The sequence below is a fragment of the Tersicoccus mangrovi genome (assembly GCF_036881825.1).
GTDB lineage: Bacteria > Actinomycetota > Actinomycetes > Actinomycetales > Micrococcaceae > Tersicoccus > Tersicoccus mangrovi.
This window is the reverse complement of the sequence record NZ_JBAJMW010000002.1, coordinates 1-57,007: the sequence shown is the minus strand read 5'-3', so window position 1 is coordinate 57,007 and position 57,007 is coordinate 1. Positions and strand designations below refer to the sequence as shown.

At 70.6% G+C, this 57,007-nt stretch carries 52 protein-coding genes and 2 pseudogenes (1 of these 54 cut by a window edge); 32 read left to right on the top strand and 22 right to left on the bottom strand.

The annotated features are described in order from the left end of the window. The 3 genes in view from V6N00_RS04060 to V6N00_RS04050 are tightly spaced (each overlapping or abutting the next) and all read left to right on the top strand, a layout consistent with a single transcriptional unit that may run on beyond the window. Positions 1-3,721: the 3' portion of an Eco57I restriction-modification methylase domain-containing protein gene (locus V6N00_RS04060; protein ID WP_334230813.1), read on the top strand. Its footprint begins 857 nt before the window's first position; only the last 3,721 of its 4,578 coding nucleotides appear in the window; its start codon lies off the left edge, out of view; its stop codon occupies positions 3,719-3,721. Further along, positions 3,721-10,074: a DEAD/DEAH box helicase gene (locus V6N00_RS04055; protein ID WP_334230812.1), complete on the top strand. Its 6,354-nt coding sequence runs from the start codon at positions 3,721-3,723 to the stop codon at positions 10,072-10,074. Before V6N00_RS04060 ends, V6N00_RS04055 begins: the two co-directional genes overlap by 1 nt. Then, positions 10,074-12,287, top strand: a complete 2,214-nt coding sequence (locus V6N00_RS04050; RefSeq protein WP_334230811.1) for a 3'-5' exonuclease — start codon at positions 10,074-10,076, stop codon at positions 12,285-12,287. The genes V6N00_RS04055 and V6N00_RS04050 overlap by 1 nt, the downstream gene beginning before the upstream one ends. A gap of 67 nt (positions 12,288-12,354) precedes the next feature. Here the strand turns inward: V6N00_RS04050 and V6N00_RS04045 are convergent. From V6N00_RS04045 to V6N00_RS04030, 4 genes and pseudogenes are all read right to left on the bottom strand, one after another. Beyond that, positions 12,355-12,834 (bottom strand): annotated as a pseudogene (locus V6N00_RS04045) (aldo/keto reductase); the annotation flags it as partial. Between the two features lie 36 nt (positions 12,835-12,870). Beyond that, positions 12,871-13,167, bottom strand: coding sequence for a hypothetical protein (locus tag V6N00_RS04040; RefSeq protein ID WP_334230810.1), 297 nt, complete (start codon positions 13,165-13,167; stop codon positions 12,871-12,873). An 81-nt stretch (positions 13,168-13,248) separates the two neighbouring features. Further along, positions 13,249-14,184: an aldo/keto reductase gene (locus V6N00_RS04035; RefSeq protein WP_334230809.1), complete on the bottom strand. Its 936-nt coding sequence runs from the start codon at positions 14,182-14,184 to the stop codon at positions 13,249-13,251. A 36-nt stretch (positions 14,185-14,220) separates the two neighbouring features. After that, positions 14,221-15,081, bottom strand: coding sequence for an aldo/keto reductase (locus tag V6N00_RS04030; RefSeq protein WP_334230808.1), 861 nt, complete (start codon positions 15,079-15,081; stop codon positions 14,221-14,223). Between the two features lie 123 nt (positions 15,082-15,204). Between V6N00_RS04030 and V6N00_RS04025 the strand changes: the two genes are divergently transcribed. Beyond that, positions 15,205-16,095 (top strand): LysR family transcriptional regulator, encoded by an 891-nt coding sequence (locus V6N00_RS04025; protein ID WP_334230807.1) that lies wholly within the window; start codon positions 15,205-15,207, stop codon positions 16,093-16,095. 146 nt (positions 16,096-16,241) lie between these two features. Continuing rightward, positions 16,242-17,114 carry an alpha/beta hydrolase gene (locus tag V6N00_RS04020; RefSeq protein WP_334230806.1) on the top strand — a complete coding sequence of 291 codons (873 nt, stop codon included), beginning with the start codon at positions 16,242-16,244 and terminating at the stop codon, positions 17,112-17,114. 27 nt (positions 17,115-17,141) lie between these two features. Here V6N00_RS04020 and V6N00_RS04015 read toward each other — a convergent pair whose 3' ends face one another. Next, a complete protein-coding gene (locus V6N00_RS04015; protein WP_334230805.1) occupies positions 17,142-17,510 on the bottom strand; it encodes a hypothetical protein in 369 nt (122 codons plus the stop codon). Positions 17,511-17,748: 238 nt separating this feature from the next. On the opposite strand from V6N00_RS04015, the gene V6N00_RS04010 reads away from it, so the two are divergent. Continuing rightward, on the top strand, positions 17,749-18,798 hold the full coding sequence (locus tag V6N00_RS04010) for a GNAT family N-acetyltransferase (RefSeq protein ID WP_334230804.1): 1,050 nt from the start codon (positions 17,749-17,751) through the stop codon (positions 18,796-18,798). A gap of 52 nt (positions 18,799-18,850) precedes the next feature. Here V6N00_RS04010 and V6N00_RS04005 read toward each other — a convergent pair whose 3' ends face one another. The 4 genes from V6N00_RS04005 to V6N00_RS03990 all read right to left on the bottom strand — a co-directional run bounded on the left by V6N00_RS04005 (position 18,851) and on the right by V6N00_RS03990 (position 21,407). Next, positions 18,851-19,822, bottom strand: a complete 972-nt coding sequence (locus V6N00_RS04005) for an ATP-grasp domain-containing protein (RefSeq protein ID WP_334230803.1) — start codon at positions 19,820-19,822, stop codon at positions 18,851-18,853. Between the two features lie 53 nt (positions 19,823-19,875). Then, complete coding sequence (locus V6N00_RS04000) at positions 19,876-20,391, bottom strand: glutathione peroxidase (protein WP_334230802.1); 516 nt, start codon at positions 20,389-20,391, stop codon at positions 19,876-19,878. A 32-nt stretch (positions 20,392-20,423) separates the two neighbouring features. Continuing rightward, positions 20,424-20,855 carry a VOC family protein gene (locus tag V6N00_RS03995; protein ID WP_334230801.1) on the bottom strand — a complete coding sequence of 144 codons (432 nt, stop codon included), beginning with the start codon at positions 20,853-20,855 and terminating at the stop codon, positions 20,424-20,426. 66 nt (positions 20,856-20,921) lie between these two features. After that, positions 20,922-21,407, bottom strand: coding sequence for a VOC family protein (locus tag V6N00_RS03990; RefSeq protein WP_334230800.1), 486 nt, complete (start codon positions 21,405-21,407; stop codon positions 20,922-20,924). A gap of 53 nt (positions 21,408-21,460) precedes the next feature. Between V6N00_RS03990 and V6N00_RS03985 the strand changes: the two genes are divergently transcribed. After that, on the top strand, positions 21,461-22,489 hold the full coding sequence (locus V6N00_RS03985) for a helix-turn-helix transcriptional regulator (protein WP_334230799.1): 1,029 nt from the start codon (positions 21,461-21,463) through the stop codon (positions 22,487-22,489). Here V6N00_RS03985 and V6N00_RS03980 read toward each other — a convergent pair. Both V6N00_RS03980 and V6N00_RS03975 read right to left on the bottom strand, forming a co-directional pair. Next, complete coding sequence (locus V6N00_RS03980) at positions 22,486-22,890, bottom strand: cupin domain-containing protein (protein WP_334230798.1); 405 nt, start codon at positions 22,888-22,890, stop codon at positions 22,486-22,488. The two genes, V6N00_RS03985 and V6N00_RS03980, sit on opposite strands and share 4 nt — an antisense overlap. A 26-nt stretch (positions 22,891-22,916) precedes the next feature. After that, entirely contained in the window at positions 22,917-24,191 is a 1,275-nt protein-coding gene (locus tag V6N00_RS03975; protein ID WP_334230797.1) for a multidrug effflux MFS transporter, read from the bottom strand. Between the two features lie 141 nt (positions 24,192-24,332). Between V6N00_RS03975 and V6N00_RS03970 the strand changes: the two genes are divergently transcribed. Further along, entirely contained in the window at positions 24,333-25,037 is a 705-nt protein-coding gene (locus tag V6N00_RS03970; protein ID WP_334230796.1) for an SDR family NAD(P)-dependent oxidoreductase, read from the top strand. A 9-nt stretch (positions 25,038-25,046) separates the two neighbouring features. On the opposite strand, the pseudogene V6N00_RS03965 reads toward V6N00_RS03970, so the two are convergent. Both V6N00_RS03965 and V6N00_RS03955 read right to left on the bottom strand, forming a co-directional pair. Beyond that, a pseudogene (locus V6N00_RS03965) lies at positions 25,047-26,299 on the bottom strand (RNA polymerase sigma factor). Further along, a complete protein-coding gene (locus V6N00_RS03955) occupies positions 26,283-26,648 on the bottom strand; it encodes a YciI family protein (protein WP_334230793.1) in 366 nt (121 codons plus the stop codon). Before V6N00_RS03955 ends, V6N00_RS03965 begins: the two are co-directional and overlap by 17 nt. A gap of 168 nt (positions 26,649-26,816) precedes the next feature. On the opposite strand from V6N00_RS03955, the gene V6N00_RS03950 reads away from it, so the two are divergent. Together V6N00_RS03950 and V6N00_RS03945 are read left to right on the top strand one after the other, a co-directional pair. Then, on the top strand, positions 26,817-28,544 hold the full coding sequence (locus V6N00_RS03950; RefSeq protein WP_334230792.1) for a cation:proton antiporter: 1,728 nt from the start codon (positions 26,817-26,819) through the stop codon (positions 28,542-28,544). Between the two features lie 99 nt (positions 28,545-28,643). Then, on the top strand, positions 28,644-28,907 hold the full coding sequence (locus V6N00_RS03945; RefSeq protein WP_334230791.1) for a DUF1905 domain-containing protein: 264 nt from the start codon (positions 28,644-28,646) through the stop codon (positions 28,905-28,907). Positions 28,908-29,019: 112 nt separating this feature from the next. On the opposite strand, the gene V6N00_RS03940 is transcribed toward V6N00_RS03945, so the two are convergent. Together V6N00_RS03940 and V6N00_RS03935 are read right to left on the bottom strand one after the other, a co-directional pair. Beyond that, a complete protein-coding gene (locus V6N00_RS03940) occupies positions 29,020-29,331 on the bottom strand; it encodes a hypothetical protein (RefSeq protein ID WP_416385024.1) in 312 nt (103 codons plus the stop codon). Positions 29,332-29,407: 76 nt separating this feature from the next. Further along, on the bottom strand, positions 29,408-29,932 hold the full coding sequence (locus V6N00_RS03935; protein WP_334230790.1) for a methylated-DNA--[protein]-cysteine S-methyltransferase: 525 nt from the start codon (positions 29,930-29,932) through the stop codon (positions 29,408-29,410). A gap of 174 nt (positions 29,933-30,106) precedes the next feature. Between V6N00_RS03935 and V6N00_RS03930 the strand changes: the two genes are divergently transcribed. Further along, positions 30,107-30,973 carry a CE1 family esterase gene (locus V6N00_RS03930; protein WP_334230789.1) on the top strand — a complete coding sequence of 289 codons (867 nt, stop codon included), beginning with the start codon at positions 30,107-30,109 and terminating at the stop codon, positions 30,971-30,973. Between the two features lie 25 nt (positions 30,974-30,998). On the opposite strand, the gene V6N00_RS03925 is transcribed toward V6N00_RS03930, so the two are convergent. The 3 genes from V6N00_RS03925 to V6N00_RS03915 all read right to left on the bottom strand — a co-directional run bounded on the left by V6N00_RS03925 (position 30,999) and on the right by V6N00_RS03915 (position 33,617). Further along, positions 30,999-31,478, bottom strand: coding sequence for a hypothetical protein (locus V6N00_RS03925; RefSeq protein WP_334230788.1), 480 nt, complete (start codon positions 31,476-31,478; stop codon positions 30,999-31,001). 92 nt (positions 31,479-31,570) lie between these two features. After that, entirely contained in the window at positions 31,571-32,551 is a 981-nt protein-coding gene (locus V6N00_RS03920) for a helix-turn-helix domain-containing protein (protein WP_334230787.1), read from the bottom strand. 61 nt (positions 32,552-32,612) lie between these two features. Beyond that, on the bottom strand, positions 32,613-33,617 hold the full coding sequence (locus tag V6N00_RS03915; RefSeq protein ID WP_334230786.1) for an alpha/beta hydrolase: 1,005 nt from the start codon (positions 33,615-33,617) through the stop codon (positions 32,613-32,615). Positions 33,618-33,755: 138 nt separating this feature from the next. Here V6N00_RS03915 and V6N00_RS03910 point away from each other — a divergent pair, with 138 nt between their 5' ends. The 17 genes from V6N00_RS03910 to V6N00_RS03830 all read left to right on the top strand — a co-directional run bounded on the left by V6N00_RS03910 (position 33,756) and on the right by V6N00_RS03830 (position 48,256). Continuing rightward, positions 33,756-34,742: a DUF6282 family protein gene (locus V6N00_RS03910; RefSeq protein WP_334230785.1), complete on the top strand. Its 987-nt coding sequence runs from the start codon at positions 33,756-33,758 to the stop codon at positions 34,740-34,742. Then, on the top strand, positions 34,739-35,305 hold the full coding sequence (locus V6N00_RS03905) for a carboxymuconolactone decarboxylase family protein (RefSeq protein WP_334230784.1): 567 nt from the start codon (positions 34,739-34,741) through the stop codon (positions 35,303-35,305). The genes V6N00_RS03910 and V6N00_RS03905 overlap by 4 nt, the downstream gene beginning before the upstream one ends. Positions 35,306-35,380: 75 nt before the next feature. Continuing rightward, the gene (locus V6N00_RS03900; protein WP_334230783.1) at positions 35,381-36,763 is read left to right on the top strand and encodes an MFS transporter; all 1,383 of its coding nucleotides are present in this window, start codon (positions 35,381-35,383) and stop codon (positions 36,761-36,763) included. After that, complete coding sequence (locus tag V6N00_RS03895; RefSeq protein ID WP_334230782.1) at positions 36,760-37,761, top strand: cyclase family protein; 1,002 nt, start codon at positions 36,760-36,762, stop codon at positions 37,759-37,761. Before V6N00_RS03900 ends, V6N00_RS03895 begins: the two co-directional genes overlap by 4 nt. Before the next feature lie 52 nt (positions 37,762-37,813). Beyond that, entirely contained in the window at positions 37,814-38,698 is an 885-nt protein-coding gene (locus V6N00_RS03890) for a DUF6282 family protein (RefSeq protein WP_334230781.1), read from the top strand. After that, on the top strand, positions 38,695-39,480 hold the full coding sequence (locus tag V6N00_RS03885; RefSeq protein WP_334230780.1) for an HpcH/HpaI aldolase family protein: 786 nt from the start codon (positions 38,695-38,697) through the stop codon (positions 39,478-39,480). The genes V6N00_RS03890 and V6N00_RS03885 overlap by 4 nt, the downstream gene beginning before the upstream one ends. A gap of 83 nt (positions 39,481-39,563) precedes the next feature. Continuing rightward, on the top strand, positions 39,564-40,502 hold the full coding sequence (locus V6N00_RS03880) for a cupin domain-containing protein (protein WP_334230779.1): 939 nt from the start codon (positions 39,564-39,566) through the stop codon (positions 40,500-40,502). Then, entirely contained in the window at positions 40,499-42,001 is a 1,503-nt protein-coding gene (locus V6N00_RS03875) for a flavin-containing monooxygenase (protein WP_334230778.1), read from the top strand. The genes V6N00_RS03880 and V6N00_RS03875 overlap by 4 nt, the downstream gene beginning before the upstream one ends. Beyond that, a complete protein-coding gene (locus V6N00_RS03870; protein WP_334230777.1) occupies positions 41,998-42,813 on the top strand; it encodes an N-acyl homoserine lactonase family protein in 816 nt (271 codons plus the stop codon). The genes V6N00_RS03875 and V6N00_RS03870 overlap by 4 nt, the downstream gene beginning before the upstream one ends. Beyond that, a complete protein-coding gene (locus tag V6N00_RS03865) occupies positions 42,810-43,685 on the top strand; it encodes an SDR family NAD(P)-dependent oxidoreductase (protein ID WP_334230776.1) in 876 nt (291 codons plus the stop codon). The genes V6N00_RS03870 and V6N00_RS03865 overlap by 4 nt, the downstream gene beginning before the upstream one ends. After that, positions 43,682-44,599, top strand: a complete 918-nt coding sequence (locus V6N00_RS03860) for an NAD(P)-dependent oxidoreductase (protein WP_334230775.1) — start codon at positions 43,682-43,684, stop codon at positions 44,597-44,599. Before V6N00_RS03865 ends, V6N00_RS03860 begins: the two co-directional genes overlap by 4 nt. Further along, a complete protein-coding gene (locus V6N00_RS03855; RefSeq protein ID WP_334230774.1) occupies positions 44,596-44,997 on the top strand; it encodes a cupin domain-containing protein in 402 nt (133 codons plus the stop codon). Before V6N00_RS03860 ends, V6N00_RS03855 begins: the two co-directional genes overlap by 4 nt. After that, positions 44,994-45,395 carry a 4-carboxymuconolactone decarboxylase gene (gene pcaC, locus V6N00_RS03850; protein ID WP_334230773.1) on the top strand — a complete coding sequence of 134 codons (402 nt, stop codon included), beginning with the start codon at positions 44,994-44,996 and terminating at the stop codon, positions 45,393-45,395. The genes V6N00_RS03855 and pcaC overlap by 4 nt, the downstream gene beginning before the upstream one ends. Beyond that, on the top strand, positions 45,385-46,263 hold the full coding sequence (locus V6N00_RS03845; RefSeq protein ID WP_334230772.1) for an NAD(P)-dependent oxidoreductase: 879 nt from the start codon (positions 45,385-45,387) through the stop codon (positions 46,261-46,263). Before pcaC ends, V6N00_RS03845 begins: the two co-directional genes overlap by 11 nt. A gap of 41 nt (positions 46,264-46,304) precedes the next feature. Beyond that, on the top strand, positions 46,305-46,958 hold the full coding sequence (locus tag V6N00_RS03840; RefSeq protein ID WP_334230771.1) for a GntR family transcriptional regulator: 654 nt from the start codon (positions 46,305-46,307) through the stop codon (positions 46,956-46,958). Positions 46,959-47,010: 52 nt separating this feature from the next. After that, positions 47,011-47,781, top strand: coding sequence for a carboxymuconolactone decarboxylase family protein (locus tag V6N00_RS03835; protein ID WP_334230770.1), 771 nt, complete (start codon positions 47,011-47,013; stop codon positions 47,779-47,781). Positions 47,782-47,788: 7 nt separating this feature from the next. Beyond that, entirely contained in the window at positions 47,789-48,256 is a 468-nt protein-coding gene (locus V6N00_RS03830; protein WP_334230769.1) for an SRPBCC family protein, read from the top strand. Between the two features lie 7 nt (positions 48,257-48,263). On the opposite strand, the gene V6N00_RS03825 is transcribed toward V6N00_RS03830, so the two are convergent. Then, positions 48,264-48,686, bottom strand: a complete 423-nt coding sequence (locus V6N00_RS03825; protein ID WP_334230768.1) for a pyrophosphohydrolase domain-containing protein — start codon at positions 48,684-48,686, stop codon at positions 48,264-48,266. A 35-nt stretch (positions 48,687-48,721) separates the two neighbouring features. Between V6N00_RS03825 and V6N00_RS03820 the strand changes: the two genes are divergently transcribed. The 4 genes from V6N00_RS03820 (at position 48,722) to V6N00_RS03805 (ending at position 53,475) form a co-directional block, all read left to right on the top strand. Continuing rightward, positions 48,722-50,566: a sugar-binding domain-containing protein gene (locus V6N00_RS03820; protein WP_334230767.1), complete on the top strand. Its 1,845-nt coding sequence runs from the start codon at positions 48,722-48,724 to the stop codon at positions 50,564-50,566. A 107-nt stretch (positions 50,567-50,673) separates the two neighbouring features. After that, complete coding sequence (locus V6N00_RS03815; RefSeq protein ID WP_334230766.1) at positions 50,674-51,615, top strand: SDR family NAD(P)-dependent oxidoreductase; 942 nt, start codon at positions 50,674-50,676, stop codon at positions 51,613-51,615. Positions 51,616-51,655: 40 nt separating this feature from the next. After that, positions 51,656-52,789 (top strand): epoxide hydrolase family protein, encoded by a 1,134-nt coding sequence (locus V6N00_RS03810; protein WP_334230765.1) that lies wholly within the window; start codon positions 51,656-51,658, stop codon positions 52,787-52,789. Positions 52,790-53,022: 233 nt separating this feature from the next. Beyond that, positions 53,023-53,475 carry a nucleoside deaminase gene (locus V6N00_RS03805; protein WP_334230764.1) on the top strand — a complete coding sequence of 151 codons (453 nt, stop codon included), beginning with the start codon at positions 53,023-53,025 and terminating at the stop codon, positions 53,473-53,475. Positions 53,476-53,482: 7 nt separating this feature from the next. Here V6N00_RS03805 and V6N00_RS03800 read toward each other — a convergent pair whose 3' ends face one another. From V6N00_RS03800 to V6N00_RS03790, 3 genes are all read right to left on the bottom strand, one after another. Next, positions 53,483-54,784 (bottom strand): NAD(P)-binding domain-containing protein, encoded by a 1,302-nt coding sequence (locus V6N00_RS03800; protein ID WP_334230763.1) that lies wholly within the window; start codon positions 54,782-54,784, stop codon positions 53,483-53,485. Positions 54,785-54,850: 66 nt separating this feature from the next. After that, positions 54,851-56,320: an amino acid permease gene (locus tag V6N00_RS03795; protein WP_334230762.1), complete on the bottom strand. Its 1,470-nt coding sequence runs from the start codon at positions 56,318-56,320 to the stop codon at positions 54,851-54,853. A gap of 138 nt (positions 56,321-56,458) precedes the next feature. After that, positions 56,459-56,752 (bottom strand): hypothetical protein, encoded by a 294-nt coding sequence (locus V6N00_RS03790; protein WP_334230761.1) that lies wholly within the window; start codon positions 56,750-56,752, stop codon positions 56,459-56,461. Between the last annotated feature and the right edge of the window lie 255 nt (positions 56,753-57,007).

Here is a 57,007-nt window from a genome sequence, read left to right as displayed (position 1 = left end):
AGGCCTTGCCCGTCAGTCCCTGCGCTTCCTCTACCGGATCCTGTTCCTCCTCTACGCGGAGGCGTCCCCGGAGATGGGCGTCATCCCTGTGGGCGACGAGCGCTACGACCAGGGCTACGGACTGGACCGCATCCGCGAGCTCGTGCTCAACCCACTCACGTCCGAGCGCGCCAAGCATGGCACTCACCTCTATGAGTCCCTCAACCGCCTCTTCACGCTCGTCAACGGTGGCCACCATCCGGCCGACCCTGAGGACGCCCTCACGTTCGAGAACCTTGAAGCGGACCTCTTCTCCAAGAAGGCGACCGAGGGCATCGACGAGGTCAAGCTCAGCAACGCCGCCCTGCAGAAGGTCCTCGAGCACCTCCTGCTGAGCAAGGAAGCCCGCGGCAAAGACCGCGGCTTCATCTCCTACGCGGAGCTCGGCGTCAACCAGCTCGGCGCAGTCTATGAGGGCCTCATGTCCTACACCGGCTTCATCGCCAAGGAGGACCTGTACGAGGTCGCGAAGGACGGCGACGCGTCGAAGGGCTCATGGGTGGTGCCCGTCCAGCGGTCGGCGGACATCGAGCAGAAGCACTTCGTCACGTACGAGGACGAGCTCACCGGCGAGTCCAAGCCCGTCCTCCACGAGGAGGGCTCGTTCGTGTTTCGTCTCGCTGGGCGGGAGCGGCAGCAGTCGGCCTCGTACTACACGCCTGAGGTCCTGACGAAGTTCGTCGTCTCGCAGGCCCTCGAGGAGCTCCTCGACCAGGACGGCACGACCACCCCCGCGGATGACATCCTCAAGCTCACCGTCTGCGAGCCCGCCCTCGGTTCCGGCGCCTTCGCCATAGAGGCCGTCCGACAGCTCGCCGACGAGTACCTCAAGCGCAAGCAGGAGGAGCTCGACGTCCGCATCGCGGCCGACGAGTACCCGGTCGAGCTGCAGAAGGTGAAGGCGCAGATCGCCCTGCATCAGGTCCACGGCGTGGACCTCAACGCGACGGCGGTAGAGCTCGCCGAAGTGTCGCTCTGGCTCGACACCATGGTGAAGGGCCTGCAGGCGCCCTGGTTCGGTTTGCGGCTACGCCGGGGCAACTCGCTGATCGGTGCTCGCCGCGCCACGTATTCGGTCGCACAGATCAAGGACAAGTCGTGGCTGACGTCGGCGCCGTACGACGCTCCCCTCAGTGGCCTGGTCGCCGCGCTAGAAGCGGACGACGACGATCCTGCCGTGAGCGGCCGGGTTCACCATTTCCTACTCCCGGCTCAGGGATGGGGAGCGGCGTCCGACGCCAAGGAGGTCAAGGACCTCGCTGGGGACGCCCAGAAGGCTCTCGGCAGTTGGCGCAAGTCCGTGCGCGTGAAGCCGACCAAGCCGCAGCTCGACAGGTTCCTGAATCTGTCACGACGGGTCGAATCACTCTGGAAGCTGACCCTCCGCCGCTTTGAGATCGCGGAGCGGGAAGCACGTAGGGACATCGACTTTTTTGGAAAGCCCGCGCCAGCGGTTCAGCGAGTCGAATGCAGCCGCCCCGTCAGCCGGTGGGAGATCGAGCGCACCATCAACGACGCGAACGGTGCCTACCAGCGTCTCCGGCGCGTCATGAATGCGTGGAACGCGCTCTGGTTCTGGCCCCTTACCAACCGCGCGACTGACGGCGCCCTTCCTCCGACCATCAATCAATGGGTCGACGCACTCGAGGGGATCCTGGGCCATCAGGGCAGGGACTCCAAGATGGCCGGGCAGCGCACGCTCGGAGCCGGAGCGAATTGGGACGAGCTCAACGAGGCCGAGCATGCCGACCTCCAGTTCGCCCTCGCCGCCGACATCGACGCGGTCTTGGCCGCTCATCCATGGCTCCGCCTATGCGAGCGGATCGCGGCGGATCAGGGCTTCTTCCATTGGGAGCTCGACTTCGCCTCAGTGTTTGGACGCGGAGGGTTCGACCTTCAGGTCGGGAACCCGCCGTGGGTCCGGCCCGATTGGGACGAGAAAGCGACGTTCGCAGAGTTCGATCCATGGTGGCAGCTCGCAGAGAAGCCCACTCAGAAGGCGATCGGAGTAAAGAAGGCGGAAGCGATCGCCGATCCGGAATATCAAGAGTTTATGTGCTATCAGGCAGCCACAATTGCAGGCGTGCGAGATTCAATCAGCGATCAAGTAAACTACCCAGTCATTGCGGGTCTGCGACCGGACCTTTACCGGGTGTTCATGGAACGTGTTTGGCGATCGACATCTAATCGTGGAACGGCCGCTCTTCTGCACCCCGAGTCGCACTTCACCGAGAAGAAAGCCGCCCTGCTCCGTGCAGAGACTTATCGGCGGCTGCGACGCCACTGGCAGTTCATCAACGAGCTTTCACTCTTTGAAATCCACCACCTCGTTTCCTATGGCGTACATGTTTACGGACGACGCCGCGTGGTTCCCTCCTTCAAGATGGCCGCGTCTTTGTACCATCCGGACACGGTAGCGCGGTCCCTCGTCCATGACGGCTCTGGAGAGGTGCCAGGTCTCAAGGACGATGAGGGTAATTGGGACCAGCGACCGCACAGCGATCGAATCATTGACGTCGACGAAACAGTTCTGGCCGTATGGGCCGACATCCTCGATGAGCCGGGCACACCCCCGGTCCAAGCGCGCATGGTGTATCCGGTCAACCGAGCTAGCTCCAGAGTGCTCGAGAAGCTCAGCAAGGCCCCCCGGGTGCGCGAGCTCGGTCTTCAATACTCGAGCGGCTGGAACGAGACCACCGACCGCAAGAAGGGCTACTTCGAGGTCGGATCAGCGGTTCCGACCTCATGGGACGACGTGATCCTCCAGGGACCCCACTTCACGGTGGCCAACCCCTTCGCGAAGCAGCCCAATCCAACGATGAAGAATAACCTCGACTGGACTGAGATCGACCTTGAGGCCCTGCCAGAAGACTTCATCCCGCGCACGAGCTATCAGCGCGATGTCGCAGATGTGGATTACGATGCTGCGTACGGTCGATGGCTTTCGTCGGATGGTGAGCCAGTGCCGGTTCGTCATGGATACAGAATTGTCTGGCGACAAATGGCATCCGTCACTGGTCAGAGGACCGTGCACACCTCAATCATTCCTCCCGGAACAACCCACATTTCGTTTGCCGCCGGAGGAGTGGGCGCACGTGAACTGGCATGCATTTCAGGCCTTTGGAGTTCCATCGTCGTTGATTTCTTGGTCAAGACCACAGGTATCGCAAACCTGCACGTGTCGTTCATGGACAGGCTCCCTGGGCTAGTCCGCGGTAAATTGAGTCCAGAAGTCTGTGAGCGCGTGGCCCGACTTGTCTGTGTCACGAGAGCGTACGAAGATTTCTGGATCGATATTATGGGCGTACCTTGGGATTCTAGCGTTGTATCTCGCATTGCGCGGGATCGCCGCGAGCTGATGGTCGAACTCGATGCACTTGCGGCGCTGACCTTTGATCTCAGTATCGACGAACTTTCCGGTATCTATCGCGCCCAGTTCCCCGTGTTGATGGGCTACGAACGGACGGACTTGTACGATGCGAACGGGCGCAAGGTGCCTGGGGAGATGAACAAGCTCTATCGCCAGCGCAGTGAGGATCTGACGCTTGCCGAGCGGACATGGACCCATCCGCAAAGCGGCGTCGAGAATGTCTTCGAGTTCCCCTTCGTCTCGTACGACCGTGAAGAGGACATGCGCAGGGCTTATTCGCACTTCGAGAAGCTGCTCGCGGAGACGAGCTGATGGCCGTCCTCCTTCCCACTCAACAGGCCGAAGTCCTCCAGACTGGGCTCATCGACTACTTGTCGACCACGTTTGCCCTGACGGATCGCGAGGCGCGCAGCGGGCTGCAGGCCTTCCTGGAGGACTCGAACGATGGGATCTTCAAGGGGCCTTTCGTCCGTCTGCGACTGCCGTTCGAGCCCGCCTCAGACGGTTGGCGAGAGAGTCTTGATTGGTACAATGGATTCACCCCCTACGGGCACCAGGCCCGGGCGTTCGAGCGGCTGACTTCTAAGGTTTCGACAGGCTCAACCAGCGGAATTAGAAGGCCGGAACCAACGCTTGTCACGACCGGCACGGGCTCTGGTAAGACCGAATCGTTCCTGTACCCGATTCTCGACCACGTCCTCAGGGCCAGGGCCGCCGGGATCACGGGGATGAAGGCGCTCATCCTCTATCCGATGAACGCCCTCGCCAACGATCAGGCACAGCGCCTCGCCCGAGCGCTCACCGGGAACCCCGAATTGGGCGGCATCAGTGCAGGCATCTACACCGGCCAGCGCGGCGTCCAGAAGCGCACCACCGTATCCGCCGCAGGCCTGATCAACTCGCGCGAGATCTTCCGCAGCGAAGCCCCGGACATTCTCCTGACCAACTACAAGATGCTGGACATGCTCCTCCTTCGCGACGATGACGCTCCCATCTGGGAGCAGTCCGCGACCTCGCTCCAGTACTTGGTCCTCGACGAGTTCCACACCTACGACGGTGCCCAGGGCACCGACGTCACCATGCTCCTCCGCCGGCTCGGCCTCACCCTCAAGAGCCACTGGCCCGTCGATCTCGGCACCGTCCCGTTCGGACCGACCGAAGAGGACCGGACCCGTCCGCTCGGCCGCATCACTCCCGTCGCCACCTCGGCCACCCTCGGAGCCAAGGGCGAGTCCGAACCCATGCTCCGATTCGCCGAGACCGTCTTCGGCGAGACCTTCTCCGACGATGCGGTCGTCACCGAATCCCGCCTGAGCATCGACAGCTGGGCCGGCGCCGAGCAACCAGGCACTCCAGAGGAACTCGCGCGCGTCGCCGCTGGTCTTGAGGAGACCACCAAGCTCATCGAGGCCGCCCTCTTCGCCGGCGTCGAAGACCCGAACGCCGTCATCGTCGAGCACGTCAGCAGACTCCTTTTCGGCGGCCAGCCCGAGAACCTCCTCGAAGCCGTTCGCACCCACCCCCTCACCCGCGCCGTGCTGCGCGAGACGAGCGACGCCGTCGCCCTCGAGGTCCTCGCCGAGCGGGTCCTCGGCGAGTTCAACGCGACCGGCGGCCCACGCCGGCGAGCCTCGCTCGCCGATCGGCACACCGAGTTCATGGCGCACTTCCTCGCCCTCCTGAGCCACGTCCGCGCCCAGCACGGCCGTGAGGCCGTCTCCGTCGATACACACCTTTGGGTCCGCGAGCTCTCCCGCATCGACAAGTCCGTGGACGCCGAGCACCGCTACCGGTGGAATGACGACGGTCCGCACACGGACCAGACCCTCCATCTCCCGGCCATCTACTGCCGCCACTGCGGCCGTTCCGGGTGGGGCGCCGTCCTCGGCCCCACCGGCGCCGACCTCGAGAACGACGACTCGAAGATCCGCCGCGAGGCCGCCACCGGCAACCCGCGCTTCCGCGCGCTCATCCATGCCCCCAACGAGGACGCCCACCGCGCCGAGACCCGCAGCGTGGCGGATGGGCTCCGCTGGCTCGACACCGTCAACCGCACCGTCCTCGCCGAGCCGCCCGCCGAGGACAGCGCTGAGGCCCACGAGGGCCGGATCGTGCCCGTGCTCATGCTCTTGGGCCAGGACGCCGACGACCAGTCCAAGGAGGAGTGCTGCCCGGCCTGCCAGACCAAGGACGGCATCCGCTTCCTCGGCAGCGCCATCGCCACCATGCTCTCGGTGAGCATCTCTAACCTCTTCGGCGCCGACGGCCTCGACTCGGGCGAGAAGAAGGCCCTCGTCTTCACCGACAGCGTCCAGGACGCCGCCCACCGCGCCGGCTTCGTCCAGGCACGTTCGCACATCCTCACACTGCGCTCGGCGTTCCGGAACGCACTCGAGATCGCCGCGCCCGGTGGGGGAGCGGCCGCGCTTCAGGAGACGGTCGACGCCGCCCTCGTCGACGCCACCACCCCTGTCCGCAAATACCAGCTCATCGCCCCCGACTACGCCGACCGCCCCCAGTTCAAGGCCTACTGGGACCCCGCCTCCGCGGCCCGAGAGCGCCTGCGCGCCACCCGCAACGCGCAGAAGCGCGTCCTCTTCGACGCCTCGATCGAGTTCGGCCTCCAGTCCCGCCTCGGCCGCACCCTCGAGCTCACCGGCGCCATCGTGGCCGAGACCGACGCGGGGTCGCCCGCCGCGATGCTCGCCGCCGCCCGCACAGCCCTCGAGGCGATGCCGGGCACGCTCGGCTTGGAGGGCGATGTGACGGACGACGGCGCGTTGCTCGCCTGGGTGCGTGGCGTCGTCGAACGCGTCCGGACTCAGGGCGGGATCCGCCACAAGTGGCTTGAGAGCTACATGGCCGCCGCCGGCGCGAGGAACCAGCGCTGGCAGATCTGGGGCGGTCGGCGCCGCAGCGAGGGCATGCCGGCGTTCCCGCGCGGCCGCTCGGCTCCCGCCTTCCCGCGCCTCGGCGGGGGAGACCCGGGCGAGATGGACCCCATCGCGAGCACCCAGAGCTGGTACACCCGCTGGACCGCCCGCTGCCTCAAGCTCCCCGCAGCCGACGCCACGTACGTGGCCAAGGCGCTCTTCGGCCAGCTCGAAGAGCAGGGCGTCCTCGAGTCGGTCACCGCCAAGGACGGCGCCACCGTCTTCGCCCTGCCCACGGACCGGATTCTGCTGCAGGCACCGCAGGGAGAGGACGTCGGTGCTGGCAGGCACTTCCTCGCGTGCAGCGTGTGCCGGGCCGTGACTCCAGGCACACGGCGCGCGGTCGATGAGTTCGACGGCGCTCCCTGCACCTACGTTCGCTGCCCCGGGCGGCTCGTGCGCCAGGCGGAGGAGGACAACTTCTACCGCAAGCTCTACGCGACCCGCGAGCCCAAGCGCGTGGTCGCCAGCGAGCACACATCGCTCCTGCCGGACGAGGTGCGGCTGAAGATCGAGGACCAGTTCAAGTCCTCGGCACAGCTTCCGGACGCGCCCAACGTGCTCGTCGCGACGCCGACGCTCGAGATGGGCATCGACATCGGCGACCTCTCCTGTGTCATGCTCGCGTCGCTGCCCACGTCTGTGTCCTCCTACCTCCAGCGGGTGGGCCGGGCAGGACGCCTGACGGGCAACTCGCTCGTCCTCGCCTACGCCCGCGGCCGGGGCGAGCACCTGCCCAAGCTCCACGACCCGCTCTCCGTGATCAACGGCGAGGTACGCCCGCCAGCTACGTTTCTCGACGCCGAGGAGATCCTCCAGCGCCAGTACCTCGCCCATCTCGTGGACCGCTTTGCGCGCGACGTCGGGCGGCCGCACCCGCGCAAGGCCTCCGCCGCGCTCGGGCACGACAAACCGGGCTCGTTCCTCGGCGGCCTCATCGCCGCCGCGCACGAGCACGCCGACGAGTACCTGGGCGAGTTCCTCGGGCAGTTCGGGACCTCGCTGTCGCCGGCCAGCCGGGACCGGCTTCGGGAGTGGGCCACCCCGCGCGAGGACGGTTCGAGTGAGCTCGCCGAGCACGCCGTGCGGGCAGCACGGCTCTGGGCGGCCGATTGCGCCGAGCTCCAGGCCCGGATCGACGAGATCGAGAAGACCCTCCCCGAGCTGCGGGCGATGGCCGAGCACAACGGCGCCGACGACGAAGCGAAGCGCGCGCCCAAGTCCGCCGAGGCGACCCAGAGGATGCTGCGCGGGCAGCTCTTCGACCTCCGGGGCGAGTACTGGATCTCGGTGCTGGAGAAGTACGGCATCCTGCCGAACTACACCCTGCTCGACGATTCGGTGAACTTCGACATCGGAGTGACGACGCAGGACGCCGAGTCCCTCGAGTACCACACCGAGACCATCTCGCTCCAGCGTGGCGCCGCGATCGCCATCAACGAGCTCGCGCCGGGCGCCACGTTCTACTCGCGCGGCCTCGAGGTGAAGATCGACGCCGTGGACCTCGGCCCCCAGCAGAGCCACGTCCAGCGCTGGCAGGTCTGCCCGGAGTGCGGCTGGGTCAACACCGACGCCGGGAACGAGGGCGGCCTCGTCAAGGCCTGCGGCCGGTGCAAGCTCGCCGGGATCGCGGACGTGAGCCAGCAATTCGACGTCGTCATCATGAAGAAGGTCTCAGCCGAGGTGCGCCGCGACGAGGCGGCGATCGGCGACCGCAACGACCAGCGCGTCAAGGAACGGTTCAACACCGTCCTGGCCGCGGACATCGATCCCGAGCACGTCACGGACGAGTGGTTCCTCAAGGGCTTCGAGTTCGGCGCCAAGTACGCGAACCGCGTGCAGCTGCGCTGGCTCAACCTCGGGCGTGCCTCGGTGAACGCCGCGCCGCGGCTGATCGCGGGCAACGAGGCGAAGGCCCCGCTGTTCAGAGTGTGCTCATACTGCGGCAAGCTTGACTTGGGCGCCAAGTCCAACACCCCCGAGGAACACCGTTTTTGGTGCAAGAACCGAAAGTCCTCCGACGAGCACATCGCCGAGCTGGCGTTGGCTCGGGTACTCAATACCCAGGGCGTCGCCATCCGACTACCTGCCGGGCGGGTGCTGGGCGACGATTTCGCCCTTCCAAGCCTCACGGCCGCACTGCTGCTCGGGCTGCGGGAAGTGATCGGCGGCTCGCCGGATCACATCGCCGCTGTGCCCATCAACGAGCCAGCCGATGGCGGTACCGCCGTTTCCCTACTCCTGCACGACAAGGTCCCCGGCGGTACGGGCTACCTCGCCGAATTCGCCGAGCCGGAGAAGGTTTGGAAGCTGCTGCACGCCGCGTGGGACGTGGTGCGGAACTGCGAATGCCGTCACGAGGAACGACTCGCCTGCCACCGCTGTCTGCTGCCGTTCGCCCCGCCGTGGCAGGTCGAGCACGTCGCGCGCGTGACAGCGGAGCGAGTCCTGCGGAACATCCTTGCCGGCAAGGACGGCGCAGTGGACGACGGCGAGCCCTCCTTCAGTGACTGGGAGGTTACCGACGTACCGCCCGTCGCGGTGGACGTCGAGTCGCATCTCGAGGTCAAGTTCCGCAAGGCGCTCGTGGACCGGTTGTCGAAGTACGGTGCACACATCAAGGTGACTCCGGGCATCCGCGCCGACAAGATCGAGTTCCGGCTCCCCGGGGCGAAACACATCTGGTGGCTCGAGCCCCAGACCGACATCCAGGGCACCCGGCCGGATTTCGTGCTCTCCACCGCCGATCCGAACACCCCGCGCATCGCGATCTATACCGACGGGTACCAGTTCCACGCGTCGCCTGAGCACAACCGCATGGGCGACGACGCCGCGAAACGCGCGGCACTGCGGGACATCGGCGTCATCCCATGGGCCGTCACATGGGAGGACATCGACGCCTTCGCGGAGACGGGCGCTGTTCGTGCCTCGCCGTGGTTCAACCAGAAGGCTGCCGCTCTCGTCCAAGGCGGGAAGACACCGTTGAAGCCCACGCTGCTCGCGGCACTCCACCAGGACGCGGTCTCCCAGCTGTGGCAGTGGATCCAGGATCCCGACGTCGATGGTTGGGCGGATCTCTCCGACGCCGTGCCGCTGTTCGCGACGGGCAACGCTCACCGCTTCAAGGGAGCTGTGCTCGAGCTCGCAGAGTACGCCCGCGCTAGCCTCGACGATCGGGCCGCGGCACCCGTTGCTGGACCGAATCCTTGCTGGGCCTACTCGGATGGTCCGCTGCGCTTCATTTCTGGCGCGACCTCGAGCGCGATGGCGAGCACCGCCGTCGTGCTCCTCCTCGATTCTCGGGAGGAAGCCGTCGCGCAGGCGGGCTATCACGAGGTATGGCGCGAATGGTTACGGCTCAGCAACTTGCTCGCATTCAAGCGTGTCGCGCCAGTGATCGGCGCGGTGACCCTGGCTCAGCCTGAGACTCCCGCCGTCGTGGAGCCGGGCGCCTTCGGCAAGCACCTCTCGCCCGAGTGGCAGGAGCTGCTGGAGCTCGCGACATCCGCTGAGAAGGACGTCTTGCTGGCACTGTCAGAGATGGACGGACTCCCTGTGCCCGAGCTCGGTTATGAGCTGCCGGACGGGACGCCGATCGACATCGCGTGGCCCGCGCAGCGAGTCGCGGTGGTGCTGGCCAAGGAGAACCCGGAACTGCCAGCCGGCTGGGTGTCAGTGGGATTTGATATTGAAGGAATCGGACACGCGGTCGGGACGAAGGAGAGCAACTGATGGCATCGGTGACCCTTGCAAAAGGCGCCCCGGCGGCGGATGGGTCGATCAACGGAAAGATCTTTGCGTTCCTGCAAAAACTGCAGAATGACGACACCACGCCGGGACTGCATATCGAGCCCATCAAGAACTCGGAAGACTCGCGGGTACGCACCGGCCGGGTCGACCTGCAGTTCCGGGCGGTGCTGTTCAAGGTCGTTGTTGGCGGGGAGCCGCACTACTTGTACATGGGCACGTGGAATCACGACGATGCCATCAAAGTTGCCCAGACCTCCACCTTCACACTGAATCCCGTGACCGGCATTTCTGAGCTCGTACGGACGGCGCCGGAGCCGCGCGGAGGCAACCAGCCTGCCGTCGTGCTCCAGGAGCCGAAAGAGGTCCCGAGCCCGGTGTGGACAAGCGGCCTCGCGCAGGCCGGGTACACCGCGGAGTACTTGCTCGAAGAGCTCGGTATCCCCGAAAGCACCGGTTCGGCCGCGATCGGCGCCGCGTCGGTAGAGTCGTTCGAAGCCGTGGTGACGGACGAGACCGTTCCAGAGTGGCAAGGGCTCGCGCTCATTGACCTCGAGGCGGGGAAGCCCCTCGTGGCAGTCAAGGAAAATCTGGGGATCGGCACGTACGTGGACGATCCACACAAGTCTGAGGATGAGAAACTCCTCGAGGGCCTGAGCCATCCTGCAGCGAAGCTCGAGTTCACCTATGCCGCGGGCTCCGAGGAGCTCCAGTACGTCATTGACAACGAGAGCTTCCAGGACTGGCTCGTGTTCCTGCACCCGGCGCAGGAGCAGTATGCAGTGAAAGACCGGAGCGGCGCGTTCCGTTTGTCCGGTGGCGCGGGCACGGGCAAGACGGTCGTGGCGATTCACCGGGCTCGGCATCTCGCAGACGAGTATCCCGATTCGCGGATCCTCCTGACGACGTTCACCAAGACCCTCGCCGAGAACCTTGCGCAGAACCTCGGCCGCCTCGATCCAGGGCTGAAGCAGAGCGATAAGGTCGACGACGCCTCGGTGACTGTCGCAGGTATCGACTCCGTTGCAGCACAGGTGTGGTCCAAGGCCGGCGATGTTGAGCAGAAGGCGGCGCTCGAACGCGTCCTCGGAGTGTCCGAGGCCGAGACGAAGAACCGTTCCGGCGGCGCTGAATGGGACGAGGCACTCGCCCAAGTGGACCACAAGCTCGAGCCCTCGCTGGCCAACGGTTCATTTCTAGGGCAGGAGTACCTGTCGATCGTCCTAGCCAACGCCGTGACGGACCGCGACGGATACCTGACCGTATCGCGCGCTGGGCGGGGGACCCCCCTTAATCGAATGAAGCGCGTCGAGGTCTGGAAGGTCATCGAGGCGTATCGGAGGATCTGCCGCTCCAAGGGAGCTGTGAGTTACCCAGAACTCGCCGCGCTGGCCGCAGCGGCGCTCGACGTTTCGGCCGTTCGTCCGTTCGATCATGTAATCGTGGACGAGGCACAGGATTTCCATGCAGGGCACTGGCTTCTGCTCCGAGCCCTCGTGGCACCCGGCGCAAACGACCTCTTCATCGCCGAGGATTCGCACCAGCGGATCTATGGGCAGAAAGTCCCGCTCAGCCGGTTCGGCATCCAGATCGTTGGGCGTTCGCGCCGGCTCACGCTGAACTACCGGACGACGGCGCAGAACCTCGCCTTCGCGGTGGGCCTGCTCTCCGGTGTTCCCTTCACCGATCTGGAAGATGAGGAGGAGAAGTCCTCGGATTACTCGTCGGCGCGCAGTGGCCCGAAGCCGAGGCTCGAGGCCGAGCCTTCGCTTTCGGCGGAGCTCGACAGCACCGCCGAGTGGATCAGAGCCTGGACCGGCGAGGACGGGCTGGCGCCGGAGAACATCGGGATCCTTGCCCGGGCCGGGAAGCAAGTTGACCTCCTGGTCAGCGGGCTACTCGACCGCGGCATCACGGCCCAGAAGGTTGTCAGTGACAAGGAAATTCACCCTGGCGACCCCGTCGTGATGACGATGCACCGCGCTAAGGGCATGGAGTTCGCCAAAGTCATTCTCTTCGGAGTGGGCGAAGACAATATGCCCATGCAATGGGCGCTTAGGAACCTGGGCGAGTCTGAAAAGGCGGATGCGCTCCTGCAGGAAAGGTCTCTGCTCTATGTTGCGGCCACCCGAGCTCGCGATGAGCTTGTGGTGTCGTGGAGCGGTAAGCCATCGGAGCTCTTGCAGTTGAAAGGCTGATCGTAAACCCACATGACAGGAGCCCGGACCCATGGTGGATCCGGGCTCTCGCCGTTGACGCCGGGACCTACGGAACCCGGTACCCCGCCGCGCGGAACAGCTCGTACCACTCTGCCTTCGTCAGCGGCACGGCCGAGCCCTGCGCGGCGCACGACACCCGCTCCGGCGTCGTCGTCCCCAGAATCACCTGCATCTGCGCCGGATGGCGCGTGATCCACGCCGTCGCGATCGCGATCGCCGGCACGTCGTACTTCTCGGCAAGCCGGTCGATCACGGCGTTCAGCTCCGGGTCCTCGTCGTTGCCGAGGAGCGGGCAGTTGAAGAACCCGGCCTGGAACGGCGACCACGCCTGCACAGTGATCTTGTTGATCCGGCAGTAGTCGAGGATGCCGCCGGCATCGAGCGTCAGCGCCTGGTCCTCGCCCACTATGTTCGCCGTCACGCCCTGGGCGATGATCGGCGCGTGCGTGATCGACAGCTGCAGCTGGTTCGCCACCAGCGGCTGCTTGACCGCCGTCTTGAGCAAGTCGATCCGCCGCGGCGATGGCGCTGAGATTGGGTGCACCCGATTTCAGCGGACTTGTCAGAACCAGAGGTTGAGCCGGACGCGGTAGATCCCCTCGAGCGCGGTGGACAAGTCGTTCAGCAGGGCCACACCTTCGAGGTCGAACCACCGTCGATTCTCTTCGCTCCCGAGGCTTCCGGTCTCTTCATTCGCGTGCTCGTTGAAGAATCGAGCCCACGCGGTCAGCCGGTCGGCGAGGGACTGGTCGATCAGCGTCGACCAGTCGGGCTGGTGCTCGTCGAACCACATGATGTCGGACAGCGGCCACTTCTGGCCATAATCCACACTCAACGTGATCTCGCGAGGATCGCTCATGTCGAGAACCTAGCAACCGACATGCCGAGAGCCCGGACCCACGCATCGTGGATCCGGACTCTCGCCGTTGAAGCAGGAACCCTACGGGACCCGGTACCCCGCCGCGCGGAACAGCTCGTACCACTCCGCCCGGGTGAGCGGCACGTCGGACCCCTGCGCGGCGCCCGTCACCCGCTCCGGCGTCGTCGTGCCCAGGACCACCTGCATCTGCGCCGGGTGGCGCGTGATCCATGCCGTCGCGATACCAATCGCCGGCACGTCGTACTTGGCGGCCAGCTTGTCGATCACCGTATTCAGCTCGGGGTATTCGCTGTTGCCGAGGAACGGCCCGTTGAAGAATCCGGCCTGGAACGGCGACCACGCCTGCACGGTGATCTTGTTGATCCGGCAGTAGTCGAGGATGCCGCCCGCGTCCAGGGTCAGCGACTGGTCCTCACCCACCATGTTCGCCGCCACGCCCTGGGCGATGATCGGCGCGTGCGTGATGGACAGCTGTAGCTGGTTGGCAACCAGTTCCTGCTTCACCGCCGTCTTGAGCAGGTCGATCTGCCGCGGCGTGTGATTGGAGACGCCGAACGAGCGCACCTTGCCCGCGGCCTCCAGCTCGTCGAACGCCTGCGCGACCTCCTCCGGCTCCACCAGCGCGTCCGGCCGGTGCAGCAGCAGGATGTCGATGTAGTCGGTGTTCAGCGCCTTCAGCGAACCCTCGACGCCCTCGATGATGTGGTCGTGCGAGAAGTCGAAGTACGGCCCCTCCCGCACGATGCCCACCTTGGTTTGCAGGGTGATGTCCGAGCGCTGCGACGGCGTCAACTGCATCGCCTTCGCGAACCGCTCCTCGCAGTCGTGCACCTGTGAGCCGTAGACGTCGGCGTGGTCGAAGAAGTCGATGCCGGCGTCACGCGCGGTCTTGACCAGCGTGCGGATCTCGTCGTCGCTCTTCTCCGAGATGCGCATCAGGCCGAGCACCACGTTCGGCGCGGTCAGGCCACCGGGGCCCAGGGGAACACTCTTCATGATTGACTCCTGTCAGGGATGAAGGGAGGGGACGGGTCACGCGTTGTTCAGCGCGTCCAGTTCCTCCGCCGTGAGCTGCAGGTCGGCCGCCTTGACGGAGTCGGTGATGCTCTCGGGCCGCGAGGCACCCGGGATCGGGACGACGATCGGCGCGAGCGCGAGCTCCCACGCCAGGGCCACCTGCTGCGGGCTGACGCCGTGCGCCTCGCCCACCTGGCCGAACGCGTCGTGCTTGCTGCCGAGGTCGCCGGCCTTGCCGATACCGCCGAGCGGCGACCACGGCAGGAACGCGACACCGATCGAGGCGCAGTGCTGCAGCTCCTCGAGACTGGTGCGGAATGCGGGGGAGAACTGGTTCTGTACGGATACGAGCCGGCCGCCGAGCACCTCGTTGGCCTCGTCGATCTGGGCGACGGTGGCGTTGGAGATGCCGGCCATCTGGATGACGCCCTCGTCCAGCAGGTCGCGGATCGCACCGACGGACTCGGCGTAGGTGACGTCCGGGTCCGGGCGGTGGAACTGGTACAGCCCGATGGCGTCGACGCCGAGCCGCTTGGCCGAGGCCTTCGCGGCCTCCTTCAGGTACTCGGGCCGGCCGTTCTGAGTCCACGAACCGTCGCCGGGACGCAGGTGCCCGCCCTTGGTGGCGACCAGGACGTCGTCGGTGCTGCCGCTGTAGCTGCGCAGCGCATCGGCGATCAGCTGCTCGTTGTGGCCGACCTCGTTCGCGTCGCGGTGGTACGCGTCCGCGGTGTCGATCAGGGTGACGCCGGCGTCGAGCGCGGCGTGGATGGTCTTCACGGAGCGCTCCTGCTCCGGGCGGCCCTCGATGGACATGGGCATACCGCCCAGGCCGATCGCGGAGACGGAGCGGGAACCGATGGTGCGCTGCTGCATGGGAACCTCCAGGGTGAGAGAACGGGTGTACTTGCCTCCTAAGCTACGAACCGCGAGGCTAGAAGTCCAACAACTCATCATCATGCTGTGCATCAGTTCGAGTCATGAATCAGGGAGTCCTCCATGGAACTGCGGCAGATGGAGTACCTCGTCACCCTCGCGGACGAGCAGCAGTTCACGCGCGCGGCGGCGATCTGCGGCGTCTCCCAGTCCGGCCTGTCCGCGGCGATCCGCAGCCTCGAGGACGAGCTCGGCGTGTCCCTGTTCGACCGCACCACGCGCCGCGTCGAACCCACCGACGCCGGCCACGCCCTGCTGGCCCATGCCCGGACGATCCTCGCCCAGGCCGCCGCCGCTCGCGACGCCGTCGGGCGCACCACCGACCAGCCCGCCGGCACTCTCCGGATCGGAACCGAGCAGTGCCTCGGCGTCGTGGACGTCAATGCCCTGCTGGAGCGCGTCCACCACCGCCACCCGCTGGTCGAACTGCACTACGTGCAGGCCGGCTCCCACGAGTTGACGACGCGCGTGCGGGACGACTCCCTCGACATCGCCTTCGTCGCCACCGGCGAGCATCTCGGTACCCTCGATCGCACCGAACTCGGGCAGCAGTCCCTCGTGCTGCTGGCCCACCCCGGGCACGACCTCGCGACCGGCGACACCGTCGACTGGGCCGAGCTGGCCGACCAGGACTACGTGGACTTCCACGACTCGTGGGCGATCCGGTCGTTGAACGACGACGCGTGCACCACCCACGGCGTCCGGCGCCGCATCCGCTGCACCGTCAACGACGTGCACACCCTGCTCGACCTGGTGCATCGGCGGCTCGGCGTCGCCATCGTGCCGCAGCACGTGGCCGCCAAGCCGCAGGCCGCCGGGTTGATCACGCGCGCCATGCCCGCGGACGCACCGCGCTGGACGGTCTCCGCGATCACCCGCAGCGACAGCGACAGCGACGCCTCGACGCGGCGCCTCCTGGACCTGCTCCGCAACGAATCGCTCGCCGCGGTCTGAGCCGGCTGACCCGTCGCGCTGCTCCCTGAACGCTGGTCCCGGGACGCCGCTGCCGCGTGCTCGGCCGTGTCACACTTCACTGACGTCCCACGTCAGCCGCATCACCCTCACGTGTGCCGCGCCCGCGGCGCCGGAGAAAGGACCCCATGGCGATCACCCAGTCCTCCCTCGTCTCTCCCAGTGACGGCACCACCCTGGCGACCTACCGATGGCCGGTACCGGCCCAGAGCCGCGGCCTCGTCCAGATCGCGCACGGCATGGCGGAGCACGGCCCGCGGTACGACCGCTTCGCCCGCGCGCTGACCGACGCCGGCTACCAGGTGGCCGCCCACGACCACCGCGGGCACGGCAACTCCGCCACCGCCGAGCAGCGCGGAGACTTCGGGGAGGCCGGCTTCCGCGGTCTCGCGGCCGACATCGCCGCCGTCGGGCGGCAGCTGCGCACCGACCACCCCGGCGTGCCGCTGTTCCTCTTCGCCCACTCGATGGGCTCGATGGCCGCGCAGGACGTCCTGCTCGACGAACCCGACCTGTACGACGGCGTCATCCTCTCCGGCACCACCGCCGTCGACGTGCTCGCGCAGTCCATCGCCTCCGCGCCGCCGGGCGCGCCCGCCGGGCTGGAGGCCTTCAACGCCGGCTTCGAGCCCCGCACCGGGTTCGAGTGGCTCTCCCGCGACGCGGCCGAGGTCGACGCGTACGTCGCCGACCCGCTGTGCGGCTTCGCGATGCGCGAGGACGCCATGCCGCAGATGCTGGGACGCGGCGCCCGGCTCGCCGACCCGCAGGAGCTCGCGAGACTCCGCTCGGACCTGCCGGTGTTGTTCGCCTCGGGGGAGAAGGACCCGCTCTCGGGCGACGGAGCGCTCATCGAGCTGGTCGCCCAGCGGTACCGCGACGCGGGCGTCACGGACGTCAGCGTGACCGTCTACCCGGGTGCCCGGCACGAGATCGTCAACGAGATCAACCGCGAGGAGGTCACGGACGACGTCGTCGCGTGGCTGAACCGTCACGCCTGAGGGCGCCCCCGCCCCTCAGGCGGTTCATCACACGGCCCAGATCGCCGGTCGGCCGGGTGCGACGGACAGCTCGCGCAGGCGCAGCTCGGTGGCCACCTCGTGATGCCGGATCCGCAGCGCGGCCACGTCGGCCGGGTCGTCGATGTCGGTGGCCGCCACCCGGTCGAGTTCCCGGCAGAGCCAGCTCGTCAGGGCGCGGAGATCGCCCATGCTGAGCGCGACCAGGTCGACCGAGAAGGCCGGCGACGTGGTCGTGACGCGGCGTCCGTGGCCCAGGACATAGGGCCGCTCGCGCTTCCGTCGACGGGTGGTTCGGCTGGTCGCGGTCCCGGCGGTGCCGGCGGAGGCGGAGTGGGCGCGGGCGGCCGCGACAGGAGCGGGAAGTGGGGCAGGCATGAGACAGCTCCCTCGGAAGGGGTGAGGCGAACTGTTCTGCCGCTGTCAACGCTAGGCGTCGGCGCCGGCGCGCACCAGTGGTGGGCGTGACGACGACGGTCCACCGCCGTCGTCGCCGACAGAAGCGCTGGTCAGCTCGACGGCTCCTCACATCATTTCCCCGCGTCGCGCTGCGACACACAATGGAGCACACCGACAGCAGACGGTGGAGCCGTCCGGATGCGGGAGGTGCCGTGCCATGACGACCGACGTCGTCCTCCGTGAGGCCACCGATGAGGACGAGGGCGCGATCGCCGCCCTCGTCGCGGCGAGCCCCGATACGGGTGCCGTCACCTTCCGACCCCGGCTGCAGGTGAGCGCGACGCAGGCCCACGACACCGTCCACGACGCGACCGTCCAGGTCGTCGCGGAATCGACCGACGGGACGCTGGTCGGTTCGGCGGCACTGAGCCGCGGGACATGCCGGTTCGAGGGCGCCATGGTCCCGTACGCGCTGCTGCACTCCCTGGTGGTCGGCCCCGAGCACCGGCGGCAGGGAATCGGGCGCGCTCTGGCGACGTGGAGGCTCGACCGCGCCGGCGAGGCCCTGGGTGAGGACGGCGTCGTCCTCGCCAACATCCAGCAGGGCAACGCGGCATCCTCGGCCAACGCTGCGGGCTGGGCGACGAGCACGTCGGCGCGCACGGTCGTCGCGCCGGTGCCGATGCGCCGCCGTCCACCCCGAGGCGTCGACGGCGTCACGCTGGACGAGGCGGAGCCCGGTGACCTCGAGGCGGTGGCCGCGGGGATCTGCGCCTTCTCGGGCTCCCACAACTTCGGCCTCGACTGGACGGCCGAGCGGCTCGCGGCCTGGCTGGCGTCGTCGCCCTTCGACGATCCCGTCAACCACTGCCTCGTCGCCCGCACGCGGGCGGGCGACGTGGTCGCGGGCCTGGCGTTGCGGGAGGAGGGGCGGATCCGGGCCCTCGAGGTCGTGCACATGCCCGCGTCCGTACGGCTCGCGAACCTCGCCCTGCACGTCGTCCCGCGCGACGGGGTGCTGCGCAACCTGGCGGTCGACCGGATCTGGTTCGCCCCGGGACAGCTCCGTGCTGCGCGGGCGCTGTGGGAGCACGCCCGGTGGGCCTGGCGCGAGCGCGGCAGCGACCTGCTGGTGAACCTCGACCCCCGCGGTCCGGCCTGGCCGGTCGTCGGGGTGCGCCCGTGGTCGCCCACCACCGTGATGCGGGTCGCGGTGCGTTCCGCGCGGCCCCTCGATCCGGACCGCATCGTCGACCCGCTCCTGTGACCGGAGGGAGCGCGTCGATTCTGACATGCATCGACGCCGCGGCGCGGTGCCGTCAGGCGCGCTGGAAGACGGTGTCCGCGGCGTCCTCGTGCTCCGCGAGCAGCCCGCCGAGGAAGCGGGCGATGCTGCGCGGCCCGGAGACCGGGGAGACGGCCTCGACGTCGGGGTTGTAGTTGGTGTTCGTGTTGACGTCGTAGGTGACGGTGCGACCGTCGGCGGTCTCGATGAACTCGATTCCGGCGATCTCGATGCCCGCCTCCGCCAGCAGCGCCTCGTAGCGGCGCACGAGCGGGTGGTCGGCGTTGATCTTGGGGCGGAGCGCGAACGGCTCGACGGCGTCCCCACCCGAGGGATCCGGCACCGCGCACGCGTCCGCCGGGCACAGCTCGAAACTGCCCGCGGACGTGTCCACGCGGACGGCATAGACGAACCGGCCGCCCACGAACTCGGCGCGCGTGATGAACGGCTCCCGCGCGGCCAGGTACTCCTGGATCAACGTGATGCCGTCGACCGGCTCCTCGAAGTCGTCGCTCGCGACATGGGCGTCGAAGTCGGCGTGCGTGTCGAATCGGCGCACGCCCAGACCCTTGCCGCCCTGGTTGTGCTTCGTGATGAACGGCGGCTCGAACGCGCGGGCCGCCTCGACGAGGCCGTCCCGGCCCAACACCGCCGTCGTGCGCGGAACGTCGAACCCGTGCGAACGCAGCAGGCCGTGCTGGGCCACCTTGCTGACCTCGAGCTCGAGCACGCTGCTGCCGTTGACGACGCGCTCACCCCACGACTCCAGCCACCGGAGCAGCGCCCGCGTGTCCTCCTTGGCGTGGACGTGGCCGCGTGTGTGGGCGGAGGCGCTCATGCGCGACCAGTAGATGCCCGGCGCCGGTTCGGATCCAAGGTCGACGGTGCTGCCGGTCTCGCCGAGGTCGATCTCCGTCAGCGGGACGCCCTCGGCCTCGAACGCGGCGCGGAAGGGCGGCATCCAGTCGGCGTTCTCGTGGATCACGTACACGGTGGGTGTCGTCATCCTTCGAGCGTAGGCGTGCGGTTTCCGCGGGACACGGGGGCCGACGCCGGGCGTCACGTCGACGGGCCGCTGCCGGGTCGCGGCCTCCGGGCCGTCCACGCCTCGATCGCCTCGACGATCTCCGGGGCGTCGGGGCGGGTGCCGGACCGGAACCGCCGGATGCGGCCGTCGGGGTGGACGAGGAACTTCTCGAAGTTCCAGCGCACCCAGCCGGCCCGCCCGTGCGCGTCGGGCACGCGGGTCAACTCCTGGTACAGCGGATGGGCTCGCCGTCCGTTGACCCGGACCTTCTCCGTCATCGGGAAAGTGACGCCCCACGTCGTCGAGCAGTACGCCGCGATCGCGTCCGCCCGGCCGAGCTCCTGGAGAAACTGGTTGCTCGGGACGCCGAGCACGGTGAACCCGGCGTCGCCGAAGCGCCGCTGCAGCTCTTCCAGTTGCTCGTACTGGGGAGCGAAGCCGCAGCGCGAGGCGACGTTGACCACGAGGGCGACCTTCCCGCCGGTGAGGGCGCCGAACGTCGTCGGTTCCCCGGCCAGCGTCGTGACCTCGATGGTGCTCAGATCCATGGGCACGCGACTCCCGCCGTCGTCGGGGCCGCTCAGGACAGCGGCGCCGTCAGCTCGATGTTGACGTCGTCCGGGTCCTGGAAGGAGAGGATCGCGATGCCGGCGTCGGTCAGCTCGATCACCTCGCCGTGCGCGATGCCGGCGCCGTCGAGCGCGCGCACGGCGGCGTCGAGGTCCTTCCGGCTCTTCACCGCGAAGCTGACGTGGTCCAGGCCCGTGCGGTTCGGATCGAAGTCGTCACGGCCCACGGGACGCAGCCCGAACAGGGTGCCGTCCGGCGTCTGGTAGACCGTGCCGCCGTAGTAGTCGGCCGCCGAGTCGGTGACACCGGGCTTGTTCACGTCCGCGGACTTGTCGATGGCCACCGGCCAGCCGAACACGAGGTCGTAGAACTTCTTGGACCGGGCGATGTCCGTGACGGTCAACCGGACGTGGGCGAAACCGCTGCTGTCGATGAGGGCCATGGCGCTCACCCTACGCGCCCCGATCCGAGCGGCGGCCGGGAGTCCCGGCCGTCGCGCGCCGGGGCCTCAGCCCTGGGCGGTCTGCACGTCCATGACCCAGGTGATGCCGAACCGGTCGTCGAGCATCCCGTAGAGCGGGGTTCCCCACGGCGCCGGGCCGAGGGGGGTGCGCACGTGGCCGCCCTCGGCGAGCACCTCGAAGCAGCGAGTGATCTCCTCCGGGTCGTCACTGCGCACCGAGACGAACACCGAGTCGGCGCCGCGGTCGAAGGGCCGCTCCGGCGGCACGTCGAACGCCATCAGGCGCAGCCCGTTGGGGGAGTCGAAGCCGCCCCACATCAACTGGTCGGGGACGGCCCCGTCGGCGTCGTTGTGGGCGTCCCCGTAGGTGAACGCCTGCACCTGGCCGCCGAAGATCGAGGCGTAGAGGTCCAGGGCCTCCCGGGCCTGGCCGCGGAAGTTGAGGTGGGTCGTGGGGGTGACGGTCATGGTGGTCTCCTTCGTCTCGTTCTCCACAGCGGCGTCCGGGTCGGGCGCCGCGATGGAGTCCACGATCCTCGCAGTAGCGGTCAGGTTCTGGCCGGGACCTGAACGAGAATCGAGGCATGAGCGGAACATCCGGACGCCTCCTGTCGCTGCTTTCCCTGCTGCAGGCGCGCCGCGACTGGCCCGGCCGTCTCCTGGCCGAACGACTCGAGGTGAGCGAGCGGACTGTCCGGCGCGACGTCGACCGACTCCGCGACCTCGGCTACCCGGTGCGCGCGACGATGGGGCCGGACGGCGGCTACCGGCTCGAGGCCGGGTCCGAGCTGCCCCCCCTGCTCTTCGACGACGACCAGGCCGTGGCGATCGCGCTCGCCCTGAACGTCGCTGCGACCAGCGGGACGGTCGAGGCCGACGCCGCGTGGCGCGCGCTGACCACGGTGCGGCAGGTGATGCCGGGGCGGTTGCAACGGCGCATCGACGCGGTGCACGTGCTCGGCATGCCACACGCCGACACCGGTCCCGGCGGGCGGCTCGACAGCTCCCTGCTGCTCGCGGTGACCGACGCCGCCCACACGCACGAGCAGCTGCGCTTCGACTACCTCCCGGTCGGGGCGGAGAAGGCCGGGGACGACGACCTCCCGACAAACCGTCACGAGGTGCCGCCGCGACGGGTGGAGCCCCACCACGTCCTGCACCGCGGCGGCCGCTGGTACCTGCTGGCCTGGGACGTCGAGGCCGCTGACTGGCGCACCTTCCGGCTCGACCGGATGGCCGCCCTGCGGACCCCGACCGGGCCGCGATTCTCCCCGCGGGAGGTGCCCGGTGGGGACCCGGTCGCCTTCGTCGAGGCCCGATTCCGCGGCCAGGCCGATCCATCGGCCGGCACCATGTGGCCGTGCCGGGGCACCGCGATCGTGCGGCTGCCGGCGACCGCGGTGGCACCGTACCTGCCCGACGAGTCCGTCGAGGCGCTCGGGCCGGTCGACGGGGTGGGGCGGTGCCGCGTGCGGATGGGCGCCTGGTCCTGGGCCGGCCTCGCGGCGTCGATGGCGCAGCTGGACGCCGACCTCGAGGCCGTCGAGCCGCCCGACCTGGTGGAGGCGTTCGCCGGCCTCGCCGCGCGGGCCGCAGCCGTCGGGCGGCTCTAGTCCCGTCCCGCCAGCTCCTCGTCGGTGACGTGTTCCTTCCACACCGTGGTGGTGGCCGGGTCGTCGCCGTTCTCGAGCATCGCCAGGTGCTCCATGAAGCCGTCGCCGCCGGCGGCGTGCCAGTGGTCCTCACCTGGCGGCGTATAGAGGGTCTGGCCGGCGCGGACCTCGATGACAGTCCCGTCGCGGTGGCCGAAGCGGGCGACGCCGGCGGTCACGTGCAGGTACTGCCCGCGGGCGTGCGAGTGCCAGGCGGTGCGGGCGCCGGGCGCGAAGCGGACGAGAGCGACCGTCATCCGCTGGTCGCCCTCGTGCGGGGCGGCGATCGGGTCGACCCACACGTCCCCGGCGAACTGCTCGGGCGGGTTCTTGACGGTGGGAGTGGTCGGTTCGATGTTCATCGGGTTCTCCTTCGAGGTGATGGGAATCAGGACGCCGGTGCGGCGGCCGGGGAGGGGCGGCGCTGCCCGGCGAGCAGCGCGCAGGAGCCGGCGGCGAGCACCACGGACACCACCGTGACGACGCCGAGCGGCAGGATGGACGACGCGCCGGCGACGCCGACGAAGGGGGCCGCGACACCGCCGAACCCGAAGCGGACCATGCCGAGCAGCGAGGAGGCGGTGCCGGCGAGGTGCGGGTATTCGGCGAGGGCCAGCGTCGTCGCCGGCGGTGTGGACAGCGCCACCCCGCTGGCCAGGGCGAACAGCGAGACGATGACGACGGGCAGCGGCACCCGGGTGAGTCCGGCCCCCAGCAGCCCGCCGGCGCCGAGTGCGGTGACGACGATGCCGACGCCCAAGGTGCCGCGGATGCTCCAGCGCTCCGAGGTGCGTCCGGCGAGGTAGCCGAAGGTCATGAAGCCGGCGGAGTTGAGCCCGAACGCGGCGGCGTAGGCCTGCGGGGAGAGCCCGTAGATGTCCTGCAGCACGAACGTCGCGCCGGCCAGGTAGGCGAAGATGGCGGCGTTGAGGAAGCCGATGGTGAGCACCGCGCCGAGGAACACCCGGTCCGCCAGCAGGGTGCGGAATCCCGCGAGGGTCGCTCCGAACCCGCCGCCGATCCGCCGCTCGGCCGGCAGCGTCTCACCGAAGACCACGAGGCAGGCCGCGAGGATGGCCGTCCCGATCAGTGCGAGGACGACGAACAGGCCGCGCCAGTTCACGAACGTCGTCAGCAGGCCGCCGAGCAGCGGGCCGACGATCGCCGCGAGCCCGCCGGTGACGGTGAGGCGGCCGTAGAAGCGGATCAGGGCGGTCCCCGCGAAGACGTCCCGGCCCGCGGCCTGCGCGATGACGATGCCGACGCCACCGGCGAGTCCCTGGACGAACCGGGCACCGATCAGCGGCTCGACGGTGGGGGAGAGCGCGCACAGGGCCGACGTCACGATGTAGGCGACGACGCCGACGAGCAGGATGCCGCGGCGGCCGAACCGGTCCGACGCCGGGCCGGCGACCAGTTGCCCGGCGGCCAGGCCGAGCAGGCAGGCGGTGACGGTCACCTGGGCCAGGGAGGTCACCGCGCCGAGCTCGGCGGTCAGGGCGGGCAACGCCGGCAGGTACAGGTCCATCGAGATCGGCCCGAACACCGTGAGCAGGAGCAGCAGGGCCGGCAGCAGGCGGCCGGCGGCGGGCCGGGCAGGGCTGTCGGGCGCCTGGTTGAGCGTCTGGTCGGCCGTCTCGGCGGGGGTGAAGGTCTCGGGCATGGTGTCCAGTCTTCGCGCGTTCGCCGCCGTGCGGGAGTCCCTGATCAGGGGTGTACTGGCAGGGCACCGCTGAACCGGTGCCGGCGGCCCCGGCGTGCGTCAGAGTGGAGGGAGACCATCTGACCGCAGAGAGGGAACCCCATGGCGCGCATCCTCGTCACCGGCGCGGCGACCGGGCTCGGCCTGGACACCGCGGCCGACCTCGCCGAGCAGGGGCACGACGTCGTCGTCCACGCCCGTAACGCCGACCGCCTCCCGCCCGGCGACTGGGCCGGCACTGTGACCGGCGACCTCGCTGACCGGGACGAGTCGGTCGCGGTGGCGCGGGCGGCCGGCGAGCACGGCCCGTTCGACGCCGTCGTCCACAACGCCGGGGTGATGCACCACCCTGCGGTGATCGCCGTCAACGTCATCGCCCCGTATCTGCTGACCGCGCTGATGGAGCGGCCCGCCCGGCTGATCTACCTCAGCAGCGGCATGCACCGCGGCGGATCGACGGACCTGGGCGGCCTCGAGTCCGGCGGCGGTTCCTATTCCGACAGCAAGCTCTGGATCACGACGTTCAGCGCGGCGATCGCGCACCGCTGGGCCGGGACCGCCAGCCACGCCGTCGATCCCGGCTGGGTGCCGACGCGGATGGGCGGTGCCGGTGCTCCCGACGACCTCGCCGAGGGCCATCTGACCCAGGCCTGGCTGGCCACCGCGCCCGGCCTCACGCCTGCCACCGGCGGGTACTGGCATCACCGCCGCACGCAGCGGCCACACCCGACGGTCGTCGACGAACGGTTCCAGGAACGCCTGATCGCCACGCTCGAACGGGTCACGGGCGTCGGCCTCGACGGCTGACGGCTGGATTCAGTTCAGCGCGTCCCGGCGCCGGGTCAGCGTCGTGACCTGCGCCGCGGTGCCGGCCAGCTCGATCGCCCGGTCGTAGGCCGCCCGTGCGTCGTCGCCCCGGCCCAGCCGGCGCAACAGGTCGGCGCGCGTCGCGTGGAACGGCTGGTAGCCGGACAGGGCGTCCGCGAGCCGGTCGACGAGGGCGAGGCCGACGTCGGCACCGTCCAGCTCGGCGACCGCGAAGGCCCGGTTCAGCGCGACCACCGGGGACGGGTCCAGCCGGGCGAGCTGGTCGTAGAGGGCGAGCACCTGCGACCAGTCCGTCTCGCTGGCCTCCCGGGCGGACGTGTGCACGGCGTTGATCGCCGCGTGCAGCTGGTAGCGGCCCGGCGCTGCCCTCGTTTCCCGGCAGGCGGCGATGCGTTCTCGCACCAGCCGGTGCCCCTCGGCGATCAGGTCCGCGTCCCATCGACTGCGGTCCTGCTCGTCGAGGGTCACCAGCGTGCCGTCGGGCCCGACCCGGGCGCCGCTGCGCGCCTCGGTCAGCAGCACCAGGGCCAGCAGTCCCGTCACCTCCCCGTCCTCGGGCAGCAGGGCGTGGAGCAGCCGGGCGAGCCGGATCGCCTCGGCGGTCAGGTCCCGCCGCACCGGATCGGTGTCGGGACCGGTGGCCAGGTAGCCCTCGTTGAACACGAGGTAGAGCACGGCGAGTACGCCGGTGACGCGGTCCGGGAGGTCGTCGGCGTCCGGCACCCGGTAGGGGATGCGGGCGGCGGCGATCTTGGCCTTCGCCCGGGTGATCCGCGCCGCCATGGTGCTCTCCTGCACCAGGAAGGCCCGGGCGATCTCGGCGACGCTCAGGCCGCCGAGCATCCGCAGGGTCAGCGCCACCCGGGCCTCCATCGCCAGGGCGGGATGGCAGCAGGTGAAGATCAGCCGGAGCCGGTCGTCGTCGATGACGCCGGCCCTCCGGCGCCGGTCCCGCCCTCGTCGGTCAGCATCACGGCCTCCCGGTGTTTCTCATCGCGCCGGCTCTCCCGTCGGATCCGGTCGATCGCCTTCCGGCCGGCGGTGACCGTGAGCCAGGCCCCCGGGTTCGGGGGGATCCCGTCCGCCGGCCACCGTTCGACCGCGGTGACGAAGGCGTCGGCGGTCGCGTCCTCGGCCACGCCGAGGTCGCCGAACCGCCGGGTCAGCGTGGCGACCACCCGGGCCCACTCGTCATGGTGGGCCCGGGTGATCGCCGCATCGACGTCAGCCGTTGCCGCCACTGGGCTCGTCGAACGCGCGGACCTCGATCTTCCGGTTGCAGGCGGTGGAGGCGTCGGCGGCGAGCTTCAGCGCCGCGTCCAGATCGGGGACCTCCCAGACCCAGAACCCGGCGAGGTACTCCTTCGACTCGACGTACGGACCGTCGGTGACCACCGGCTTCTTCCCGCGGGTGTCGACGACGGTCGCGGTGTCGGGTGCGGCGAGACCTCCGGCGAACACCCAGTGGCCCTCGGCCTGCAGCCGGTCGTTGAACCGGTCGACGGCGGCCATCTCCTCCGGCATGGCGGAGTCGGCGCGGCCTGCGGCGGCCGCCTGACCGTCGTCGATCACGGAAACCAGGTACTGCATCGCGCTCATCTCCTCCGGTGCGGGGCGCCCCTCGCGGGCGACCTCTCACCCTGACGACGAACGGTGACACTCGGATTCGACACCACACTCCGGAATTGTTCAAGAAACCGGGCCGTCGCCGGACCTCCGTAGGCTGGAACCCCAGCCCTTCGACGACGGGAGACCACCATGACCGCCGCCCTCCTGGTCGCCGCCGCGGTGGTGGTGATCGTCGCGGTGCAGGGCTGGGCGCGCCGCACCGGCGTCGCCGCGCCCCTGGTGCTCGTCGCCGTCGGCGTCGGCGTCAGCTTCCTGCCGTTCGTCCCGGCCTTCAGCATCGAGCCGGAGTGGATCCTCGCCGGCGTCCTGCCGCCCCTGCTCTACTCGTCCGCCGTGTCGATGCCGACCATGGACTTCCGCCGCGACTTCGGCTCGATCAGCAGTCTCTCGGTGCTGCTGGTCGTCGTGACGTCGGTGGCGCTCGGCTTCGTCTTCCACGGACTCCTCGGGATCGACCTCGCGTTCGGCATCGCGCTCGGCGCAGTCGTCAGCCCCACCGACGCCGTCGCGACCGGCATCGTCAAGCGCCTCAACGCGCCCCGCCGGGTGGTCACGGTGCTCGAGGGGGAGAGCCTGCTCAACGACGCGTCCGCCCTGGTGCTGCTGCGCTCGGCGATCGCGGCGACCGGCGGCGCCGTCTCCCTGTGGGGCGTGGCCGGCGACTTCGTGTTCGCCGTCCTCGTGGCGGTCGCCATCGGCGTCGTGGTCGGCCTGCTCAACCTGCGCGTCCGGGCCGCGACCCGTGACGCGGCGGCCAGCACGGCCATCTCCTTCATCGCCCCGTTCGTCGCGTCGATCCCGGCCGAGCGGTTGGGAGCCTCCGGTCTCGTCGCCGCCGTCGTCGCCGGCCTGGTCACCGGTCAGGGATCCGCACGCTGGCTCAAGGCGGCGGACCGCATCGCCGAGCGCTCCAACTGGGCGACGGTCGAGTTGTTGCTCGAGGGCGGGATCTTCCTCGTCATGGGGCTGGAGCTGTTCGGCCTGGTGGAGGACGTCATCGCCGAGGACGCCTCGTTGTGGCTGGCGCTCGGGATGGGGGTGCTGGCCGTCGTCCTCGCCCTGCTCATCCGCAGCCTGTACGTGCTGCCGCTGTTGTGGCTCGTGCGACGGCAGGCCCCGGACCCGGTGGAGACGCGCCAACGGCTCGCGCGAGCCCAGGAGCGGTTCGACGCCTCCGGCCTGGACCGCGAGGACCCGCGCGTGCAGCGCCGGGTGGCGACCTGGACGCAGCGCATGGGCCATCGGCTGGCCGACATCGACTACCTGGCGAGGTCCCCGCTCGGTCGGCGCGAGGGCGCCCTGCTCGTGTGGGCGGGCATGCGCGGCGCCGTGACGCTCGCGGCCGCGCAGACGCTGCCCGAACAGACGCCGCAGCGCTCGCTGCTCGTGCTCATCGCCTTCGTCGTCGCGGCCGGCTCGCTGCTCGTGCAGGGCGGGACCCTCGGGAGGGTCGTGCGGGCGGTGGGCCTCCAGGGCGACGGCGGGGTGGACCCGCAGGAGCAGCGCCTGCTGACGGAGGCGATGGGCAGGGCCGCCGTCGGGGTGCTCGAGAATCCGTCGCTGCGCCGGCCGGACGGTTCCGCCTATGACGCCGACGTCGTCGAGCGCGCGCGGACGCTGATGCGCAAGGTCGCCGCCGAGAAGGAGCGGGTGGCCGCCGAGGAGGACGACGCCGGCGGTGGGAGCGGCGCACGGCAGGTCACCGAGCTGCGGCTGCGGATCATCGACGCGCAGCGGGCGGCCCTGCTCGACGCGCGTGCCGCCGGAACGGTCAGCTCCCCGGCGCTGAACGCGGCCTTCGACCAGCTCGACGCGGACCAGATCAGCACCGAGCTGCGGGCCGGCGGCGGCGACTGAGCGGCGCGCCCCACCGGGGTGCTTCCCCTGCGGGACGGCCCGGCCTACAGTCGGCGACAGACCCTCGATCCCTCCGCCGCCGTCCCAGGAGCGCCCCCGATGACCGTCTTCCGCACCGTCCTCGAATCGACCGGCGGCAACAACGTGGGCATCGTCGTCCCGGAAGACGTCGTCCTCGGCTTCGACCGCGGCAAGCGGGTGCCGGTGATCGTGACGATCGACGGCGACTACACCTACCCGACGACCATCGGTGTCATGGGCGGCCGGTACCTGGTCTCCTTCAACGCCGAGACGCGGAAGCGGACCGGCCGCGGGGCCGGCGATACGGTCGAGGTGGAGCTGGTCGTGGACCCGGATCGGTGACGGGCACGCGAGGACCCCGATGACGACACCTGATCGAGGGGCCTCGCACATGCCGCCGCCCCTCGCGGCACTGCCGGCGGCCGCCGACGACGGGTCCTCAGCCGGGCGCGCCTCAGTGGGCGCCGGCCGCCGCGTCCGTGGCGGTGCCGGCGTCGTCGCCGATGCCGCCACCACTGCTGCGTGTCCCGCCGCGGTGGCCGGCCACCAGGATCGATAGCACCGCCGCGATGCCGCACAGCGTCGCGCCGCCCCACCACGCATACGTGTAGGTGCCGAAGACGTCGCGGACCACGCCGGCGCCGAACGCCGCGGCCGCCGCGCCGATCTGGTGCGAGGCGAACACCCAGCCGAAGACGATGGTGCCCGACCAGCGGCCACACCGAACGGGACGCAGGTGACGGATGGGACGATCGGTCCGCTTCACCCGTGACACCGGGCCCACTCGATGTGGTCGGTGGTTCCCGTGGCCGTCAGATCGGTGCGCTGAGCGTGTCGTCGGCTCAGAATAGGCGCGCCGCCCGCACGTCGGCGGGTTCCTCCAGCGCCAGCAGGGTGCGTTTCCGGTCGAGGCCACCGGCGAACCCGGTGAGCGAGCCGTCAGCGCCGACCACCCGATGACACGGGACGACGATGCTCAGCGGATTGTGCCCGACGGCCTGGCCGACCCGCTGGACGAGCTGCCGGTTGCCGAGCGCCGCCGCGAGCGCGCCGTACGTCGTCGTGGTGCCGTACGGGATGTCCCGCAGGAGCGCCCAGACCTGCTCGGAGAACCGGTCACCACGGGACCGCAGCGGCACGTCGAACGCGACACGGTCCCCGGCGAGGTACTCGCGCAGCTGGATGGCGATGGTCGCGATCAGCGGGTCGGCCGTCTCGGCGACCATCTCGCCCACGGCGGCGGGCGGGTACGTGTGGCCGGGGAAGTAGATGCCGACGACGGCATCGTCCTCGGCGACGATCAGCAGGTCACCGAGGGTGGTGGGGACGTGCGCGTGGTGGCGGGTGGTGGTCGATGCGGTGCTCATGCTCGGACTCCTTCCGGTTGCCCATTCTTCCCGGTAGACGCGCCGGGGGCCCGGAACGTGAGGCCTGTTCGGCCCGGTGTCCGCCCTGGGGGAACAGGCGCCGCGGTCAGTCGTGAGCCGTGCGAGAGTGTGGCTCGCCGCCGTGTGAGGGCGGCGTCGTCGAGAGGACCCGCCGTGACCCAGCAGACCACCACGCCCCACTCCATCGAGGTCGACGGGAAGGAGCGCACCTTCCTGCTCACCGCGCCGGCCGAGGCCGCCGGAGCGCCGCTCGTGCTCGTCCTCCACGGCTCCAACCAGACGTCCGCCGGCATCCGCGGATTCACCAGGCCCGGCTTCGACACGCTCGCCACGCTCGACGGTGCCGTCGTCGCCTACCCGCAGGGCTACCGCAAGCACTGGAACGACGCTCGGGCCGCCTCCGACTTCGCCGCCCGGCGGGAAGGCTACGACGACGTCGCTTTCGTCCGCGCGCTGATCGACGAGCTGGCGCGTGCCCACGGCATCGACCGGTCACGCGTGTACGCGGTGGGCTACTCGAACGGCGGCCAGCTGGCGATCCGGCTCGCGCACGAGGTACCCGAGCTGCTCGCCGGCATCGCCCTCTTCGGGGCGACCCAGCCGGTGCCTGAGCACTTCGCGCCCACCGTCGACCGGCAGGTTCCGCTGCCGGTGCTCATGATCCACGGGACCAGGGACCCCAACGTGCCGTACGCGGGCGGAACAGCGAGCCTGTTCGGGTTCCGGCCGCGCGGGCGGGGCCTCTCGGCACCCGACACGGCCGCCTACTGGGCGCGCCGCAACGGCCACGCCGCCGGCCCGACCGTCATCGAGGTGCCGGGGGAGCGAGCGGACCGCACGCGCGTGGAGCGGACCGACCACGCGACGCCCGGTCTGCCGCCGGTCCGGATGTTCACCGTTCACGGCGGCGGTCACGTGATGCCCGGTGACAAGCCCGCGGTGCGCATCCTCGGACGCACGTCGCGAAGGATCCGCACGGTGGACGAGATCGCGCGGTTCTTCGGGCTGCGGGCGGAGTGAGCGGACGGCGGTTGGTCAGCAGCGCTCAGGCGCGGTCTCGGCCGCGGCGTCCACGCATCACGGCCAGCCCGATGACGAGCGCGAAGACGGCGACGACGGCCGGGTCGCGCGCGATCGTGCTCGTGTAGCCGACGGGATTGACCAGAGCCAGGCTCGGCCCGACGCCGAACCACGGCCCGATCGCCCACCCGACGACGAGGAAGGCGGCCAGACCGAGCGCGACACCACCGAGGAGGGCCGGCCGATACCGGATGAGCGCAGCCATGCCCAGGGCCAGCACGACGGCGAGCAGGAAAACCAGGATCACGACGCCGTTCTGCGGCTGACCGGTGGGGACGGTCTCGTACGGCGAGACCAGCACCCCCGAAGGGAGGGCCAGTGGTATGGTCACCGCCGCGCCGAAGAGCCACGCCCAGACGATGCCGATCGCGAAGCCGACGGCGCGCAATCCAGTGCGCCCGGGGGAGTGCGGCCGGGTGTCGGTGGTGGTCGATATGGTCGTCATCGCGTCTCCCTTCGACGTCCGGTGGGCCTGGTGCCGAGCTCGCCGGTGAGAGCAGCCTAGCGGCCGCCCACGTCGGTGCCGAGGAGTGGGACCTAACCGGCGGAGAGCTGGAGCAGCATCGAGGCCACCTGGAAGCGGGCCCGGCCGACGGCGGTCCGCGGGTCGTAGCCGAGGTCCCGGCTGAACGCCTCGTGCCGCGACTGCAGGGTGGAATGATGCATGCCCAGGCTCGCGGCGGCGGAACGTACGCTCTCGGCGTGGGCGAGCATGGCGAGCACGGACCGGGTGTGCGGGTCCAGCGCGGCCAGCGACCGCACATCGGGCAACTCCCCGGCCCGGGCCTCCACGGCGAGGACCGCGTCGAGCAGCGCGCCGAGCGACTCAGCATCGATCACAGGCGTCTGAGCGTCGGTGAGCCGGTAGGCGGCCAGTGCGGTCCTCCACGACGTGGCCAGGTCGATGCCGGTACCGAGCCGACCCAGCCCGCCGCCGCGGATCTCCGTACGGGCCGTGCCGATCCACACCCGTACGACGCCGTAGGCAGTAGCGATCAGGGCTGACGGGCCGGGCGCCTGCACATCCGGTGCGACGGCGACCGCGCGGACCTGCGTGGACGTACCCAGGCGCAGTCGCGTCGCAGCGGCGGCCCGGTCGGCGACCGAGCGGGACGCGTCGACGACCGTCTCCAGGGCGTTGTCTGGCAGCACGAGGCGGCGCGCACGCACGGAGGCGACGGCCAGGGCGAGGCGTTCGAGCACCAGTGAGTCGTTGACGTGGGCATCGCCCTCGCGTTCGAGCCAGACGCGGGCGGCGTCGTCGACGTCGACCCCGTTCCAGGTGCCGGCCGGACCGGGCTCCGGGTCATCGGTGAGACGCCGCCCCGAGGATTCGACACGGATGGTGCCGTCGGGAGCACTCATCCCCGCGACGGTGCCGGACAGCGCGGCCGCCCCACGGACCAGTGTCTCCAGATTCACCCCGCCGGCGACCAGGGCGTCGAAGTAGGAGATGACCTTCAGACTCTGACTCACCGAGGGATCGAGGGATGTGACGCGCCCCATCAGCTCCTGCATGCACGGCTCCTTCGCACGTTCTCGCCGATCATCCTGCCACGGCCCCCGGGTGGCGTCACGCTTACTCGCCGAGCAGTCGGTGCACCCATCGGTCCCGTGCCTGAACCATCTCCCGGGAGAGGGCGGCCTGCGGTGCGTAGCCTTCGAAGGCGTGGAATCCGCCGGGCCACACGTGCAGCTCCGCCTGCCCGCCGGAGGCCCACAGGGCGCTGGCATAGGCGACATCCTCGTCCCGGAAGACCTCGGCACTGCCGCAGTCGATGAACGCGGGCGGAAGACCGGAGAGATCGGTGGCCCGCGCGGGGGCGGCGTAGATCGACACGTCGTCCGTGGCCCGGCGATCGCCGAGCAGCGCGGTCCAACCCGTGCGATTGCTGCCGCGATCCCACACCCCGATCCCGTCCATCTGGGCGCTGGAAACGGTATTGTCCCGGTCGTCGAGCATCGGGTACATGAGCAGCTGCCCCATCAACGGGGCCAGTCCCCGGTCGCGCATCAGCAGGGTCACGCCGGCCGCGAGGCCACCACCGGCACTCGCGCCGGTGATCAAGACGCGTGACGGGTCGATGCTCAGCTCCGCTGCGTGCGTCTGGAGCCAGATGAGCCCTTGATAGCAGTCCTCGACGGGGTAGGGGTCCGGGTACTCCGGTGCGAGACGGTACTCGAGGGAGACGGCCACGGCCTGGTAGCGGTGCAGCCAGTCGAAGAGGGCGGCCACGCCGGACCACCGGTCGCCGACGATCATGCCGCCGCCGTGCAGGTGGTAGATGCCCGGGCCGACGCCGGTGCGGCCCTCCGCCTCCAGGACGGTGACGACGACGTCGTCCCCGTCGTGCCCGGCGATGACGAGGTCACGGCTGCGGATGCCGGCGTCCCGGGCCATCTCCGGCGTCACCCGCAGCCGGGGGTTCTCGCGCATCGGTCCGATCATCCGCTCGGTCACGGTCGGCGGGACGCCGTCGGCGAGTGTGGTCAGGGCGGCCTCAAGCTCGGGGTCGAACGGGGGGCGAGCCAGCATCGAGGCCAATGCCCCACCCGTCGTCTCCGTGGTGCTGATGTGCTCCATGGGCACCCCTTCCTGGCCGCGCGGACCGGTCGATTCATCTTGACGGATGAGCCCCCCGGACCCCACCGCCAGATGGCCGGAAAGTCGCTCGATGTGCCCGCCACGTGGCGCGATATCGGAATGTACGACGGTCTTACGATGACGACGTCGACGATGACGATGGAAACGGAGACCCCAGTGGACGACCCCGCGCTGACCCCCTCGTTCGAGGATGCACTGCCGCCTGACTTCGGCAGATTCCTCGAGGGTGCGATCGATCTGCACGTGCACGGCCAGCCCGATCTGGCCGAGCGAGCGCAGAACCGCGGCGACGACGCGGCCGTCGCCCGGCTCGCTCGGGCGTACGGGATCCGGGGCTGGGTGCTCAAGTCGCACCTGTGGCCGACGATGGACCGCGCCCGGCTCGTGCAGCAGTCCCTGGGGGAGACCGACTTCCGGGTGATCGGCAGCATCACGCTGAACCCGCAGGTCGGCGGTGTCGACCCGACCATCGTCGAGTGGGCCGCCGACCACGGCGCCGGTGTGGTGTTCATGCCCACCTGGGGTGCCCGCGCCGACGTCGACCGGTGGGGCTACATCTCCATGCTGCTCGAGCGGCAGACCCCGAACTTCCGGGAGTGGGCCGAGTCCCACGCCATCACGGTCGCCAAGGACGGCGAGCTGACGCCCGCGGCCGAGGACGCCGTCCGGGCCGCCGTGTCCCGCGACATGCTGGTCGCGACCGGCCACCTCGGGCTCGAGGAGAGCCTGGCGGTCGCCCGGCTCTGCCGGCAGCTGGGCCGGCCGGCGATGATCACCCACCCCCTGCACTTCACGGACGACCCGGCCGACCTGCGGGTCTTCACCGACCTCGGTGGCATCCTCGAGTTCTCCAGTGCCCCGCTGATCAACCCCGAGTCTCACCACCGCGTGCGCGACATCGCCGAGGCGATCCGGCTGCTCGGCCCCGAGCACGTGGTGCTCAGCTCGGACGTGTTCTCCCGCTGGGTGCCCCCGGAGCCCGAGAGCCTGCGCAGCTTCACCGAGCAGCTGCACTACCTGGGCTTCACCGCGGACGAGCTGCGCACCATGCTCGTCGTCAACCCGCACCGGCTGCTGGGCCTGCCGGTCCCCGGTGCCGCGTGAACCGCCGACTCGGCGACGCCGACGCCCTCCAGCGCTCCGCGGCGGGGCAGGAACTGCTCCGCCGGTTCACCGGTGGTGACCGGGCCGGGCGCGGCACGGACTTCTCCCTCGTCGACGCCGACGGGCGGCTCACCGGCCCGCCGGCCGTCTGGCAGCTCAGCCCGGACCTGGGCCTGGCGCTGGAACCCCTCGGCCACACCGTGCGGTTCTCGCTCACCCTGTCGCGGCGCACCCAGGAGATCGTCGTGCTGACGGTCGCCCGTGCGGAGGACAGCGACTTCGAACGGTGGGCCCACGTGCGGGCCGGCCGGGCCGCCGGCCTCTCCGAGGAGGAGATCGCGGCCTTGCTCGACGGGGAGCCGCAGTTCTCCGACACGGCCGAAGAAGCCGCCCACGAGCTCGCCCGGCGGCTGGTCACCGGCGCCCCGCTCGACGACGCCGCGTTCGACGCGGCCGTGGACGCGCTCGGCCGGCAGGCCGTCGCCGAACTCGTCACCCTCGTCGGCTACTACCGCATGATCGCGCTGCAGCTGCGCGCCTTCGACGTCCGACCTCCTTCCTGACCGGCCCCGGCCGGACCACGCCTCCTCCGACGGGGACCAATGACGGTCCCCGCGCCAGCACAGAAAAGGATCATCATGAGCACATCTCCCGGTGTCGACACGTCGACGACCGATCCCACCGTCCGCCGCCGGCGGGCCATCCGGGGCGCCTTCTGGGGCTTCCTCGTCGACTCGTTCGACATCTACCTGCCCTCGATCGCGCTGCTGCCGGCGATGGTGTACTTCACCCGCGGCCTCGACCCGGGACAGACCGCCGTCGTCACCGGCTTCACCCTCGCCACCACCCTGTTCGGCCGGCCGGTCGGCGCCATCCTCTTCGGGCACCTGTCCGACCGGCTGGGTCGCAAGCGCGTCGGCGCCATCTCGATGTACGGCTTCGGCGTGACGACGCTGATCATCGCGTGTCTGCCCGGCGCCCAGCAGATCGGCAGCGTCACCGCGATCAGCCTGCTCCTGCTGCTGCGCTTCATCGACGGCGTCTTCCTCGGCGGGGAGTACACGGCGGCCACCCCCATGGCCATCGAGTACGCCCGGCCGGAACGCCGCGGCTTCATCGGCGGCTTCGTGCAGAGCGCCTCGACCATCGGCTACGTTGCCATCGCCATCTTCACCTTCCTCGCCCTCCAGATCTCGCCCGCGGGCCAGATCAGCTCGCCGTACGTCCAGTGGGGCTGGCGGATCCCGTTCGTCGCCGGCGCCGTCTTCGCCTGGGTCGTGGCCCGGTACCTGCGCAAGGACGTCGAGGAGTCCGTGCTGTGGATCGAGACCGAGAAGGCGAAGAACCCGATCCGGGAGATGCTCGGACGCAAGCACATCGTGGCGTTCGCCCAGGTCTTCGTGCTCATGACCGGCGTCTTCTTCATGGTCAACATGGTCGGCTCGGTGATCCCGCAGCTGCTGCTGGGCCGCCCGGGCTTCACGGCCAACGACCTGACCCTGAGCATCATCTTCGCGAACATCGTCGTCCCGTTCGCCTACATGCTCGCCGGCCGGCTCAGCGACCGGCTCGGCCGCAAGCCGGTGCTACTGATCGCGGGCGTCCTGGTGCTGGTTGTCATGTCCGGGCTGTTCGCCGTCCTCGGCAGCGGGGTCGCCATCCCGTTCGCCGGCCTGGTGGCCGTCGTGTTCGTGGTCCAGTGCATCAACGGCTTCACGATCGGCACCCTTCCCTCCTACATCAACGAGCGCTTCCCGACCCGGATCCGCTCCTCCGGCTGGGGCATCGGCTACTCGCTCGCCGTGGTCATCCCCGGCTTCTTCGCGGCCTACCAGGCGGGCCTGTCCGCCTTCATGCCGCTGGGCATGACGCCGGTGGTGCTCCTGGTCGTGGCCGGCGTGCTGATCCTCGGCAGTGTCGCCGTCTCGCCCGAGACCCGCGGGATCGACCTGGGCGACGACGAGACGGTCGCTACCGGCGACGCGCCCGGCAAGTCGCCCGCGGTCGGGGTGCAGGCGTGACGATCCGCTCCATCCCGTCGTACCGCGACCTCCTGACGCGGACCGACGCCCCGCCGGGTTCGTCCTGGGGAGTGTTCGGGGTCGGCGACCAGCTGGGCACGCTCAACTTCATCGGACCGGAGGAGACCGCCGCCGCGGCCTCCCTGGTGCGGGACGGCCGCGTCTTCGACCTCGACTACCCGCTGAACACGTTCGTGCCCAGCATCGCCGGGACGCGGCCGCCCACCGAGCACCACGTGTTCGCCAACAACCCGAACCACCGGGACGACTGGCTGGACTCGTTCTATCTGCAGTCCACCTCGCAGATCGACGGGCTCCGGCACATGCGCCACCCCGTGCACGGGTTCTACGGCGGGGTGCCCGACGAGCGGATCACCGCCGACGGGCCGGACCTGGGCATCCAGCTGGTCGCCGAGCACGGCGTCGTGACGCGCGGCGTCCTGCTGGACCTGCCCCGCTACTTCGCCGACCGGGGCGAGCGGCTGGACGTGACCACCAACCAGCCGATCACGGTCGCGGACCTGCGGGGCGCGGCCGCCCGGCAGCAGGTCGACCTGCGGCGCGGCGACGTCCTGCTGATGCACACGGGCTGGGCCGAGGACTACCTCGGCCTCACCCCGGAGCAGCAGGACCATCGCCGTCGCCACTGGGGCTCGCCCGGCATCGAGCAGAGCACCGCGATGCTCGAGTTCCTCTGGGACACGGGCATCGCCATGCTGGCCTCCGACAACGCCGGGGTGGAGGCCTTCCCGGTGGACCCCGACTCCGGGTTCGTCGACCCCGCGGAACCGCCCGCGGAGCGCGGCCCCAGCCACAACGGCATGCTGCACCGCCCGCTGATCGCCCTGCTCGGGCTCTACCTCGGCGAACTGTGGCGCCTGCACGAGCTGGCCGACGCCTGCGCGGCGGACGGCCGCTACGACGTCCTGCTGACGGCGAAGCCCCTGGCCGTCGTCGGCGGGGTCGGCTCGCCACCGAACGCGATGGCGATCCGATGAGCGCTCCGCTGGACTGCTGTCCGATGACCTGCCACCGAAAGGACCACCGATCATGACCGTTGTGGACGAGCTGCTCGACGGAGCCGTCGACCTGCACTGCCACTCGGGCCCCTCCCCGATGCCCCGCCGCATCACCCACGTCGAGGCGGCGCGGCAGGCCGCCGACGCCGGCTTCCGCGCCATCGTGGTCAAGTGCCACTACCACGACACCGTCACCGACGTGCTGGCGATGCAGCCCCTGCTCGAGGACCTGCCCATCGAGGTGTACGGCGGCATCGCGATGAACAGCGTCAACGGGGGCCTCAACCCGTGGGCCGTGGACCGGTCGCTGAAGATGGGCGGCAAGGTGATCTGGTTCCCCACGATCTCCTCGCACATCCACCTCGAGCACTCCGCGCACCACGCCGAGACCCAGTCCCACTTCCAGCCGCTCGGCATGATGCAGAGCGCGGAGGTCTCGGTGTTCGACGCGGACGGCGGCGTGCGGCCGGAGGTCCGGCAGATCGTGGAGCAGGCGAAGGCCGAGGGCGCGCTGGTCTCCACCGGCCACCTCGACGCCCGATCCGCCCTGGCCGTCGTCCGTACCGCGCACGACGTCGGCCACGACCGGGTGATCATCAGCCACCCGGACTACGTCTCGGACATCGACCGGAGCCGGCTGGAGGAGATGATCGGGCTGGGCGCCGTCGTCGAGCACGAGGTGGCGATGTACCACCGCGACCACATCTTCCCCGCGGAGCAGCTCGTCGCGTGGATCCGCGCGGTCGGCGCCGAGCACACCGTGCTCGGATCGGACCTGGGACAGGTCGGCAACCCGCTGCCGGTCGAGGGCTACCGGGGGCTGCTGCCCCGGCTGCTCGACCTCGGCATCGGGGAGGACGAGATCGACCTGATGATCCGGCGCAACCCGGCCCGGCTGATCGGACTGGACGGGTGAGCGCCCTCGACCTGCCCACCCCGGGGTTCGCCCGCAGCCTCCGGGAGGCCACCCGCACCCTCGTCGGGACCTGGGTGAAGATCCCCGCGCTCGAGACCGTGGAGATCCTCGCTCTCGCCGGCTTCGACTTCGTGGTGATCGACCTCGAGCACGCGCCGCTGGACCTGCAGACCGCCTACACCGCCACGGTCGTCGCCCAGGCGCACGGCATGAGCGTGCTGGTCCGCGTCTCGGACCGATCCGGGTCGCAGCTGCAGCGCCTGCTCGACTCCGGCGTCGACGGCATCCTCGTCCCGCGGGTCGCGACGGCGGCGCAGGCGCGGGAGGCCGCCGCGGGCATGACGTTCGCCCCGCAGGGCGACCGCGGCAACGGCAGCACCTCCCGGGCCGGCCGCTGGGGCGCGATCGACCGCGACCGCTACCTGGCGCGCGGGGAGGACGTGCTGCGGGCCGTCCAGCTCGAGGACCGTGCCGCCCTGGAGGCGGTCGACGCCGTCCTGGACACCCCGCACCTGAACGGCGTGTTCCTGGGCATGGGCGACCTGCAGCTCTCCAGCGGACTGCCCGAAGCGGACCCGGCGATCCAGGCGCTCGTCGACACGCTCCTCGACCGGGCCGCGCAGCGGAACCTGCCGGTCGGCACCGCCGTGCAGACCGCCCAGCAGGTCGAGGCCACCGCGGCGCGGGGCTTCTCCTACGTCATGGTCAGCAACGACACGGGGATCCTCCGTGCCGCCGCCACCGACCTCATCAGCGACATCCACCGGCGCCTCGGCGCCTGAACCCCACCACCCCGACGCACCCCGGCCGGACCCACACCGGCCGGACCCACACCGGCCCGACCCACACCAGGAAGAGACCACCGATGCCCTACGGCTCCGCAGACCCCCGATCCCGGCTCGCCACCGCGGCGAGCTCGGACACCCCCGTCACCGACTACTCCGGGATGGAGTACGCCGAGTTCGCCGCGCTCCCACCGGCGGTCGCCGTCGACGGCCGCGAGGACTGGTACGCCCGGGGACAGAACCTCGTCGTGGGCTGGTCCCGCGTGACCGGCGAGAGCCGGTTCGAGGACCGGGATGAACCGGAGGAGTCCGTCCTGATCACGGTCGACGCGCCACTGACGGCGACCGTCGAGGCCGGTGGCGAGACCGTCGAGGTGCCCGGCGAACGGCTGGTCGTCGTGCCGCCCGGGCCCAGCCGCATCCGGGTGCAGGGCGAGGGCCGGGTCGTCCGGTTGGTGCGCACCACCGCCGAGGACCTGGTCGCCCTGGCGGTCAACCGCGACTCCTACGCGCAGCCGCACCGCAACATCCCGCCGTTCGTGCCCTGGCCGGAGCCCGTCGACGGCTACCGGATCCGCGTGTACGACCTCACCGTGCCCACCCTGCCGGGTTCCCCGTTCCGGCTCTACCGGTGCACGACGGCGATGGTCAACTGGATCGCGCCCCAGGAGGGGCCGCGGGATCCCCGCCGGCTCTCGCCGCACCACCACGACGACTTCGAGCAGTACTCGCTGGTCATCGCGGGGGACTATGTCCACCACATCCGGTGGCCCTGGACGACCGACCGGACCGTGTGGCGGGACGACGAGCACCGACGCGTCGGCTCGCCGTCGCTCGCGGTCATCCCGCCGCCGAGCGAGCACACGAGCGAGGCCGTGGACGAGGGCCACCACCGGCTCGTCGACATCTTCTCCCCGCCCCGGCTCGACTTCTCGGCGATGGAGGGCTGGGTGCTCAACGCGGCCGACTACCCCATGCCGGCCACGGCCGACGGAGCGGTCGACGGAGTGAGCGCGTGAGCCCCCGGCGTCTGCGCGTCGGCATCATCGGCGCCGGCTTCGGCGGGATGGCGCTCGCGGTCAAGCTGCAGCGACGCACGTCGGCCGACTTCACGATCTTCGAGCAGTCCGCCGGCGCGGGCGGCACATGGTTCGACAACCGGTACCCGGGGTGCGAGGTGGACATCCCCTCGCACGCGTACTCGTTCTCCTTCTACAAGAAGGACTGGCCGCGCACCCACGCCACGCAGCCCGAGCTGCTGGCCTACGCGGAGGAGATCGTCGATCACTTCGGGCTGCGGCCCCACCTGCGGCTGAACACCCGCGTCGCGGGCGTGGAGTGGGACGACGCCCGGTCGGTCTGGACCCTCACGACCGCGACCGGGGAGCAGCACGAGTTCGACTTCGTCGTCTCCGCCGTGGGACTGCTCAGCGTGCCGCGGTACCCCTCCTGGCCGGGCCTGGACCAGTTCGACGGCCCCGTCTTCCACACGTCGCGCTGGGAGCACCAGCATGACCTGCACGGCAAGCGCGTCGCCGTCGTGGGCACGGGTTCGACGGCGGCGCAGGTCGTGCCCGCCGTCGCGCCGATCGTGAAGGACCTGCTGGTCTTCCAGCGCGAACCCGGCTGGGTGGAACCGAAGTCCGAGCGGCCGTACACCCCGGCCGAGCGCTGGTTCTACCGGACCGTGCCGTTCGCGCAGCGCGTGCACCGGGCGCACCTGTTCTCCGTCGCCAACCGGCGGTTCAAGGCGAACGACGTGACCAGCGCCCGGCAGCAGCAGATGCGTCAGAAGTGCGTCGCGTTCATCAACGAGAGCGTCCACGACCCCGCGACCGCCGCCGCTCTGACCCCGCACTACCCGTGGGGGTGCAAGCGCCCGATCGTGGCGTCCACCTACTACCCGGCCTTCAACCGGGACAACGTGCACCTCGTGCCGCAGGAGGTGGTCAGCGCCACCTCGGGCGGCCTCGTCGACACCACCGGACGCGAGCACGAGGTGGACGTGATCGTCCTCAGCACCGGCTTCCAGCCGCAGGTCTTCCTCTCCTCCGTGCAGGTGCGGGGGGAGGCCGGGCGGGACCTGCACGAGACGTGGAAGGAGCGGGCCAGCGCCTACTTGGGCATCACCGTGCCGGGGTTCCCCAACTTCTTCATCCTGTACGGGCCCAACACCAACGGCGGGACGTCGATCATCGCCCAGCTCGAGCGGCAGGCCGAGGTGGTGGTGCGCGCCATCCGCCGGGCCGAGCGCAGCGGGGACCGGGTGATCGACACGGACCCGGCGGCGGAGGCCCGTTGGGTCCGGTGGATCGACGAGCAGCTGGCGACCCACGCCTCGGCCATGAACGCCGGGTGCCACAACTACTACACGGTGGCCGGCGGCGCAAACGTGACGCAGTGGCCGCGGACCCATCTGGTGTACCTCGTCGTCACGCGGCTCTTCGGCACCGCCGGCCTCCGCTTCCGGAAGCCGGCGCCGCGGCCCGTCGCCGTCCCCGAGGGGAGCCGACCGTGAGCCCGGTGTACGAGGTCACCGTCGCACGGTACGGCACCCGGGTGGGCCGCCGCAGCGAGGTCTACCTCAACTACCCGCTGTACCACGCGGACGACGCACCGATCGCCATGGACTACTTCGTCTGGGTGGTCCGAGGCGAGGGCCGGACCATCGTCGTGGACACCGGGTTCTCCGCCGCCGGCGGGCAGCACCGGGGCCGCACGATGATCGAGCACCCGGTCGACCTGCTGGCCGGTCTCGGGGTCCACCCGGAGGACGCCCCGACGGTCGTCGTCACCCACGCGCACTACGACCACATCGGCAACCTGGCCCGGTTCGACCGGTCCCCGGTGGTCATCGCCGAGGCCGAGCTGGACTTCTGGGCCGGCCGGCACGCGCAGCGGGTCCAGTTCCACCACTCGGTCGAGGACGACGAGCTGGACGCCCTGTTCGCGGCGCGCGACGCCGGCCGCGTCCACCCCTTCACCGACCGGGTGGAGGTGGCCCCGGGGGTCGACGTCCTCCGGGTCGGTGGCCACACCCCCGGCCAGTCGATCGTCCGGGTCCCCACCCGGGCCGGCACCGTGCTGCTGGCCAGCGACGCCATCCACTACGACGAGGAGTTCGATCACGACATGCCCTTCAGTTCCGTCGCCGACCTGGTGCAGATGTACAGCGGCTTCGACCGCATCCGGGCGATGCTCGATGCCGGCGAGGTCGACCACGTCGTCCCCGGCCACGACCCCGGCACCCTCGACCGGTTGCGCCCGCTCGGCCGCGCCGTGTCCGAGCACGTGCTGACGATCGGCGAGCCCGTGGCGGTGACCGCATGAGCGGCCGCTTCGACGGGCAGGTCGCCGTCGTCACCGGCGCCGGTCGCGGCCTGGGCCGGGCGTCCGCCGAACGGCTCGCCGCGGAGGGGGCGCACGTCGTCGTCGTCGACATCGACGAGGACGCCGCCACCGCCGTCGCGGCCGGGCTGCCCACCGCGTCGATCGCCGTGCGCGCGGACGTGTCCGACGAGGACGACGTCGCCCGCTACACGGCGGCAGCGGTGGACCGGTTCGGCCGCATCGACCTGCACCACCTCAACGCCGGCGTGTTCGGCACCTTCACCCCGCTGCCCGACCTCACGGTCGAGGAGTTCGACCGGGTACTGGCGATCAACGTCCGCGGCCAGTTCCTCGGGCTTCGGGCCGCCTTCGGCCGGTACGCGGCGCAGGCGAGCGGCGGTGCCGTCGTCGTCACTGCGTCCATCGCCGGGCTGACCGGCAGCGCGGACCTGCTCGCCTATCAGACGTCGAAGCACGCGGTGAACGGGCTGGTGCACGGCGCGTCCGTCTACGGCGGTCCGCTCGGCATCCGCGTGAACGCGGTGGCGCCGGGCATCGTGCCCACCGACCTGTTCGCCGCGGCTCCCACGATCGCCGGCGGCAAGACCGACATGGAGGTCCGGGCCTCCACCACCCCGCTGCGGCGCGCGGGCACGGCGGAGGAGATCGCCGCCGTGGTGGCGTTCCTGCTCAGCGAGGACGCCGCCTACGTGACCGGGCAGATCGTCTCCGCCGACGGCGGGGCGACCGTCGTGAACACCGTGCGGCCCTCGGGCGGCGCGGGCGCCTGGGACGCCGAGGCCCACGACCGTGATTTCTACGGCCGCGACGTCGCGGCGGACAGGCTTGCGGACAGGAAGGACAGGACATGAGCGAGACACGGGTCGGGTTCATCGGACTCGGCAACATGGGGGGTCGCATGACCCGGTGCCTGGTGACGGCGGGGGTCGACGTCCTCGGGTACGACGCCCGGCACGAGAGCATCACCACGTCGGGCGCCCGCGCGGCGGCGTCGACAGGAGCGCTGGTCGACGACGTCGACGTCGTGCTGCTCTCCCTCCCGGACAGCCGGGTGGTGGAAGCGGTCGTCGACGGGGACGACGGCGTGCTGCGGCACGTGAGGCCGGGCCAGGTGGTCGTCGACCTGAGTACCGCCGCGCCCGCGTCGACCCGGCGCATCCACGCCGAGCTCGCCGAACACGGCGGGGCCTACCTCGACGCCGGGATCTCAGGGGGTGCCGCGGCCGCGGAGAAGGGTGCGCTGACCCTCATGGTCGGCGGCGAGCACGACGCGCTGGAGCGGGTGCGGCCGGTGCTCGACCACCTCGCCCAGCAGATCCACCACGTCGGTCCCAGCGGCGCCGGACACACCACCAAGCTCCTCAACAATTTCCTCAACGCGATCGCCCTGTCGGCGACCGCGGAGGTGATGGTGGCGGCGAAGAAGGCCGATCTCGATCTGCAGACGGTCCTGGATGTGCTCAATGCGAGCTCCGGCGTGAATTTCGCGACCCAGAACCGCTTCCCCAGCATCATCCACGGTGACTACCTGGAGGGCGGGCTGACCAACACCCTGATGCTCAAGGACGTCACCCTCTACCTCGACCTGCTCGGCAGTCTCGGAGTGGTCAGCCTGAACGCCCCCGGCCCGGTCGCGAGCTTCGGGCTCGCTCGCGCACTCGGGTACGCCGACGCCATCAGCAACACCGTGGTCGACGCCATCGGCGACGTCTCCGGCGGCGTCCGCCTCCACGACGACGCCGTGGCCGCCGGAGGGACGGCGTGATCCGCGTCCGCCCGGCCGAGCAGGCCGGCACGGCGGGCAAGCCCGGCTCCCGGTTCACCGGGGACGCGTTCGCCTACCTGACCCTGCCGGCGACCGACGGCGTCACGATCAACACCGTGACCTTCGCCCCCGCCGCGCGGACGTACTGGCACTCCCACGAGCGCGGGCAGATCCTGCAGGTCATCGCCGGCCGAGGGCTGATCCAGACCCGTGGCGAGGAACCGCTCGTGCTGCGGCAGGGCGACACCGTGTGGATCCCGGCGGGGGAGACGCACTGGCACGGCGCCGCACCGGACTCGTCACTGACCCACACCGCCATTTCCCTCGGCGTCACCGACTGGCTGGATCCGGTCGTCGACTACCCCGGGGCCGCCCAGGCAGAGGAGACATCGTCATGACCGATCACCAGAAGACGCATCAGCAGACCTTCGAGGAGGGCCTCGCCGTCCGCCGGGAGGTGCTCGGGGCGTCCCACGTCGACGCTTCGATGCAGGCGACGAGTGATTTCGCGCGACCCATCCAGGAACTCGTCACCGAGTACTGCTGGGGAGCGGTGTGGACCCGCGACGGGCTGCCCCGCAAGACCCGCAGCCTGATCAACCTGGCGATGCTGACAGCGTTGAACAGGTCGCACGAGCTGGGCGTGCACGTGCGCGGCGCGCTGACCAACGGGGCCACGGAGGCCGAGATCCAGGAAGTGCTGCTGCAGACGGCCGTCTATGTCGGCGTGCCGGCGGCCCTGGAGTCCTTCCGGATCGCGGACGGCATCCTCCAGGAGCAGCGCGATGCCGGCTGAGGCGGCGGGAGCGCGGCCGGTCGGGTTCATCGGCCTCGGCAACATGGGGGTGCCCATGGTCGCGAACCTGGTGCGGGCCGGCCACCCGGTGGTGGCGTTCGACGTCTCGGCCGACGCCCGCGACCGCGCCGTTGCGGTAGGCGCCCGGGTCGTGCCGACGGCCCACCGGGTCGCCGAGGCGGCCGACACCGTCATCCTGATGCTGCCGAACTCGACGATCGTCACCGACGTCGTCCACGGGCTCGCCGGCGCCCTCAGCGACCGGAGCCGCCTGGTCGACATGAGCTCCTCGGAGCCGCTGCGCACCCGGGAGCTCGCCGAGGAGCTGGCGCCCGCGGGCGTCCGCCTGGTCGACGCCCCGGTCTCGGGCGGCGTCGCCGGTGCGGAGGCCGGTCGGTTGACGATCATGGCCGGCGGGGACCCGGCGGACCTCGCCGCGGTCGAGCCGGTGCTCGAGGCGCTGGGCCGCGTCGTACGGGTCGGCCCGGTCGGCGCCGGCCACGCGGTGAAGGCGCTGAACAACCTGCTCTCGGCCACGCACCTGTGGATCACCGCCGAGGCGATGACGGTCGGGGAGCGCTTCGGGCTCGACCCCGCCGTGATGCTCGAGGTGTTCAACGGCTCCAGCGGGCGCAGCGGGTCGACGGAGACGAAGTACCCGCGCTACATCCTGCCGGGCAGTTTCGACTCGGGCTTCGGCCTGCGGCTGATGCTCAAGGACATGCAGATCGCGACCCGCCTCGCGGAGCAGGTCGGGGCGCCGAGCGTGTTGGGAGAGCACGCCGTGGAGCGGTGGGACAGCGCCGCCCAGGCGCTCGACCCGAGTGCCGATCACACGCGGATCGCGGCGTGGGTGGCCGAAGGGTGAAGGCACTCGCTGATTCCTGGACGGTCAGCCCGCTCGGACGCGTGTCCGCGCCACTGCGGGAACAGGTAATCGCCGCGCTGCGGCGAGCCATCCTCGACTTCGACCTCAAACCCGGCCAGCGCCTCGTCGAGCGGGAGCTGATCGAGCGGCTGGGCGTCTCGCGCACCACGATCCGGGAGGCGCTCCGGGAACTGACCAGCGAGGGCCTCGTCACCGTCGTGCCCCATCGCGGCGCCATGGTGAGCGCACCGTCGCTCACCGACGCCGCCGACCTGTACGAGGTGCGGGCCTCGCTCGAGTCGCTCGTCACCCAGCGATTCGTCGAGCGGGCGACCGACAACGACGTCGAGCGGCTCCGCGCCACAGTCGACGATCTCGCGGCGATCTCCGACGAGAACCACGACATCCGCACGATTCTGCGGGCCAAGGACCGGTTCTACACGGTGCTCGTCGCCGGGGCCCGCAGCGCCGCCCTCCAGCAGCTGCTCGAGGGCATCCAGGCGCGCGTCCAGGTGCTCCGCGCGACCTCCCTCTCCGAGGCGGGACGGGCACCGGAGGCCGTGCGCGAGCTGAGGGCCGTGCTCGACGCGATCGCCGACCGCGACGCGGACCTGGCGGCCCGCCGGTGCGCCGAGCACGTCCGCAACGCCGCCGTCACCGCGCTGCACAGCCTGCGCGCGGCGGAGGACGCGTGAACCCGCCCGCCCACCACCCGCATCAGCCGACAGCCCAGCACGAGGAGACGACGTGGCTCTGACCGCCGACCAGCAGCACCTGAAGGACGAGTTCATTGCCGTGCGCGGCACCTGGGGGGAGTCGTGGGAGGCCATGCTCCGGCTCGACCCGGAGTTCCTCCGCGCCTACCTGGAGTTCTCCGCGGTGCCATGGCGCAAGAACCACCTGGATGCGAAGACGAAGGAGTTCCTCTACATCGCCGTCGACGCCGCGGCCACCCACCTGTACGAGCCGGGTATCCGACAGCACATCAAGGCCGCCCTCGCCCTCGGTGCGACGAGGGAGGAGATCATGGAGGTGCTCGAGTGCACGGCGACCCTCGGCATCCACGCCATGAACATCGGCGTGCCGATCCTGGTCGAGGTGCTCGAGGAGAAGGGGCTCCGTACCGGTCCCACGCCTCTGTCCGCGGACCAGGAACGGATCAAGGCCGAGTTCACACGAACCCGCGGCTACTGGCACACGTTCTGGGACGAGATGCTCGAACTCGATCCGGAGATCTTCGCCGCCTACACGGATTTCTCATCCGTCCCTTGGCGCACCGGAACTCTCGACCCGAAGGTTCGGGAGTTCGTCTATATCGCCTTCGACACCGCGGCTACGCACTTGTATGTCAAGGGCCTCAGATTGCACATCGAGAACGCGCTCGGATACGGTGCGACGGCGCAGGAGATCCTCGAGGTGATGGAGGTCGCCAGCGTCATCGGCATCCACGCCGTGACCACTGCCGCCCCGATCTTGATGGAAGAGGCCGGCGATCCCGACGATCCCGAGGAGAATTGACGCCCGCATGACCTCCGACGACTCGACCACCATCCACGTCGAGCAGACCCTGCCGCACCCCGTCGAGCGGGTGTGGGCCGCCCTGACGACGCCGTCCCAGCTGGCCGTCTGGCTGATGCCGAACGACCTCGAGCTCGTCGTCGGGCACCGGTTCACGATGCAGGGTCAGCCGATGGAGATCGTCGGCTTTTCCGGCGTCGTCGCCTCGGAGGTGCTCGAGGTCGTGCCGCAGCAGCGCCTGCGTCTCACCTGGCAGGACGCGCACAACCCCGCCTCCCTGGACAGCGTCGTCACCTTCGAGCTGACGCCCGAGGGCGAGGGTACCCGGCTCGTCGTCGAGCAGGACGGCTTCGTCCCGGACGACGAGCGGCAGCAGACCTCCCGCCGCATCATGGGCGGCGGATGGAGCGGCCACCTGCTGCGCCGACTCGCGACCCTGCTGGACGAGCAGGAGGAGAAAACGGCCCGGGCGTGAGCTCTGCTCAGAACAGCGGACGCTGGTTCGCGAGCACCCCGGCGACGTCGGGCCGGGTGTATCGCTCGGACTTGAGCACCTTGCCGTCCTCCCGCAGCAGGGGCGTTCCGTCGGCGTCGAGCTTGCTCATGTTCGACCGGTGCACCTCGCGCAGGACGGCGTCGACATCGATGCCGTACGTGTGCGCGGTGCCGTGGACGACGTAGCTGATGTCCGCCAGGGCGTCGGCGATCGCGACGACGTCGCCCGCGGCCACCGCGGCCCGGAGCTCCTCGCACTCCTCGTCCAGCAACGCCATCCGCAGGGCGGCGAGGTCGGCCGGAATCTCTGCGCTCGGTGTCGCGCGCCGCGGCAGGCCGAAGGCGTCGTGGAACTCGCCGACCAGGGCGCTGACCGGCGGTGGGGTCGGCGGGGTGGGGGATGAGGCCATGTCGTCACGGTAGTGCGACCTGCGAGGATCGGGCCATGCGTACCGACGAGTCCACCACTGAGACCGCTGCCGACGCCCGACCCAGCGCGGAGCGCCTGCATCCCCGGCCCCTGCTCACCCGGGACGCGTGGCTCGACCTCGACGGCGACTGGGAGTTCCGGGCCGACGACGAGGACCACGGCCTCGACGCCGGGTGGTGGCGGACCGATCCCGGGCGCACGGTGACCTTCGACCGCACCATCCGGGTGCCGTACCCGCCCGAGTCCGCGCTCTCCGGGATCGCCGAGGACGGGCACCGCGTCGTCTGGTACCGCCGCACCGCCGAGATCACGGCGCCGCCGGCCGGTCACCGGGTGATCCTGCACCTCGAGGCCGTCGACCATCACGCCGACGTGTGGGTCAACGGGGTGCATGTCGGCGCACACGACGGCGGGCACGTCGGCTTCGCCCTCGACATCACCCATGCCCTCGAGCCCGGCGGCACCCAGCACCTCGTGGTCCGCGCCGTCGACGACCCGCGTGCCCTCGACCAGCCCCGCGGCAAGCAGGACTGGGAACCGAGCCCGCACGTCATCTGGTACGGCCGCACGACGGGCATCTGGCGCCAGGTGTGGGCCGAGAGCGTCCCCGCGCGCCACCTCGACGCGCTGCGCTGGACGCCGGGCGCGAGGCCGGGCGAGGTGACGCTGGACGTGACCGTCACCGGCGCGCGACAGCGGGACGACCTCGACCTCGAGGCGGTCTTCACGCTCGACGGCAGCGTCCTCGCCCGCACCCGCCACGCCGTCACCGACGAGACCCTGCGGCTCCCGTTCGTCCTGGGCGACGACCGCTTGGCCACCGAACCGGACCGGCTGCTGTGGAGCCCGGACCGGCCGACCCTGATCGACGTCGAGCTGACGCTGTGGCGCGGCGATCGGGAGGTCGACCGGGCCCGTTCCTATGTCGGCCTGCGCACCGTGACGGTCGAGGACGGCCGGTTCCTGCTCAACGGCCGTCCCGCACCACTGCGGCTCGTGCTCGAGCAGGCCTACTGGCCGCAGTCGCATCTGGCGGCCCCCGACGATGACGCGCTGCGGCGGGAGGTGGAGCTGGTCAAGGCGCTCGGCTTCACCGGCATCCGCATGCACCAGACCGTCGCCGACCCGCGGTTCCTGCACTGGTGCGACCGGCTCGGCGTGCTCGTCTGGGCGGATGCGCCGGCTGCCTACCGGTTCTCCGCCCGCGCCCTGGAGCGCACCACGCACGAGTGGATGCAGGCCGTCACCCGGGACGCCGGGCACCCGTCGATCATCGCGTGGGTCGCCTTCAACGAGAGCTGGGGTGTGCCGGACGTCGCGGCCGATCGCAGCGAGGACGGACGAGCGCAGCAGGACGCGGTCCGCGGCGTCACCGGACTGCTCAAGGCCCTCGACCCGTCCCGACCGGTGATCGGCAACGACGGCTGGGAGTGGATCGCCGGCGACGTCGTCGGCGTCCACGACTACACGCACGACGGCGCGGTGCTCCGGGCGCGGTACGGCAGCCGGGAGGCGGTGGCCGCGACGGTCGCGCACGAGCGGCCCGGTGGCCGGCGACTCGTGCTGGACCCGGCGGCCGCGGACGGGCTGCCCGTCGTGCTCTCCGAGTTCGGCGGCATCGGCTTCCACACCTCGGCCGGCGACTGGGAGGGCTACGGCGCCGTGACCGACGAGGAGGCCTTCCTGACCCGGCTGCGCGACCTGGTCGGCGCCGTCCACGACTCGACCGGCCTCGCCGGTTTCTGCTGGACGCAGCTGACGGACACGCTGCAGGAGACCAACGGCCTGCTCGACGAGCATCGCCGGCCCAAGGCGGACCTCCGGCTGATCCGGGCGATCATCGCCGGTGAGGACCGCTGATTCCCGCTGTTCACTGACAACTGCCCTCCGGACGCTGTCCTGGCCCTGTCAATCCCAGGACCACGGGACGCCTTCCTGTGCCCGGCGCGGCGGCCGAGGATGGAGCCATGACCACCTCGACGAACACCGACCCGGGCACCGTGCTGATCACCGGACCCAGCGGCAGCCTCGGCGCCGCCACCACGCTGGCGATGGCGGGCAGGCCCGCGGCCACGCGACCCGACCTGATCCTCGTCGGCCGGCCGGGGAAGAGGATGTCCGACGTCGTCGTGCAGGCCCGCGCGACGGGCGCGACCGTGCACGTCATCGACGCCGACCTCTCCCGGCTCTCTGACGTTCGCGCCGCCGCGAGCGATGCGAAGCGCCTCGTCGAGAGCGGCGCGGTCCGGCCGCTGCGGGCGATCATCGCCAACGCCGGTATGACGGTCGCCGACACCCGGTCCGCCTCTGCCGACGGCTACGAACTGACCTTCGCCGTCAACCACCTCGCCCATGCCCAGCTGATCGGCGACCTGATCGGGACGATGACCGCGCCGGGCCGCGTCATCCTGCTCGGCTCCAACACGTACCACCAGAACCTGCCCCGCAAGCTGTTGGGCGTGCCACCGGCCCGGTGGCGGGACCCGATCGAGCTGGCGATGCCGGCCCCGGCCGACCAGAAGCCGTCGACGCAGGCGTCGGGCGTGGCCTACTCGAACGCGAAGCTCGCGATCCTCTACTACGCGCACGAACTGCAGCGGCGCGCACCGCAGGGCATCGGCGTCGTGGTCTACGAGCCGGGGTTCATGCCCGGCACCACCCTGTTCCGCGAGCAGCCCGCGGCGGTGCAGCGGATCGGCCGCGCCCTCGAGCGCGTTCCGGGTGTCTCCACGCCGACGGTCTCCGGTCCCGGCCTGGCGTCCATCGCGCTCGACGCGCGGTGGGCCCACCTGCGCGACGGCGCCTTCGTGGTCAAGGACCAGGTGCGGGAGGTCAAGCCCTTCGCGGTCGACGGGGCGCGGGAGGCACGGCTGTGGGAGGCGACCCGCGAGCTGCTCGACCTCGCCTGACCTGCGACGACGGCCGGCGGGCGTGGCAGAGTTGCTGCCCATGACGATCGACGTCCCCGCTGAGCAACTCGCCGACCTGCGGAGCCGGCTCCGCGCGACCCGGTGGACGGCCGCGTGGCCCGCGCCGCAGCCCGGCCACGCGTGGGACGCCGGAACGGACCCGGGCGAGTTGCGCCGGCTGGTTGACCACTGGGCCGACGGCTACGACTGGGAGGCGCAGCAGCGCCGGATCGCGGCCCTGCCGTGGCGGGAGTCGGACCTGGACGGGACACCGCTGGCGTACCTGCAGTTCGACGCCGAGGCGTCGGGACACGCGGACGCCCTGCCGATCGTGCTGGTCAACGGCTGGCCGAGCAGCGCACTCGAGATGGTCGACGTCGCGCGGCGGCTCTCGACGCCGTCGCAGTACGGGGGCGACGCGGCGGACGCGCTGACCGTCGTCGTGCCCGCCCTGCCCGGCTTCCCGTTCTCCCCGGCCCGTCCCGCGCACACCGAGCAGACCCATGACCTGCTGCACCGGCTGATGGCCGACCACGTCGGCGCCACCCGCTACGCCGCCCACGGTGGGGACCTCGGCGCCGGCATCGCCTCGCGCCTGGCCGAGGCGCACCCGGAGGCCGTCGTCGGGCTGCACCTGCTCGCCGTCGCCGGTCCCGTCGACCTCGACGCGTCGACGCTCACGCCGGCCGAGCAGGCGTATCTCGACGAGGTGGCGGCCTGGAACGACGACGAGGGCGGTTACCAGCACGAGCAGGAGTCGCGCCCGCTCACCCTCGCCGCCGGACTGTCCGACTCACCCGCCGGCCTGCTCGCGTGGCTGGTGGAGAAGTACCGCGCGTGGAGCGACTGCGGCGGCGACGTCTCGACCCGCTTCACCGACGACGACCTGCTGACCGTCGCCTCGCTCTACTGGTTCACCAACAGCATCGCCACGTCGTTCCGGCCGTACTGGGAGTTCAACAACGGCTTCACCACCCGGGTCCGCCGGGTCGACGTGCCGACCGCCGTCGCGCTGTTCCCGCACGACCTCGGCCACCCGCCGCGGGAGTGGATCGAACGCCTCTACCCCCTCGTGCGCTACACCGAGATGCCCCGCGGCGGCCACTTCGCGCCGCACGAGGAGCCCGCGCTGCTCGCCGAGGACGTCACGGCATTCCTGCGGCCGCTGCGCTGACTTCTCGAGTCCCGCAACGGCGACTCCCTCGCCGGACGGCGCCGGCTGTCGGTGCGGTCCGACTGTCATCCATCGGCGGGTGCCGGAGCTCGGCCGGCCGGCACCGGCGTCCAGCGCGAGTCGACCTCGTCGCGAGCCGGGCGTCCGTGGTGATGCGCCGCACTTCCGTGGTGATGCGCCGCGCTGACGTGGTGATGCGCCGCGCTGACGTGGGCCGCGATACGGTGACGCGCATGGCCTTCGACTACTCCCTCGACCACTTCGCCCGCGCCCGTGAGGCGGCCGCCGCGTCCCTGGCCGAGGGCGGTGTGCCCATCGGCGGCGCCCTCGTCCTCGGCGGGGAGCTGGTGGCCACCGGCCACAACCAGCGGGTCCAGCAGGGCGACCCGACCGCGCACGGCGAGATCGACTGCCTGCGCGCCGCCGGTCGCATCCGCTCCTACGCGGACGCCGTCCTGCACACGACCCTGGCCCCGTGCGCCATGTGCTCGGGCGCGATCGTCCAGTTCGGCATCCGGCGCGTCGTGGTGGGGGAGGCGACGACGTTCCCCGGCGAACTGGACTGGATGCGCTCCCGCGGCGTCGACATCGTCGTGCTCGACGACCCGGAATGCCGCGACCTCATGATCCGTTTCGCCACCGAGTACCCCGCGGTGTGGGCGGAGGACATCGGCGAGGTCGTCTGAACCGTTCTCACGCTGACAGGACACTTCGGGCCGGCGCCGGCTCCGCCCTCCCCGCGGTCTCCTCCGTCGTGGTGGCCGCCGCGTACCGCGCCGCCGCGCGAGCCGCCTTCCGCCCGGCACGGGTGGCCCCGAGCGTGGACGCCGAGGCGCCGTAGCCGACGAGGAACAGGCCGGGCTGCTTGGCCACCGTCACGCCGTCGGACCCCATGACGATTCCGCCGCCGGGCTCGCGCAGGTGCAGGCCGCTCAGGTGGCCGAGCGAGGCGCGGAAACCGGTGGCCCACAGCACGACGTCGACCGGCACCTGCCACGCGTCCGCCTGGTCCCGCGCTGCGTCGCTGGGGGCCGGGCAGCCAGGCAGGACCGGAACGCGGGCGCGCACGCCGTCGTCGATGAGCGCGTCGGCGGCGCCCTGGGAGGGGATGCCGTGCCCGTCGGGGCCCGGGCCGGCCAACACCGCACCGGTGGGGGTGAGCCGGACGAGCGGGCCGCGGCTGATCAACAGGCCCGAGCGGATCGCCGGCGGGTACATGCGGGCCAGCGGCAGCCCGGTGGCGGCGACGACCGAGTGCGGCGAGAGCCCGCGGAGGGTGCGGGCGGAGACCGACGCCTCGACGGCGCGACCCCAGCCGTCATCGAAGGGCCGGTCGGTCCATCGCGGGGCGGTCCGGGTGCTCCAGACGGTCGCGACGCCGGCGCGGTCCAGGCCGAGGACGAACTGGGCGGCCGAGGTGCCGCCGCCGACGACGAGCACGCGCCGGCCGGCGAAGTCGGAGGCCGCCGTGTAGTCGCGGGTGTGCAGTTGGCGGCCGGCGAAGGTCTCGATGCCGGGATAGTGCGGCACGTAGGGGCTGTCCCAGGTGCCGGTCGCGTTGATCACCGACCGGGTGCGCCACTGCCGGCCGTCGCGGGCGGCCACGGTGAAGACGCCGTCGGGCTGGTCCGCCTGGAGGACGGAGGCGACGGCGACCGGGCGCACGACCGGCAGGGCGAACGCGTCCTCGTAGGCACCGTAGTACCGGGCGACCACGCGGCTGGCCGGTTCGGCCGGGTCCGGGGTGCCCAAGGGCAGGCCGGGCAGGTCGTGGATGCCGTGGGCGTCGCCGAGGGTCAGGGCGTCCCACCGGTGTCGCCAAGCGCCGCCGGGCCCGTCGTTGGCGTCGAGGACGACGACGTCGTCCCACGCGCGCAGCCCGCCGCGGAGCAGATGGGCCGCAGCACTCAACCCGGCCTGACCGGCACCGATCACGACGACGGCCAGGACGTCGTCGTCGAGCTCGTCGGGGGAGGTCGCGCGGAGGTCGGTCACGCCCGGTGAAGCGGCGAGCGGCCGCCGGATATTCCGGCGGCCGCTCGTGTCAGGTGTGGGGGTCGTTCAGGCGTCCGCACGCGCGGCTTCCGTGCTCTCGGCGATCGCCGCCCGGTGCTGGGCGAGCCGGGCCTGGTGGGTCGGCCGCCGGCGCAGCACGAGCCACGCCACGCCGAGGACGACGAACCAGACCGGGGTCACCGCCAGGGCGGTGAGCGTGTCCGACTGCGTCGTCAGCGCCCAGAGGACGAAGGCGAAGAACGCGAACACCACCCAGATCATCACCCGGCCGCCCGGCATCCGGAACGTCGAGGACGTGTGCAGGCCCGCCCGGCGCCGGCGGAACACGAGGTACGAGGCGAGGATGATCGACCAGACGAACATGAAGCACACCGAGGAGACGGTGGTGACCATGTCGAACGCGGCGCCGATGTCCTTGCCCGCGTAGAGCAGCACGATGCCGCTGAGCAGCAGCACGCTCGTGAGGAACAGGGCGTTGCGGGGCACCTGGCGGCGCGAGAGCTTCGCGAACGGCGCCGGTGCGTCGCCCTCCTGCGCCAGCCCGAACACCATGCGCGACGTCGAGTAGATGCCCGAGTTCGCCGAGGACATCGCCGAGGTGAGGACGACGAGGTTGACGACGGTCGCCGCGATGCCCAGGCCCGCGAGCGAGAAGGTGGCGATGAAGGGGCTGTGCCCCGCGCGGAACTCGGTCCACGGGGTCACCGACATGAGGATGATGAGCGCGCCGACGTAGAACAGCAGCACGCGCACCGGGATGGCGTTGATCGCGCGGGGGAGCGTGACCTCGGGGTCCTTCGCCTCGGCCGCCGTCGTGCCCACGAGCTCGATGCCGACGAACGCGAACACGGCGATCTGGAAGCCGGCGACGAAGCCCATGAACTCGTTCGGGAAGAAGCCGCCGTGGCTCCACAGGTTGGTGAACGTGGCCGGGCCGGCCGCGGAGGTGAAGCCCGTGGCGATCATGACGAGACCGGTGACGATGAGGGCGACGATCGCGACGATCTTGATCAGCGCGAACCAGAACTCGGTCTCCCCGAAGGCCCGCACGGTCGGCAGGTTGAGGACGAGCAGGACGCCGATGGTCACCAGGCCCGGGATCCACAGCGGGATGCCGGGGATGAGCTCGCGGGCGTAGCCGGCGATGGCGATGACGTCGGCGATCCCGGTGACCACCCAGCAGAACCAGTACGTCCACCCGGTGAAGAAGCCGGCCCACGGCCCGAGCAGGTCCCCGGCGACGTCGCTGAACGACTTGTAGCCGGTGTTCGAGAGCAGCAGTTCACCCATCGCCCGCATGACGAAGAACAGCATGAAGCCGATGATCATGTAGACGAAGATGACGCTGGGGCCGGCCACCGAGACGGTCTTGCCCGACCCCATGAACAGGCCGGTGCCGATGGCCCCGCCGATGGCGATGAGCTGGATGTGGCGGTTGGACAGCTGGCGGGCCAGGTGGGGCTCGTGCGGCGCGCCGGAGCGCGCGGCGCGAGCCGCGTCGGTGGTGGAGACCAAGGATCAACTCTCTCGTGAACGGCGTCGTCCCGCGGCAGGACTGAACGCAGAACACAGGCGTCACCGAAGCGGTGACGCGGCCCACACACGCTATCGACCGCCGGTGACGGCGACCAAATCCGGGTGACCGGGGCGGCGTCAGGCGGCGCCGGGCGCTGCCTCGAAGCCGAGCGTCAGGGCGAGCGCGTGCGCGGAGGAGATCGGCACGAGACCGGACTCGGCGAAGCGGTCCACGGTGCCGGCCAGGTCGAGCGCCTGCCGGTGCAGGACGACCTGGTCCGTCCAGTGAGCCGCGCAGACCGGGAAGACCTCGGTGCTCGCCTGTTCGAGGCCGGTGCCGTCGTCAGGGTCGAGCAGTGCCGAAACGATGACGGCGCGATCGGTCGGGATGCCGCAGACCGTGCAGGTCGCGGCGGGCCCGTGTGCTTCCATCGCTGCTCCTCGCGGTCGATCGATCGGCTGGTGCGTGGCCGGCGGTCGAGTGGCGGTCGCCGACGGTGGTGAAGCGCCAGACTACGGCAGCCCTCCGACGAAACCGGTGGCCGGGAAATGAACGTCCGGCAATCAGCCGGGCAACGAGCACTGGGCCGGATCGGGAGAGCCTCCTACACCTAGGTGTAGGAGGTCATGACGTTGGCGACGCGGGTTGGGACGCGGGAGGCGGGTGGCTGGTCGGCGCAGGCGGTG

Coding starts and splice junctions, on each gene's coding strand:
- V6N00_RS04055 (WP_334230812.1), top strand. CDS start 3,721: ATGGCCGTCCTCCTTCCCACTCAACAGGCCGAAGTCCTCCAGACTGGG.
- V6N00_RS04050 (WP_334230811.1), top strand. CDS start 10,074: ATGGCATCGGTGACCCTTGCAAAAGGCGCCCCGGCGGCGGATGGGTCG.
- V6N00_RS04040 (WP_334230810.1), bottom strand. CDS start 13,167: ATGAGCGATCCTCGCGAGATCACGTTGAGTGTGGATTATGGCCAGAAG.
- V6N00_RS04035 (WP_334230809.1), bottom strand. CDS start 14,184: ATGAAGAGTGTTCCCCTGGGCCCCGGTGGCCTGACCGCGCCGAACGTG.
- V6N00_RS04030 (WP_334230808.1), bottom strand. CDS start 15,081: ATGCAGCAGCGCACCATCGGTTCCCGCTCCGTCTCCGCGATCGGCCTG.
- V6N00_RS04025 (WP_334230807.1), top strand. CDS start 15,205: ATGGAACTGCGGCAGATGGAGTACCTCGTCACCCTCGCGGACGAGCAG.
- V6N00_RS04020 (WP_334230806.1), top strand. CDS start 16,242: ATGGCGATCACCCAGTCCTCCCTCGTCTCTCCCAGTGACGGCACCACC.
- V6N00_RS04015 (WP_334230805.1), bottom strand. CDS start 17,510: ATGCCTGCCCCACTTCCCGCTCCTGTCGCGGCCGCCCGCGCCCACTCC.
- V6N00_RS04010 (WP_334230804.1), top strand. CDS start 17,749: ATGACGACCGACGTCGTCCTCCGTGAGGCCACCGATGAGGACGAGGGC.
- V6N00_RS04005 (WP_334230803.1), bottom strand. CDS start 19,822: ATGACGACACCCACCGTGTACGTGATCCACGAGAACGCCGACTGGATG.
- V6N00_RS04000 (WP_334230802.1), bottom strand. CDS start 20,391: ATGGATCTGAGCACCATCGAGGTCACGACGCTGGCCGGGGAACCGACG.
- V6N00_RS03995 (WP_334230801.1), bottom strand. CDS start 20,855: ATGGCCCTCATCGACAGCAGCGGTTTCGCCCACGTCCGGTTGACCGTC.
- V6N00_RS03985 (WP_334230799.1), top strand. CDS start 21,461: ATGAGCGGAACATCCGGACGCCTCCTGTCGCTGCTTTCCCTGCTGCAG.
- V6N00_RS03980 (WP_334230798.1), bottom strand. CDS start 22,890: ATGAACATCGAACCGACCACTCCCACCGTCAAGAACCCGCCCGAGCAG.
- V6N00_RS03975 (WP_334230797.1), bottom strand. CDS start 24,191: ATGCCCGAGACCTTCACCCCCGCCGAGACGGCCGACCAGACGCTCAAC.
- V6N00_RS03970 (WP_334230796.1), top strand. CDS start 24,333: ATGGCGCGCATCCTCGTCACCGGCGCGGCGACCGGGCTCGGCCTGGAC.
- V6N00_RS03955 (WP_334230793.1), bottom strand. CDS start 26,648: ATGCAGTACCTGGTTTCCGTGATCGACGACGGTCAGGCGGCCGCCGCA.
- V6N00_RS03950 (WP_334230792.1), top strand. CDS start 26,817: ATGACCGCCGCCCTCCTGGTCGCCGCCGCGGTGGTGGTGATCGTCGCG.
- V6N00_RS03945 (WP_334230791.1), top strand. CDS start 28,644: ATGACCGTCTTCCGCACCGTCCTCGAATCGACCGGCGGCAACAACGTG.
- V6N00_RS03935 (WP_334230790.1), bottom strand. CDS start 29,932: ATGAGCACCGCATCGACCACCACCCGCCACCACGCGCACGTCCCCACC.
- V6N00_RS03925 (WP_334230788.1), bottom strand. CDS start 31,478: ATGACGACCATATCGACCACCACCGACACCCGGCCGCACTCCCCCGGG.
- V6N00_RS03920 (WP_334230787.1), bottom strand. CDS start 32,551: ATGCAGGAGCTGATGGGGCGCGTCACATCCCTCGATCCCTCGGTGAGT.
- V6N00_RS03915 (WP_334230786.1), bottom strand. CDS start 33,617: ATGGAGCACATCAGCACCACGGAGACGACGGGTGGGGCATTGGCCTCG.
- V6N00_RS03910 (WP_334230785.1), top strand. CDS start 33,756: ATGACGACGTCGACGATGACGATGGAAACGGAGACCCCAGTGGACGAC.
- V6N00_RS03900 (WP_334230783.1), top strand. CDS start 35,381: ATGAGCACATCTCCCGGTGTCGACACGTCGACGACCGATCCCACCGTC.
- V6N00_RS03890 (WP_334230781.1), top strand. CDS start 37,814: ATGACCGTTGTGGACGAGCTGCTCGACGGAGCCGTCGACCTGCACTGC.
- V6N00_RS03880 (WP_334230779.1), top strand. CDS start 39,564: ATGCCCTACGGCTCCGCAGACCCCCGATCCCGGCTCGCCACCGCGGCG.
- V6N00_RS03865 (WP_334230776.1), top strand. CDS start 42,810: ATGAGCGGCCGCTTCGACGGGCAGGTCGCCGTCGTCACCGGCGCCGGT.
- V6N00_RS03860 (WP_334230775.1), top strand. CDS start 43,682: ATGAGCGAGACACGGGTCGGGTTCATCGGACTCGGCAACATGGGGGGT.
- pcaC (WP_334230773.1), top strand. CDS start 44,994: ATGACCGATCACCAGAAGACGCATCAGCAGACCTTCGAGGAGGGCCTC.
- V6N00_RS03845 (WP_334230772.1), top strand. CDS start 45,385: ATGCCGGCTGAGGCGGCGGGAGCGCGGCCGGTCGGGTTCATCGGCCTC.
- V6N00_RS03830 (WP_334230769.1), top strand. CDS start 47,789: ATGACCTCCGACGACTCGACCACCATCCACGTCGAGCAGACCCTGCCG.
- V6N00_RS03825 (WP_334230768.1), bottom strand. CDS start 48,686: ATGGCCTCATCCCCCACCCCGCCGACCCCACCGCCGGTCAGCGCCCTG.
- V6N00_RS03820 (WP_334230767.1), top strand. CDS start 48,722: ATGCGTACCGACGAGTCCACCACTGAGACCGCTGCCGACGCCCGACCC.
- V6N00_RS03815 (WP_334230766.1), top strand. CDS start 50,674: ATGACCACCTCGACGAACACCGACCCGGGCACCGTGCTGATCACCGGA.
- V6N00_RS03810 (WP_334230765.1), top strand. CDS start 51,656: ATGACGATCGACGTCCCCGCTGAGCAACTCGCCGACCTGCGGAGCCGG.
- V6N00_RS03805 (WP_334230764.1), top strand. CDS start 53,023: ATGGCCTTCGACTACTCCCTCGACCACTTCGCCCGCGCCCGTGAGGCG.
- V6N00_RS03790 (WP_334230761.1), bottom strand. CDS start 56,752: ATGGAAGCACACGGGCCCGCCGCGACCTGCACGGTCTGCGGCATCCCG.